Origin of the sequence: Synechococcus sp. O70.2 (assembly GCF_047462135.1) — a bacterium.
Classification (GTDB): Bacteria; Cyanobacteriota; Cyanobacteriia; order Thermostichales; family Thermostichaceae; genus Thermostichus.
In genome coordinates this window covers 1-55,898 of record NZ_JANSIS010000004.1, presented here as the reverse complement: position 1 = coordinate 55,898, position 55,898 = coordinate 1, and the positions used below count along the sequence as shown (strand labels likewise).

Annotated in this window: 51 protein-coding genes, 1 tRNA gene and 1 pseudogene (1 of these 53 running past the window's edge); 30 read left to right on the top strand and 23 right to left on the bottom strand. The window is 60.1% G+C overall.

Features of this window, described 5'->3' with window-relative positions; all coding sequences use genetic code 11:
* Positions 1 to 826, bottom strand: partial view of an FHA domain-containing protein gene (locus NW812_RS05740; RefSeq protein ID WP_414394900.1) — the 5' portion only. The gene continues 194 nt to the left of window position 1, outside the view; the window shows 826 of its 1,020 coding nt (coding positions 1-826); its start codon is at positions 824 to 826; the stop codon falls past the left edge of the window.
* A gap of 131 nt (positions 827 to 957) precedes the next feature.
* Here NW812_RS05740 and NW812_RS05735 point away from each other — a divergent pair, with 131 nt between their 5' ends.
* A complete protein-coding gene (locus NW812_RS05735; RefSeq protein ID WP_414394899.1) occupies positions 958 to 1,443 on the top strand; it encodes a CGLD27 family protein in 486 nt (161 codons plus the stop codon).
* Between the two features lie 24 nt (positions 1,444 to 1,467).
* Positions 1,468 to 2,481: a bifunctional riboflavin kinase/FAD synthetase gene (locus NW812_RS05730; protein ID WP_414394897.1), complete on the top strand. Its 1,014-nt coding sequence runs from the start codon at positions 1,468 to 1,470 to the stop codon at positions 2,479 to 2,481.
* On the opposite strand, the gene cobS is transcribed toward NW812_RS05730, so the two are convergent.
* The 8 genes from cobS to NW812_RS05690 all read right to left on the bottom strand — a co-directional run bounded on the left by cobS (position 2,412) and on the right by NW812_RS05690 (position 11,296).
* Positions 2,412 to 3,176: an adenosylcobinamide-GDP ribazoletransferase gene (gene cobS / locus NW812_RS05725; RefSeq protein WP_414394896.1), complete on the bottom strand. Its 765-nt coding sequence runs from the start codon at positions 3,174 to 3,176 to the stop codon at positions 2,412 to 2,414. The two genes, NW812_RS05730 and cobS, sit on opposite strands and share 70 nt — an antisense overlap.
* A gap of 86 nt (positions 3,177 to 3,262) precedes the next feature.
* The gene (gene rpoD / locus NW812_RS05720) at positions 3,263 to 4,468 is read right to left on the bottom strand and encodes an RNA polymerase sigma factor RpoD (protein ID WP_414394894.1); all 1,206 of its coding nucleotides are present in this window, start codon (positions 4,466 to 4,468) and stop codon (positions 3,263 to 3,265) included.
* Positions 4,469 to 5,155: 687 nt separating this feature from the next.
* Positions 5,156 to 5,620, bottom strand: a complete 465-nt coding sequence (locus NW812_RS05715; protein ID WP_414394892.1) for a fasciclin domain-containing protein — start codon at positions 5,618 to 5,620, stop codon at positions 5,156 to 5,158.
* A 125-nt stretch (positions 5,621 to 5,745) separates the two neighbouring features.
* Entirely contained in the window at positions 5,746 to 7,056 is a 1,311-nt protein-coding gene (locus NW812_RS05710; RefSeq protein ID WP_414394890.1) for a CO2 hydration protein, read from the bottom strand.
* 58 nt (positions 7,057 to 7,114) lie between these two features.
* Entirely contained in the window at positions 7,115 to 8,608 is a 1,494-nt protein-coding gene (locus NW812_RS05705) for an NADH-quinone oxidoreductase subunit M (protein WP_414394888.1), read from the bottom strand.
* A gap of 18 nt (positions 8,609 to 8,626) precedes the next feature.
* Positions 8,627 to 10,471, bottom strand: a complete 1,845-nt coding sequence (locus tag NW812_RS05700) for an NAD(P)H-quinone oxidoreductase subunit F (RefSeq protein WP_414394886.1) — start codon at positions 10,469 to 10,471, stop codon at positions 8,627 to 8,629.
* A 342-nt stretch (positions 10,472 to 10,813) separates the two neighbouring features.
* Positions 10,814 to 10,921 carry a photosystem II reaction center protein PsbM gene (gene psbM, locus NW812_RS05695; RefSeq protein WP_414394884.1) on the bottom strand — a complete coding sequence of 36 codons (108 nt, stop codon included), beginning with the start codon at positions 10,919 to 10,921 and terminating at the stop codon, positions 10,814 to 10,816.
* 78 nt (positions 10,922 to 10,999) lie between these two features.
* Positions 11,000 to 11,296 carry a 2Fe-2S iron-sulfur cluster-binding protein gene (locus tag NW812_RS05690; RefSeq protein WP_414394882.1) on the bottom strand — a complete coding sequence of 99 codons (297 nt, stop codon included), beginning with the start codon at positions 11,294 to 11,296 and terminating at the stop codon, positions 11,000 to 11,002.
* Positions 11,297 to 11,647: 351 nt separating this feature from the next.
* On the opposite strand from NW812_RS05690, the gene psbB reads away from it, so the two are divergent.
* The 3 genes from psbB to NW812_RS05675 all read left to right on the top strand — a co-directional run bounded on the left by psbB (position 11,648) and on the right by NW812_RS05675 (position 13,935).
* On the top strand, positions 11,648 to 13,180 hold the full coding sequence (psbB, locus tag NW812_RS05685; protein ID WP_414394881.1) for a photosystem II chlorophyll-binding protein CP47: 1,533 nt from the start codon (positions 11,648 to 11,650) through the stop codon (positions 13,178 to 13,180).
* A gap of 85 nt (positions 13,181 to 13,265) precedes the next feature.
* Positions 13,266 to 13,364, top strand: a complete 99-nt coding sequence (locus NW812_RS05680) for a photosystem II reaction center protein T (protein WP_414394880.1) — start codon at positions 13,266 to 13,268, stop codon at positions 13,362 to 13,364.
* 163 nt (positions 13,365 to 13,527) lie between these two features.
* On the top strand, positions 13,528 to 13,935 hold the full coding sequence (locus NW812_RS05675; protein WP_414394878.1) for a response regulator: 408 nt from the start codon (positions 13,528 to 13,530) through the stop codon (positions 13,933 to 13,935).
* Here NW812_RS05675 and purQ read toward each other — a convergent pair.
* Together purQ and purS are read right to left on the bottom strand one after the other, a co-directional pair.
* The gene (gene purQ / locus NW812_RS05670) at positions 13,932 to 14,609 is read right to left on the bottom strand and encodes a phosphoribosylformylglycinamidine synthase subunit PurQ (protein ID WP_414394876.1); all 678 of its coding nucleotides are present in this window, start codon (positions 14,607 to 14,609) and stop codon (positions 13,932 to 13,934) included. The genes NW812_RS05675 and purQ overlap by 4 nt on opposite strands.
* Positions 14,610 to 14,674: 65 nt before the next feature.
* Positions 14,675 to 14,932 (bottom strand): phosphoribosylformylglycinamidine synthase subunit PurS, encoded by a 258-nt coding sequence (purS, locus tag NW812_RS05665; RefSeq protein ID WP_414394874.1) that lies wholly within the window; start codon positions 14,930 to 14,932, stop codon positions 14,675 to 14,677.
* A gap of 59 nt (positions 14,933 to 14,991) precedes the next feature.
* Between purS and NW812_RS05660 the strand changes: the two genes are divergently transcribed.
* Complete coding sequence (locus tag NW812_RS05660; RefSeq protein WP_414394872.1) at positions 14,992 to 15,765, top strand: ABC transporter permease; 774 nt, start codon at positions 14,992 to 14,994, stop codon at positions 15,763 to 15,765.
* Between the two features lie 25 nt (positions 15,766 to 15,790).
* A complete protein-coding gene (locus tag NW812_RS05655) occupies positions 15,791 to 16,519 on the top strand; it encodes a 2-phosphosulfolactate phosphatase family protein (protein WP_414395146.1) in 729 nt (242 codons plus the stop codon).
* Here NW812_RS05655 and NW812_RS05650 read toward each other — a convergent pair.
* Positions 16,516 to 16,800 (bottom strand): hypothetical protein, encoded by a 285-nt coding sequence (locus NW812_RS05650; protein ID WP_414394870.1) that lies wholly within the window; start codon positions 16,798 to 16,800, stop codon positions 16,516 to 16,518. The genes NW812_RS05655 and NW812_RS05650 overlap by 4 nt on opposite strands.
* Before the next feature lie 214 nt (positions 16,801 to 17,014).
* On the opposite strand from NW812_RS05650, the gene argC reads away from it, so the two are divergent.
* The 7 genes from argC (at position 17,015) to NW812_RS05615 (ending at position 24,198) form a co-directional block, all read left to right on the top strand.
* A complete protein-coding gene (argC, locus tag NW812_RS05645; protein ID WP_414394868.1) occupies positions 17,015 to 18,121 on the top strand; it encodes an N-acetyl-gamma-glutamyl-phosphate reductase in 1,107 nt (368 codons plus the stop codon).
* A gap of 5 nt (positions 18,122 to 18,126) precedes the next feature.
* Complete coding sequence (locus tag NW812_RS05640; RefSeq protein WP_414394866.1) at positions 18,127 to 19,590, top strand: hypothetical protein; 1,464 nt, start codon at positions 18,127 to 18,129, stop codon at positions 19,588 to 19,590.
* 145 nt (positions 19,591 to 19,735) lie between these two features.
* Positions 19,736 to 19,809: transfer RNA gene (locus NW812_RS05635), tRNA-Arg, on the top strand.
* A gap of 119 nt (positions 19,810 to 19,928) precedes the next feature.
* Entirely contained in the window at positions 19,929 to 22,403 is a 2,475-nt protein-coding gene (locus NW812_RS05630; protein WP_414394865.1) for an ATP-dependent Clp protease ATP-binding subunit, read from the top strand.
* A gap of 110 nt (positions 22,404 to 22,513) precedes the next feature.
* Positions 22,514 to 23,149 carry an ATP-dependent Clp protease proteolytic subunit gene (locus NW812_RS05625; RefSeq protein WP_414394863.1) on the top strand — a complete coding sequence of 212 codons (636 nt, stop codon included), beginning with the start codon at positions 22,514 to 22,516 and terminating at the stop codon, positions 23,147 to 23,149.
* A 117-nt stretch (positions 23,150 to 23,266) separates the two neighbouring features.
* Positions 23,267 to 23,878, top strand: coding sequence for an ATP-dependent Clp protease proteolytic subunit (locus NW812_RS05620; protein ID WP_414394862.1), 612 nt, complete (start codon positions 23,267 to 23,269; stop codon positions 23,876 to 23,878).
* A gap of 20 nt (positions 23,879 to 23,898) precedes the next feature.
* Positions 23,899 to 24,198 (top strand): hypothetical protein, encoded by a 300-nt coding sequence (locus tag NW812_RS05615; protein WP_414394861.1) that lies wholly within the window; start codon positions 23,899 to 23,901, stop codon positions 24,196 to 24,198.
* 23 nt (positions 24,199 to 24,221) lie between these two features.
* Here the strand turns inward: NW812_RS05615 and NW812_RS05610 are convergent, their stop codons facing one another.
* Positions 24,222 to 24,794 carry a chromophore lyase CpcT/CpeT gene (locus tag NW812_RS05610; protein WP_414394860.1) on the bottom strand — a complete coding sequence of 191 codons (573 nt, stop codon included), beginning with the start codon at positions 24,792 to 24,794 and terminating at the stop codon, positions 24,222 to 24,224.
* A 96-nt stretch (positions 24,795 to 24,890) separates the two neighbouring features.
* Between NW812_RS05610 and NW812_RS05605 the strand changes: the two genes are divergently transcribed.
* The 3 genes from NW812_RS05605 (at position 24,891) to NW812_RS05595 (ending at position 28,168) form a co-directional block, all read left to right on the top strand.
* On the top strand, positions 24,891 to 26,285 hold the full coding sequence (locus tag NW812_RS05605; protein WP_414394858.1) for a malic enzyme-like NAD(P)-binding protein: 1,395 nt from the start codon (positions 24,891 to 24,893) through the stop codon (positions 26,283 to 26,285).
* Between the two features lie 202 nt (positions 26,286 to 26,487).
* On the top strand, positions 26,488 to 27,402 hold the full coding sequence (locus NW812_RS05600; RefSeq protein ID WP_414394857.1) for a hypothetical protein: 915 nt from the start codon (positions 26,488 to 26,490) through the stop codon (positions 27,400 to 27,402).
* Between the two features lie 94 nt (positions 27,403 to 27,496).
* Positions 27,497 to 28,168, top strand: coding sequence for a DUF1614 domain-containing protein (locus tag NW812_RS05595; protein ID WP_414394855.1), 672 nt, complete (start codon positions 27,497 to 27,499; stop codon positions 28,166 to 28,168).
* Here NW812_RS05595 and NW812_RS05590 read toward each other — a convergent pair.
* Complete coding sequence (locus NW812_RS05590; RefSeq protein ID WP_414394853.1) at positions 28,165 to 30,285, bottom strand: caspase family protein; 2,121 nt, start codon at positions 30,283 to 30,285, stop codon at positions 28,165 to 28,167. The two genes, NW812_RS05595 and NW812_RS05590, sit on opposite strands and share 4 nt — an antisense overlap.
* 174 nt (positions 30,286 to 30,459) lie before the next feature.
* Here NW812_RS05590 and NW812_RS05585 point away from each other — a divergent pair, with 174 nt between their 5' ends.
* Entirely contained in the window at positions 30,460 to 32,382 is a 1,923-nt protein-coding gene (locus NW812_RS05585; protein ID WP_414394852.1) for an ABC1 kinase family protein, read from the top strand.
* A 23-nt stretch (positions 32,383 to 32,405) separates the two neighbouring features.
* Here NW812_RS05585 and NW812_RS05580 read toward each other — a convergent pair whose 3' ends face one another.
* Positions 32,406 to 32,777 (bottom strand): hypothetical protein, encoded by a 372-nt coding sequence (locus NW812_RS05580; protein WP_414394851.1) that lies wholly within the window; start codon positions 32,775 to 32,777, stop codon positions 32,406 to 32,408.
* A gap of 449 nt (positions 32,778 to 33,226) precedes the next feature.
* On the bottom strand, positions 33,227 to 33,757 hold the full coding sequence (locus NW812_RS05575; RefSeq protein WP_414394850.1) for an ATP synthase F0 subunit B: 531 nt from the start codon (positions 33,755 to 33,757) through the stop codon (positions 33,227 to 33,229).
* A 175-nt stretch (positions 33,758 to 33,932) separates the two neighbouring features.
* On the opposite strand from NW812_RS05575, the gene NW812_RS05570 reads away from it, so the two are divergent.
* The 3 genes from NW812_RS05570 (at position 33,933) to NW812_RS05560 (ending at position 37,697) form a co-directional block, all read left to right on the top strand.
* Positions 33,933 to 34,187: a DUF751 family protein gene (locus tag NW812_RS05570; RefSeq protein ID WP_414394848.1), complete on the top strand. Its 255-nt coding sequence runs from the start codon at positions 33,933 to 33,935 to the stop codon at positions 34,185 to 34,187.
* Positions 34,188 to 34,311: 124 nt separating this feature from the next.
* Entirely contained in the window at positions 34,312 to 35,829 is a 1,518-nt protein-coding gene (locus NW812_RS05565; protein ID WP_414394846.1) for a site-2 protease family protein, read from the top strand.
* Positions 35,830 to 35,873: 44 nt separating this feature from the next.
* Positions 35,874 to 37,697, top strand: coding sequence for an aspartate kinase (locus NW812_RS05560; RefSeq protein ID WP_414394844.1), 1,824 nt, complete (start codon positions 35,874 to 35,876; stop codon positions 37,695 to 37,697).
* On the opposite strand, the gene psbA is transcribed toward NW812_RS05560, so the two are convergent.
* Positions 37,694 to 38,752, bottom strand: coding sequence for a photosystem II q(b) protein (gene psbA, locus NW812_RS05555; protein ID WP_414394843.1), 1,059 nt, complete (start codon positions 38,750 to 38,752; stop codon positions 37,694 to 37,696). The genes NW812_RS05560 and psbA overlap by 4 nt on opposite strands.
* A 323-nt stretch (positions 38,753 to 39,075) precedes the next feature.
* Positions 39,076 to 42,300: a carbamoyl-phosphate synthase large subunit gene (gene carB / locus NW812_RS05550; RefSeq protein ID WP_414394841.1), complete on the bottom strand. Its 3,225-nt coding sequence runs from the start codon at positions 42,298 to 42,300 to the stop codon at positions 39,076 to 39,078.
* Between the two features lie 119 nt (positions 42,301 to 42,419).
* Between carB and purN the strand changes: the two genes are divergently transcribed.
* The 3 genes from purN to trpD are packed head-to-tail and all read left to right on the top strand — an operon-like array spanning position 42,420 to position 44,911.
* Positions 42,420 to 43,070, top strand: coding sequence for a phosphoribosylglycinamide formyltransferase (gene purN / locus NW812_RS05545; protein ID WP_414394840.1), 651 nt, complete (start codon positions 42,420 to 42,422; stop codon positions 43,068 to 43,070).
* A 12-nt stretch (positions 43,071 to 43,082) separates the two neighbouring features.
* Positions 43,083 to 43,847 carry a PIN domain-containing protein gene (locus NW812_RS05540; RefSeq protein WP_414394838.1) on the top strand — a complete coding sequence of 255 codons (765 nt, stop codon included), beginning with the start codon at positions 43,083 to 43,085 and terminating at the stop codon, positions 43,845 to 43,847.
* 32 nt (positions 43,848 to 43,879) lie between these two features.
* Complete coding sequence (gene trpD / locus NW812_RS05535) at positions 43,880 to 44,911, top strand: anthranilate phosphoribosyltransferase (protein WP_414394836.1); 1,032 nt, start codon at positions 43,880 to 43,882, stop codon at positions 44,909 to 44,911.
* Here trpD and NW812_RS05530 read toward each other — a convergent pair.
* The gene (locus tag NW812_RS05530) at positions 44,908 to 45,534 is read right to left on the bottom strand and encodes a nitroreductase family protein (protein ID WP_414394834.1); all 627 of its coding nucleotides are present in this window, start codon (positions 45,532 to 45,534) and stop codon (positions 44,908 to 44,910) included. The two genes, trpD and NW812_RS05530, sit on opposite strands and share 4 nt — an antisense overlap.
* Before the next feature lie 207 nt (positions 45,535 to 45,741).
* Here NW812_RS05530 and dapA point away from each other — a divergent pair, with 207 nt between their 5' ends.
* Both dapA and NW812_RS05520 read left to right on the top strand, forming a co-directional pair.
* A complete protein-coding gene (gene dapA / locus NW812_RS05525) occupies positions 45,742 to 46,662 on the top strand; it encodes a 4-hydroxy-tetrahydrodipicolinate synthase (protein WP_414395145.1) in 921 nt (306 codons plus the stop codon).
* Positions 46,663 to 46,844: 182 nt separating this feature from the next.
* Positions 46,845 to 48,740, top strand: a complete 1,896-nt coding sequence (locus tag NW812_RS05520; protein WP_414394832.1) for a ribonuclease J — start codon at positions 46,845 to 46,847, stop codon at positions 48,738 to 48,740.
* A gap of 18 nt (positions 48,741 to 48,758) precedes the next feature.
* Here the strand turns inward: NW812_RS05520 and NW812_RS05515 are convergent, their stop codons facing one another.
* Entirely contained in the window at positions 48,759 to 49,697 is a 939-nt protein-coding gene (locus tag NW812_RS05515) for an SGNH/GDSL hydrolase family protein (RefSeq protein WP_414394831.1), read from the bottom strand.
* Between the two features lie 156 nt (positions 49,698 to 49,853).
* On the opposite strand from NW812_RS05515, the gene NW812_RS05510 reads away from it, so the two are divergent.
* Complete coding sequence (locus NW812_RS05510) at positions 49,854 to 51,143, top strand: HD domain-containing protein (RefSeq protein WP_414394829.1); 1,290 nt, start codon at positions 49,854 to 49,856, stop codon at positions 51,141 to 51,143.
* 160 nt (positions 51,144 to 51,303) lie between these two features.
* Positions 51,304 to 52,617, top strand: coding sequence for a phosphoribosylamine--glycine ligase (gene purD / locus NW812_RS05505; protein WP_414394827.1), 1,314 nt, complete (start codon positions 51,304 to 51,306; stop codon positions 52,615 to 52,617).
* 232 nt (positions 52,618 to 52,849) lie between these two features.
* Here the strand turns inward: purD and NW812_RS05500 are convergent, their stop codons facing one another.
* From NW812_RS05500 to NW812_RS05490, 3 genes are all read right to left on the bottom strand, one after another.
* Positions 52,850 to 53,995 (bottom strand): CAP domain-containing protein, encoded by a 1,146-nt coding sequence (locus tag NW812_RS05500; RefSeq protein WP_414394825.1) that lies wholly within the window; start codon positions 53,993 to 53,995, stop codon positions 52,850 to 52,852.
* A 6-nt stretch (positions 53,996 to 54,001) separates the two neighbouring features.
* Entirely contained in the window at positions 54,002 to 54,157 is a 156-nt protein-coding gene (locus NW812_RS05495) for a hypothetical protein (protein ID WP_414394824.1), read from the bottom strand.
* A 129-nt stretch (positions 54,158 to 54,286) separates the two neighbouring features.
* Entirely contained in the window at positions 54,287 to 54,652 is a 366-nt protein-coding gene (locus NW812_RS05490; RefSeq protein WP_414394822.1) for an ureidoglycolate lyase, read from the bottom strand.
* 101 nt (positions 54,653 to 54,753) lie between these two features.
* Here NW812_RS05490 and NW812_RS05485 point away from each other — a divergent pair.
* A pseudogene (locus NW812_RS05485) lies at positions 54,754 to 55,667 on the top strand (IS256 family transposase).
* Positions 55,567 to 55,898: transposase (locus NW812_RS05480; RefSeq protein WP_414394821.1), on the top strand; the 332-nt coding region annotated here is incomplete at its 3' end. The pseudogene NW812_RS05485 and the gene NW812_RS05480, both read left to right, overlap by 101 nt.

The following is a 55,898-nucleotide window of genomic DNA, read 5'->3' as shown; positions in this document are numbered from 1 at the left end:
TGGCGCTTTCGAGGCGAAAGGCCAGGTTGACGGTGTCGCCCAGAGCCGTGTACTCCTGGCGAGTGGTGTTGCCTACCTGGCGCACGATGGCTGGGCCAGTGTTGACGCCTGCTCCCAGGCGCAGGGGAGAGGGCAGGGGAAACTCGCTATTCAGTTGTTCGGTCATCTGGAACAGCTTCACCAGGGCCTGCAGAACTGACTTCACGTCAAGCTCGATCTCCGCCTGGTCGGCTGGCAAGGGATCCGCATGGGGTGTATGGAACCAGACGGCCATGATGGCGTCGCCAATGTACTTATCAACGCTGCCTCCCTGTTGCTGGATGATGTCGCCGCCGCGCCGGAACCAGTCGCCCATCACCTGGGAAAGCAGCCGCTCGTCCAGTTGTTGGGTCAGTTGTCCGTAACCGCGCACGTCAACCACGGCCACTGAGATGAGCCAGCGGGTCTGCAGCACCAGGGTGTCCGAAGGCCTGCCGGCAGAGCCGGGCTCTGGGCTAGTCAGAGATCCGCTGTGAAACTCAAGCTGGGATTGGCCAAGGGTAAGGCGATCCCCGTCTTGCAGCAGCGTAGGAATGCTGATGCGGCGATTGTTAACAAACGAGCCGTTGCGGCTGCCCAGATCGATGAGATAGATGCTGTTGTCATCCAAGTACTGCAGCAGGGCGTGCTGGCGGGAGACACTGGGATCGTTGAGGACAATGGCGTTGCCCTCATCCCGGCCCAGCGTCCAAGCTGTGGCTCCAGCAAGAACGTACTTCCTCTGGCTGCCGTCCGGCTCTCTAAGAATCAGGTAGGGAGCAGCGGCAGGTTCGCCTGGGACGCTCATGGTAGGAGAGGAGATAAGGCAACCCCACTCTAATACGATACCCCTCTCCCCTGCATTTGAACCGCAGCTAGGCTGGGCTTGGCGGGCATCAGGCCAACTAATATCATGTTGTGTAGATATGTTAAGGCCCTATGGCGAATCCTTCCCATCCCATTCCTGCTGAGCAGCAGCCTCTGCGGCAATATGCGGAGCTAAGGGAAGCTTTTCTTTTTCGCTGGCCAACACTGGCCTGGCTCCCCTACTTACGGCGGCTCCTGGGCGTGTGGGGAGCGGTTGCGGTGGGAATTTTGCCACTGGTGTGGGGCAGCTTTGTCGGGGATTGGGGCCACTTCACCTTGGCATGGATCCTGGGAGCCAATGCTTTGCTGGGCCTAGTGCTGCTCCACCTCTACTTGGGCTGGGCCCACGTGCGGCGGCGCTTGGTGCAGCCGCGGATCCCTTACGAAGAAAGCGGCTGGTACGACGGGGCAATGTACGTCAAATCGGAAGAGGAGCTGGCTCAGCATCGGCTCATTGTCCGTTATCAGGTTGAGCCGGTGTTGCAGCGCCTGCGACGCAGCTTGTGGGGGGTGGTTGGGCTGAGTGCCCTGACGGCCTTGCTTTGGCCACTCTGGTAGGGAGAACCAAGGGGATCCCAAGCGGTGCATGTAACTTCTGATCTGGCTCAAGCCTTGCGGCCCACTGCCGTTGCCATTGGTAACTTCGATGGCTTGCACCTGGGCCATCAGAAAGTGCTGCAGCCAATTCGAGACTCCCCAGAGGGGGTGCGCACGGTTCTCACGTTTCATCCCCACCCGCAGGAGGTGTTGACGGGGCAAAAGCAATGGCTGCTGACTCCACCGGCGGAGAAGCTGGCGCTGTTGGCTGAAATGGGCTTTGAGCAGGTGGTGCTGCTCCCCTTTACCCCTGCCCTGGCTTGCCAGCCTCCCCACGACTTCATCCAGACAGTTCTTGAACAAGGGTTGCGCGTTCGCCACCTCAGCGTTGGCTGGGACTTTTGCTTTGGCCATCGCCGCTCCGGCAACGCCCAAACTCTGAAGGCCTGGGGATCCCAGTGCCGTATTCCAGTAGAGGTCATCCCAGAGGTGCAACTAAACGGGAAGCGAGTCAGCAGCTCCCGCATTCGCGCCGCCCTAGCTACAGGGGAGGTAGCAGCAGCCGCAGAGCTCTTGGGTCGTCCCTATCGGCTCATTGGAGAGGTGGTGCCAGGGGATCGCCGGGGACGGGAGCTGGGCTTTCCCACTGCCAATCTGCGCCTGCCGCCCGAGAAGTTCTTGCCCCGCAACGGAGTGTACAGCGCCTGGGTGGAGGTGCCCGCTGCCGCGGGAGCTCTGCCAGGAGTGATGAACATCGGCTACCGTCCTACGTTTGCTGGGCTGCGGCACACGGTTGAGGTGCATCTGCTGGATTGGACGGGCGATCTCTACGGGCAGGAGGTGCGGGTGGCGTTGCAGGGGTTTATCCGCCCAGAGCGGCGCTTCCCCAAAGTGGCGGACTTGATCCACCAAATCCAGCAGGATTGCCAGAAGGCTCGGCAACAATTGGGCTTGGCGGAGCCGGTTCCTCTCCCAGCGCAAGAGAGACCTCAGGAGAGCTTAATCAGGGATCCCCACAGCAGGGCTATTGCCTCAGACCACTCCACCGTAGCCCCGTAGGTATCCCCCGTGTGTCCTCCCAGTTGGCGGTAGATCCAGTGGCCCACGGCCAAGGCTCCCAGAGCAGCGCCCAGCGTCCAAAGTAGCAGAGGCCCCCAGGCCAGGATCCCGCTTCCCCCCAGACCGGCTGTGGTAACCCCTAGGAGCAGGGTGCCCGGCCACAGGGATCCCGGCAGGGAGGTGGAGTCTTTGAGGAAGCGGGCGGATCCCTGCTCCCGCAAGTAGGGGTAGAGAGCAATGGCCAGCAGTTGGCCCCAGCGACCCCAGGCTGGCACCAAGAGCAGGAGGGGCCAGACTTGTAGGCTACTCAGGGCAGCAAACTTCAACAGCAGCACCAGCCCTAGGGCCAGTACCCCGTAGGCTCCCGTGTGGCTGTCGCTCATCACTTGGAGGCGGTGGGAATTGCTGGCTGACTGCTCTGAGCTGGTGTGGAGATTGGCCGCCAGGCCATCGGCGGTATCGGCCACCCCATCCAGGTGCAGCCCCCCGGTTAACACCACCCACAGGGCTACCAGTAAAGCTGCCCGTACTCCCGCTGGAAAAACCTGAAGCAAGAGGGAGGCCAAAAAGAGGATCCCGCCTAGGCATAGACCCACCGCCGGCAGCCAGGCGGCGATGCCCTCAAACTGCAGATCTGCTGCCCGTCCTAGGGGCAAGGCGGTGTAGAAAGTTAGAGCTGCCCAGAAACGCCGCACTGGTTTTTGATCCTCTTCCCTTCGAGGAGCTGGTATCCAGCCTCCCAGGATCTGGGAAGGTAGCAGCCAGGTCTAACTGGGCCCGGCTAGCGGATGTACTCTTTCAACACGCTGTTGCGATTGGGATGGCGCAGCTTGCGCAGCGCTTTGGCCTCGATCTGCCGGATGCGCTCTCGGGTAACGTTAAAGATTTGGCCAATCTCCTCCAGGGTTTTCATGCGGCCGTCATCCAGCCCATAGCGCAGCCTCAACACATCCCGCTCGCGAGGGGTGAGGGTTGCCAAAACGCTTTCCAGATCTTCCCGCAATAACATCTTGGCCACCCGCTCCTCGGGAGTTTCTCCCTCCGACTCAATAAAGTCTCCCAGCCGCGAGTCCTCTTCTTTGCCAATAGGGGTCTCCAAGGAAATAGGAAGCTGAGCCGACTTGGCAATGAAGCGCAGCTTCTCGATGGTGATTTCCATGCGAGTGGCGATCTCCTCTTCCGTGGGCTTGCGGCCCAACTCCTGGGAAAGCTGCTTGGTGACTTTCTTAATGCGCGAGATGGTTTCGTAGAGGTGAACCGGCAGGCGAATGGTGCGCGATTGATCGGCAATGGCGCGGGTGATGGCTTGGCGGATCCACCAGGTGGCATAGGTGGAAAACTTGTAGCCCTTTTCGTGATCAAACTTCTCGGCTGCCCGAATGAGGCCTAGGGAGCCCTCCTGGATCAGATCCTGAAAGGAGAGACCCCTGTTCATGTATTTCTTGGCAATAGAGACTACCAGCCGCAGGTTGGACTGCACCATCTTTTCTTTAGCCCGCCGCCCCTGGTGTAGGCGCCGCCGGAATTCCGGCAAGGGCATTTTGACTTCCTCTGCCCATAGCTCCTCCGGCACCTCCTCCGGGCTGGACCAGAGGCCCATTCGCTCGAAAACGGCCTCACGGGCGCGCTCTAGCTCCAGCAGATCGGCAATTTTTCGCGCTAGCTCAATTTCTTCGTCAGGCCGCAGGAGGCGAATGCGCCCAATTTCTTGCAAATAGACGCGAATAGAGTCGTCGGTGTAGACCTTTTTCTTGCTGGCCGATTTGCGTTTCGCATGCCCTTTGGCGGCAGTAGCCTCATCCTCCTCCTCGAGGAACTCTTCGTCGCCCTCCTCCTCGTCCAAAGCCTCAGGGTCACTGGCATCCAGTTCAAACTCGAGGGGATCCGCTCCATTGTCTGCATCCAGGAGGATGGAAGAGGAGCTTTCCAGATCCGAGTCGAGAAGAGCCGTCTGACCAGATGTCACCAACTCTTTTGCTTGCACCATGCTGATTTCCTCGTGACGCTAATCACAAAGCTGGAGGCAACTAAGAGCTTCTAGACGCCAAGGCAAAAGCAGCAAGTCCCAAGTCCACTGCAACCCAGAACGCTAGCTCTAGGGCGCCAAGAGCTGCAGAACTAGACCCCGCTCGCGCTAGGCAAGCTGGCCCGCTTCTAGACAGCCAAGGGCTGGGGTTACTCTCGAAGCAACGGTGGCTCATGGGGCTCAATGAAACTGGTGCAAAACTTGTTGGACAGGCAAGCCCCCTCGAAATTGAGGAAGCCCACCTTTTGCTCTTCCCTGGCGCAGGGCAAGGCGCCTCCTGGAAGGGCTGGCTACCTCGACCCCTCCCCACGCTTGGAGGAAGGAGCACACCACAGCCGCCGGCAAGGGATCCCTGCAGGCAGCTGTAGCCGTTCACACCAAACGCCTTCCCTAAATTAGCCCGCCCTTGGGGAAACAGCAACGGGGCAGGTGAAGAAAATCTAAACTTTGTCCCGCCGCCTCACAACGCTCCAATCCCGATGTCAGGGATCCCTACGACTTGACGGGGCGCCGGAGGGTCCTCCAGGAGCCGATTTTGGTGGGCCGGAGACGGTGGAGCAACTCCACCAAGGCTTTCTAGGTCATCAAGACCCATACCTTGCAGCAGGAACCTGCCCAGTGGGGGATCTGCCTGCCGGTGGTGTCGCTTCAGGGGGCGCTAGCTAAGCCCTCTTTTTCCGCAGAGCGCAGGATTGGCCAGAACCAGTGGGGCCGCATGAGGATCACCGTGTCGATGACATGAATGATGCCGTTGTCGGCTTCAATATCGGCCTGGATAACGGTAGCATTGTTTACCTCAAACACGTCCCCTTCGATAAACAAATCGATGGGGGATCCCTCCACCGAGCCTACACTTCGATACTTGGCCAAGTCCGCCTTTTTCAGGCGACCGGGCACCACATGGTAACACAAGATGCGAGTCAGTTGAGGGATGTTTTGCACCAGGGTGGTAATGGTGCCAGGGGGCAACTTGGCGAAAGCGGCATCGGTAGGCGCGAAAACAGTAAAGGGGCCAGGGCCTTTCAGAGTATCCACCAAGTTTGCCGCTTTCACGGCTGTAACTAGGGTGGAGAAACCTTCCGTAGAAACTGCAATATCGACAATATCAGGCATGGCCAAAATCCTTATTTTGCTAGAAGTTGGGATGACAGGAAAGTCAAAGTGGTGCGCAGTTTCAGAGCTACCTGGCCTGAATACGACTGAAAATGGGCAGAGTCAATGCCTAGACTTGAAGTCGGCTAGCGATAGTTCTGATCCTGAATGTAGGCCAGGCGAGCTGCTTCTCGAATCCCGTATTCCGGCCGAGTGAAGCGATTGAGTTGCCCCTCAAAGTAACGACGGTTCATCATCAAATGTCGCGGATTGGGATCGTCCAAAGGATAGAGAAAAGCTGCTCTCCCCGCCTGGATCACGGCTGAGGTGACGTTGTACATGGAGCGCTGAAAGCTAATCCCAAGCTGGATCAGCATGTCATCTTCGCCGCGGCAATGCTTGCGGTAATACTCCACTAAATACTGGGGCAAAAAGTGGTACATATCCTGGTGCAAAAGCGTCGGCGGGATCCCGGCACTGGCCACGGGAAACTTGTCGGCGTAGAGAACCCCGTAGTGAAAGTCCAACTGGTTAACGGGCACTTGGTTGGCCTGGGCGTTATAGGACTTGGTGCCGCGGAAGGGAGAAGAGCGATAAAACACCGCCTCTACGTAGGGGAAAGCCGCCTCGTATAGCCAGGTAAATCCCTTGGATTTGGGCACAATATCGTACCATTCTCCGCGGATGCGCACCCGGTGATAAATGGGCCGTCCGGCAATGGCGAAGATCCCCCTGACCAAGAAGTTCATCGCCTCCGGCACGCTGGTAATTTTGCCCTCGTCGTAGAGATCGCTCATCTCAAGAAAGACAGGGGCCATCACCTCCCAAAACAGGCCCAGCACCGAGTACATGGTGGCCTGGCGGCATAGCTCTAAAAACATGTCTGGGAAGAGCTTGTATAGCCCCATCAACAGGGGGTTGCCTTGGCAGTAGGCGCGGATGGCGCGGTCGGCATTTTGCTTGTATTCTTCCGAGTCCATATAGGGATCCAGCAGGCCCCCCATATCTCGGTGCCAGAGCATGGCCCGCATACACTCTTCCGCAAATTCCATGTTGATGCGATCATGCCAAAGGTGATGCAAGATCCGCGGCAGCTTGCGCTTGAGCTCCCCTTTTTCCATGAACTCCAGGAGCTCTGGGTGGGCCGTGGCAGGACCACGCCAAATGCGCAGATCCGCATCATCTCCAGCGTAGTGGTTGGCCAGCTTCAGATACTCTTCGGGAATGATGTACTTAAAAAAGGGCAAGGGATCCACAAACACCTGCTCGGCAATGTAGAGCAGATCGCGCCAATAAAAGTCCATCGGGATGGCATAGGCTTTGTAGATGCCGATAATTTGCATCAAGTTTTCCGGCGTATCCGGCAGCATCGATCCCCCTGCCTCGAGGCGATGGACTATCTCGGCAAAAGGATGAGTGGAAGGAGGTAGCTTAGGTGCAACTAGGGTTGTTGCCATGGAAAGTCTCCAACTCTTCAATTCCTGGGAGTTTCCCGACTACCTGGTGAGCTCGTTGCTAGGGAGAATGATCCGGGTTACCGGCTGAGGCCAAGATAACCGTTTGGGCCTGAGCCACCTGGGTGGAGAGGGTAAACGCCAAGGGTTGCGGCCATTTCACCAAGTTCATGGGCTGGATCCCAAACCAGACGATCAAGGCAGTTAAAACGAAGCCCGGGATCCGCTCCCAGCCCTGCACCCGTGGGTAGTAGGCAGTGCGGTTGTCCAGTTTGCCAAAGCAGGTGCGGTTGAGCAAAATCACAAAATACACCGCTGTCAAGCCGGTGCCGCAGATGCTGATCAAAGTAGGCAAGGGAAAATCTTGGTAGCTGCCCTGGAAGATCAAAAACTCAGCCACAAAGCCCACCAAGCCTGGGATCCCGGCACTGGCCATGCCGCCTAAAATCAGCAGGGCACTCACCGTGGGCAGGCCACGCAGGGGATTGAGCAGGCCGTTGAGCACGTTGAGATCCCGCGTTCCTACCTTGCGCTCCACCAGGCCCACCAGATCAAACAGCAGCGCCAAAATCAGGCCGTGGGAGACCATCTGCACCATTGCTCCCGTCAAGCTAATCGGCGTGGCCGCCGCCATGCCCAGCAGGATGTAGCCCATGTGGCCGATGGAACTGTAGGCCACCATGCGCTTGATGTCTTTTTGGGCAATAGCCGCCAAAGCTCCCGAGAGCACGGCAATGGCCCCCCACCAGGCCAGAAGCCCGGCTAGGTCAGCCCAAGCTTGGGGAAACAACTGCAGCCCAAAGCGAAATAGGCCATAGGTGCCCAACTTGGAGAGCACCCCTCCCAGCAGTATCGCCACCGGCGGAGAAGACTCTCCGTAGGCATCAGGCAGCCAGGTGTGGAGGGGCACCAGCGGCATCTTGATGCCAAAGGCCACCATCAACGCCAAGAGCGCCAGAGTTTGGGCAGCAGGGCTCAGAGAGCTGATGCGAATCTCAGCCAGCTCAAAGGTATGGGGATCCCCAAGCCAGTAGATAGCCAAAAAGGCCCCCAGCAGGAAGATGGCGGAGACAGCGGTGTAAATCAAAAACTTGATGGCGGCGTAATCCCGCTTGGGGCTGCCCCAGATGGAAATAAGTAGGTAGATCGGGATCAGCACCAGCTCGTAGAAGAGGAAAAACAAGAGCAGGTTCTGCGCAGCAAAAGCCCCGTTGACCGAGCCGCTCATCAGCAGAATGCAGCCGTAAAAGAGATTGGGACGCTGCACCTCTGGCTCAGCCGTCAGGATGGCGATGAGGGTAAGCAGCCCGTTCAGAGCTACCATCAGCAGGGACAAGCCGTCCAAGCCCAGGGAGTAGCTCAAGCCAATCTCTGGGATCCAATCCCACCGCTGCTCCCACTGAAAGCCAGTTGCCTGCACGTCAAAGCGGGTAAATAGAAACAGCGAGATGGCCAACGGGATCCCGGCCAGGACCACCGCCAGCTTTCGCCCTCCCAAGCCCAGGAACAGGAGCAGGGATCCCAAAATCGGCAACCCAATCAAGGCACTCAGCATGGTCTTTACCCCCTCGACCTACCCAAGCCTAGAGAACCACCAACCCAGCAGAGCCACCCCCGCCACAATCGTCAGCACATAGGCCTGCAACTGGCCGGAGGTGGTGTACTTCAGGACTTGGCCGCCTGCCAGCACCGCCAAACTGGTCAAATTCACTAGGCCGTCCACCACGTAGCGGTCAAAGAGCGCCGTGACCTCGGAGATGATGCGCACCACAAACACCACACTGGCTCGGTAGAGCTTGGGAGTGTAGAAGTCGTTGGCCAATAGGTCCTGCCAGTCAGCCAAGAAAGCCCAGTCCACCGGCCGCCGCTCCCGCGGCAGGTAGAGCACTGCCCCCAAACCCATGCCTACCAGGCTGGATGCGGCCATCAGGGCAACAGGGATCCCTTCCAGCGTGGGCGTCAAACCCAGCGCCGCCAGGATCATGGTTATGTGCAGAACCACCCCCATCATGACCGTGCTGGGCAGCATCATCGGCCAATGCACTTCTGGCGAGCGCTCGCTCATCTGCTGTGGCTTACCCCCCCAAACAAGGCCGAATACCCGGGTTAGGCCCAGTGCCGTCACCGCGTTGGTAACCAGCACAACTGTTGCCGCCAGCCCCTGCCCTGACTGCACCAACTGCTGCCACAGATCCGTCAGCACCCAAAAGGAACCGAAAGGCGGCAAAGCGATGATTCCGGCCATTCCGGTCAAGAAGCACAGCCCTGAGATAGGACGCCGCGACCACAAGCCCCCTAGATAACGCAGATCCTGGGTAATGCTGTTCCAGATCACCATGCCCAGCGCCATCACCAGCAAAGCCATCGCCGGCGCATAGGTAAGCAGCAACTGATACGCTTGCTGGACATGGCCGGTGCCCACTGCTACAAAGATCAAGCCCATGTAGGCGCTCACCAGGTAGGACAAGGCCCGCTTGGCGTCAATTTGAGCCAGGGCCACAAAGGCTCCCCCCACTGCCGTCAGCCCCCCAATTACCAGCATCACCCGCAACACCGTTGGGGAAAGAGCATAGAGCGGCTGCAGGCGGATCAACACCCAGGCCCCTGTGCCCACCACCGCGGCGTTGCGCAAGATTGTGGCAGGGATCGGCCCCTCCATCGCCTCATCCAGCCACAGGTGCAGGGGGAACTGAGCACACTTGCCCACAGGTCCAGCCAGCAAGCCCAGCCCTGCCAGCGCAAGCAAAGTTGGATCCACAGAGATGGCTCCTGCCTGCACCGCCTTTGCCCAGGCCGCCAAGTCCTCAAACTCCCAAGATCCCGTCAGGGGATAAATGGCAATAACCCCCATCAAGAGCAAGAGGTCGCCGATGCGCTTGGTTAGGAAGGCATCTCGCGCCCCGGTGACCACCAGCGGCTGGTTATACCAAAAGCCCACCAATAGGTAGGTGCCCAGGGTCAAAATCTCCAAGATGACGTAGCTAAAAAACAGAGAGCCACACATGGCCAGGGCGCACATTCCCCCCTCAAACAGGCCCAGCAGGGAGAAGAAGCGCGCCCAGCCCCAGTCCATTTCCATGTAGCCAAAGCCGTAGATCTGGGCCACCAGGTTCAGCCCCGTCACCACAGCGCAGGCCCCCAGCGTTACCGAAGAGACCTCTAGCGGCAGCTCCAACACCAGATCCCCCACCTGCAGCCAGGGCAGCCGAATCACCTGCGCCGGCTGATCCCAAATCGCCACCAGCGCCCCCACACTGTGCAGAAACGCTACCAAAGTCAGCAGCGCATTTAGGTAGCCCGCCGGTCGAGGGCCAGTGCGGCGGGTGATTCCTGGGGACCAGATCAGCGCTCCCCCCCACCCCACCAGCGCATAGAGGGGAATTAACCATGCGGTTGTAACCAGCCCGTTCAAGCTCATAGTCCTCCTTCCGACCCGGGATCTCGCCTGACCCCATCGCTGGCTGAGATTCTGTAAAAAATCTTAAGAGGCATCCTAGTGGCAAACTAGGATAGACAAAAGTCAAGTTTTCCGATGAAGACCGTAGACTTAAGTCTATCCGCCAAAAAAACACTGGGAAGTCAGGAAGACCCACCTAAGGGATCCCGCCTGCAGGCCACTTCAGCCGCACCTGCATTCTGTTGCAAAAAGCAAAGAGCCCCCTGTAGAAGTCCCTGCCGAGTTTTGGGGGCTACTGCCAGTTAGGTTTCCGCCAGCTCTACTAGGGCCTTTGCCTGCCCTGAGCAACCAGAGCTTGCTCGACTAGCTTTCCGACTTGCTAGAAGTCTGCACGTATAGGATTACTAGAAAGATGGAAGGTACCAAGATAAGCAAAAGAGTGGCCAAGATGCCCAGGTAGTTTGTCTCCATCGCTCCGCACGCGGCAAATCCAACTGGCAGCTAGCATACCATTCTCAGGTGCGCCTTGCCCAAACGACCCAGCCAGCCCTAGGGCTTGGTTCTCACCGCAACATCCCCCAGCACCTTAGTCTGGCAGGCGAGGCGATAGGTCTCAGGCTTGCGCCTGAGTTTGCGGTTTTCTGCCTCTGTGCGTGGCGAGAGGTTTTCAGCCCCCTCGACAATCTCCACCACACAGGTGCCACACTGGCCGTTGCCGCCGCAGTTTAGCAGCTTGGCCACCATCTTATAGAGGTCAACCTGGTTCTCCAGCGCCTTCAGGCGCAGGTTCGACCCCTCTGCGACGACGACCTCCCGGTTCTCGTTCACAAACCGAATCGTTGCCATAGCTCTGCCAAAAAACCTTGCTCGAACTGAGCCAAGAAAGAGCGATGTTGCTAAGTATTGTTACATTTTAAGTCATGTTTTTAATCTTTGGCCAGAGATCGGGGAAGATGGTGCCAAATATGAGGGGCATCCCGCCTGCAGCCACTCAGGTCGGTTGCGCTTCGTTATACTGTCTGATCTCTGGGAGGGAAATTCTGCCGGCAATACTTTCAGTGGGTGTGCCCTTAGGTTAGGTAGGCATGGCACCCCTTAAGCTAGAAGGGACTGCTCAGGTCAGAACCTAGGGGGGTGTTGACTTCGCTTTTTGACTGGATATTGCCCAAGTGTTGAAAACGTGGAGGATCGAGCTTTATGGGACTACCGTGGTATCGGGTCCACACTGTTGTACTCAACGATCCAGGCCGCCTCATTGCGGTACACCTGATGCACACTGCCCTGGTGGCGGGTTGGGCCGGATCGATGGCCCTGTACGAAGCAGCCATCTTCGACCCATCGGATCCGGTCTTGAATCCAATGTGGCGCCAGGGCATGTTTGTCATGCCGTTTATGGTGCGCCTGGGAGTGGTCAACTCATGGGGTGGATGGAACATCTATGGCGAGAGCGTTGCCAACCCAGGCTTCTGGACGTTTGAGGGGGTAGCCGCTGCCCACATCGTTCTATCAGGGTTGCTCTTTTTGGCTGCCTGCTGGCACTGGGTGTACTGGGATCTGGAGCTGTTCCGGGACCCCCGTACCGGTGAGCCAGCCTTGGACTTGCCGAAAATCTTTGGGATCCACCTGCTCCTGGCGGGGATTCTCTGCTTTGGCTTTGGCGCGTTTCACCTGACGGGCGTCTTTGGCCCAGGGATGTGGGTGAGCGATCCCTATGCCACAACAGGGCATGTGCAGCCGGTGGCGCCGGAGTGGGGGCCAGCCGGGTTTAACCCCTACAATGCTGGCGGGGTGGTGGCCCACCACATTGCCGCGGGCATCGTCGGCATCATTGCCGGCTTGTTCCACATTACGGTTCGTCCACCCCAACGCCTCTACAAGGCTCTGCGCATGGGGAACATAGAGAGCGTGCTCTCCAGCTCGCTGGCAGCAGTGTTCTTTGCTGGCTTTGTGGTAGCCGGGACAATGTGGTATGGCAGCGCCACCACACCTGTCGAGCTGTTTGGCCCCACCCGCTACCAATGGGATTCCGGTTACTTCAACCAGGAAATTAACCGGCGCGTCAATGCTGCCGTGGAAGCTGGGATGACCCTCAGCGAGGCTTACAACTCTCTGCCTAAGTCCTTGCTCTTCTACGATTACGTGGGCAACAACCCAGCCAAGGGTGGCCTGTTCCGGGCTGGCCCCATGAACAAAGGGGATGGCATTGCCATCGCGTGGCTGGGCCACCCAGTGTTCCGGGATCGTGAGGGGCGGGAGCTGACGGTGCAGCGCATGCCTACCTTCTTTGAGACGTTTCCCGTCATCCTGCGAGATGCCGATGGCGTAGTGCGAGCTGACATTCCCTTCCGCCAGGCCGAGTCGCGCTACAGCTTTGAGCAAGTGGGCGTGACGGTGGAGTTTTACGGCGGCAAGTTGGACGGGCAGGTGTTTACGGACCCGCCAACGGTTAAGAAGTATGCCCGCATGGCCCAGTTGGGTCGGCTCTTCGAGTTTGACCGTGAAACGCCCAAGGCCGATGGCACCTTCCACACCAGCCCCCGCGGGTGGTTTACCTTTGCCCACGCTGTCTTTGCCCTGCTATTTTTCTTCGGCCACATTTGGCACGGCGCCCGTACCCTCTTCCGCGACGTGTTCGCTGGCATTGACCCGAACATGAGTGAGGAGATGGTGGAATTCGGCGTCTTCCAAAAAGTGGGGGATCCCACCACCCGCAAGGTGCAAGAAGCCTAGAGCTTTCTTGGTTCCTAGCCGTCAGCACTCGGCTCTCTTTGGGAACAGGGTGCTGGCGGCTCTAGAGAGTCCATGGGAGGTTGCTATGGAAACCATCCTCTACACCTTTATCCTGTTTTTGACGTTAGGCCTCCTGTTTTTTGCTGTTGCTTTTCGCGAAACTCCCAAGATCCCTAAGAAGTAAGCCCCACCAATTGGGTCCGCCACGCTAGTAGGGTCTGAGGCTAGGAGGCCGCGCAAACAATTGCCTGGATCCCTGGGCAAGGGCAGTTGCCCCGAGACTAGCCTGGGGATCGCTACAATTGCCTTGGGTTGGTGCTAGCTGGGCTCTAGAGCCCAGGGGAACGATGGCAAAGGTGCTACTGGTAGAGGATGATCCGGCCAATGCCCGCGTCTTCGAGAAGGTGCTGCAGCGACGGGGTGGGTTTGAGGTTCTTCACAGCCAGGATGTGGAGCAGATTCTGCAGATGGCCCAAGCCCGTGAAGTAGACGTCATTTTGCTAGATGTCTCCCTCTCCCAGAGCACCTTTCGCGGCGAGGCAGTGGACGGGATCCGCATTGCCCAGCTGCTTAAGGGGGATCCCCGCACCAGCTCCATTCCTATCCTCTTGGTAACGGCCCACGCCATGCGGGGCGACCGGGAGACTTTTTTGGCCCAGAGTGGGGCCGATGGCTACATTGCCAAGCCAGTCGTGGATCACGAGGAGATGGTGAACCAAGTGCGCCAGGTGTTGGCTCAGGCTCAGCAGGGCTAACTGGACAGGCTTTGCACAATCGACTGCCAAAAAGGGATCCCATCCTGGCCTGGCAAATCGGGGTCGGCAGCGCGTTCTGGGTGAGGCATCAAGCCGAGGATGCGACCGCTGGGATCGCAAATGCCGGCGATGTTATCCACCGAGCCGTTAGGGGCAACGGGATCGTAGCGGAAGACAATCTGACCCCCATCTTGCAGCTGCTTCAGGGTGTCGGCCTCGCAGACGTAGCGCCCTTCTCCATGGGCAATCGGCAGGGTTACAAGGGCGGACGGGGGGTAGGTGCTTGTCCAGGGCAGATCTGGCCGCTCCACGCGGATCCTCACTCGGTCGCAGATAAAGTGCAGATTAGCGTTGCGCAGCAGCGCCCCTGGCAGCAAGCCCGCCTCTGTCAGGATCTGGAAGCCATTGCAAATGCCCAAGACATAGCCCCCCCGGGCTACGTGCTCGGCTAGAGACCCCATTACCGGCGCAAAACGAGCCAACGCGCCCGCCCGCAGGTAATCTCCGTAGCTGAATCCCCCCGGCAGCACCACCACATCCAGCCCTGACAAATCGGTTTCCCGGTGCCAGATGAGTCGCGTCGGACAGCCTAAGAGGCCGCGGGTTACCCAGGCTACGTCGCGGTCACAATTGGAGCCGGGAAAAACAACAATGCCAAACCTTACCTTGGCCATGGGGATCCCTTGGGGCGAAGGCAAAAGCGGTGAGGGCTGGAGCGAGAGAGCTTCTGGGTGAGAGATCAGCCCTCTAGAGGCTCCACTTGGATTTGATAGGTCTCGATTACTGGATTGGCCAGCAGTTGCTCGCACAGCTTGCTCACCTGCTCTCGGGCAGTTTCGGCGTCAGGGGCCTCTAGCCGCAGTTGGATGTGTCTGCCAATGCGCACTCCCTGCACCTGGGTATGCCCTAGCTGATGCAGGCTAGCCTGGAGAGCAGCCCCGGCAGGATCCAGTACCGAGGGGCGCAGGTGGATCTGAATCTGGGCCTGGAACTGCATAGAATGAAGCTGGGCTTCTACAAGTGTATAGCCGGTTGTCGCTCGCTTGAGGCCAGCCTATGGATGCAGGGCGCGTCGTGGCCATTGCCCAGAATGTTTTTCGGGAAACCATTCGGGATCGCGTTCTTTATCTGGTGATGGTGTTTGCGGTGGCCATGCTGGGGGCCATCGTTTTGATTCCCCAGGTAGCCAACCAGGCCCACAACAAGATCATTGCCGATTTGGGTCTGGCCGCCATCCACTTCCTGTTGCTGGTGGTGGCCATTTTCGTCGGCACGGGGCTGGTAAATAAAGAGATCGAGAGGCGCACGGTCTACGTGCTGATTGCCAAACCCATGAGCCGGGCGGAGTTTATTGTCGGCAAGCATCTGGGCCTGTCGGCTTTGCTGTCGGTGCTGCTAGCAATGATGACGGCTGTCTTTTTGCTCAGCCTGCGGGTGGTGCAGGCCCCCATTTCCCCCTGGGCCGTTCTCTGGGCAACAGTTTTTACCTTTTTGGAACTGGTGCTGATTGTGGCAGCAGCGCTGCTGTTTGGGGTTTTTACCTCCCCGATTTTGGCTACCCTCTACACCATTGCCCTGTTCATTATGGGCCACACGAGCCGTGCCCTGCTGCAGTTAAGCAAGCTAGTGGAAGACACAGGCTTCGGCAAGGTGTTCGAGGTAATCTACTTAGTCTTGCCAGATCTGGAGCGCTTTAACCTAAGAGATGCTGCCGTTTACGGACAAATTCCCCCGCCCACCCAGCTTCTTGGCGATGCGCTTTACGGCCTGATCTACACCGTTTTGCTGCTCATTTTGACGGCGCTGGTGTTTGCCCGGCGTGAGTTCTAATAAGCTCTCGGTGGATCCTTCTCTCATGCGATTTTTCCACTTCCACACCCCTGAGCAAGTCCCCTCGTCAGGGATCCCAGTCTGCGCGGTGGCCATTGATGTGCTGCGGGCCACCACCACCATTGCCACAGCCCTGGCCGCAGGGGCAGAGGCCGTGCAGGTGTTTGCCGATTTACAACCCTTGCAAGCGAACAGCCAAAGCTGGCCGGCCTCCAAACGGCTCTTAGCTGGGGAGCGAGGCGGCAAAACAGTGGCGGGCTTTGACCTAGGCAACTCCCCCCGCGAGTATACGCCGGAGCGTGTGCGGGACAAGCGCATCTTCATGAGCACCACCAACGGCACCCGCACCCTTCAGCGTTTAGAAGGGATCCCAGTGTTGATCACAGCAGCCCTGGTGAACTTGGGAGCAGTGGTGGAGTTTCTCAGGCAAGGAGCTTTTGCTGAGGTGTGGCTGGTGGGAGCTGGCTGGGAGGGGGCTTTTGCTTTGGAAGACACCGCCTGTGCCGGAGCCATTCTGCATCGCCTGGGCTGTTCGGAGGAGCAGTTGGGCAACGACGAGGCAGTGGCCGCCCTGGCCCTCTACCAAACTTGGCAAGACAATCTCCTGGGCCTGTTGCGGCGCTCCAGCCATGGGCAGCGGCTACTGGCCATTAGCCCTGAAAGCGACAGGGACCTGGCCTATTGTGCGGAGTTGGATCGGCTCTCAGTGGTGCCCCGGCAGATTCAGCCCGGCGTTTTGGCCCTCGCCGGCTAGCTGGCCTGGGGTGTCTCGGCGGCAACAGCCAAAGCCTTCTGGTGCAGCCACTCCTGCCATTCTCCCGGGATCAACTTGCTGTGAAACGCATCTCCGGAGACAAACACCTCCTGCTGGTTTTGGGCCAAAACAAAAATGGAGCGGCGGTCGAAATGGGAGGTGAGCTTGTAGAGGGTGTAGGGGCCTTCGGAGTAGAGGGTCAACGTTTCCTGATCCAGGCCGTGGCGGCTGCTTTGGCCGCAGGCCCGCAGGATCATGTTGATCAATTGTTCGTAGTACATATAACCCTTCCCGACGAGGTAGGGAACATCCCTGGGAACGACCTCAACAGCCAAGGCGGCTGCTGAGGCCCGAGCGGCTCGCGTGAGCCCAGTATAACTCCCGGCTCAGGCAACACTGAGCCCAACAGATCAGGTGAGTTCAACCAAGGCAGCGGCAAATGCGATAAATAGTAAGGCAAACCGTCAGTTTTGCAATTCTGCACAAGCATCCCCCATGGCCACTACGGCGCCTCACTCTCTTCCTCCCACCAATCCTGTCCGCGTCGCCATCGTCGGGGCCTCCGGCTATGGAGGGGTGCAGTTGGTGCGGCTGCTCAGCGAGCATCCCGGCGTGCAGATCACCTACCTGGCCGGTCAAGACAGCGCCGGCAAACGCTACGGGGATCTCTACCCTCACCTGGCCCAAGCGGTGGATTTGACCATCCAGCCGGTAGATGTGGAGGCCATTGCCGCCAGCAGCGACGTTGTCTTCCTCTCTCTGCCCAATGGCCTGGCAGCAGACTTGGCGCCGCCTTTGCTAGCCAAAGGGTGCAAAGTTCTAGATCTCTCGGCAGACTATCGCTTTCGCAACCTGGCCACCTACCAATCCTGGTATCGCCTGGGGCAGACGGATCCCAACTGGCCCAGCCCTGCCTATCGCCAGGCCAACGAGCAAGCGGTCTACGGGCTGCCGGAACTCTACCGGGAGGCCATTGCCCAAGCCCAACTGGTAGCCTGCCCCGGCTGCTACCCCACCGCCTCCCTGTTGGCGGTTGCCCCCCTGCTGCGGCAGGGGTTGGTGGAGCTGGACAGCCTTATTTTCGATGCCAAGTCCGGCGTCTCTGGCGCGGGCCGCACCCCCAAGCTGGGATCCCTATTTGCCGAGGTAGATGGCTCTCTGGGGGCCTATGGCGTGGCCCAACACCGGCACACACCCGAGATCGAGCAGGCCTGCAGTGACCTCACCCACACTCCCATCACTGTACAATTTACGCCCCACCTCGTGCCGATGGTGCGGGGTATCCACGTCACCTTGTACGCCAACCTGCGGGATCCCGGCCTCGTGGGCGAAGATCTCATCACCATTTACAACGCCTTCTATCGCCAATCCCCCTGGGTCAAGGTGCTGCCCCGCGGCGTTTACCCGCAAACCAAGTGGGTTGCCGGCACCAACACCTGCATGATCGGGGTGGAAGTGGATACCCGCACCAACCGAGTCATTGTCCTGTCGGTAATCGACAACCTCATGAAGGGACAGGCCGGGCAGGCGGTGCAATGCCTCAACCTAATGATGGGGTGGCCGGAAACCTTGGGCTTACCGCAGCTTGCCTTTTACCCCTAGCTATAATGCCGGTAATTCCCCTGCAGCCCAGTTTGCCCATGCCTAACCTCTTCTCCCCCAATCTTGATCCCAACAGGCCCGCCACGCCGGCGAACTCTCCACCTTCATCCGGTAGGGCTGGGGACCTGAACTGGGAGGGGCTGTGGCGGCAACTGGAAGCGGGCTGGCAGGAGCTGCCCCGGCGCTCTGAAGAAACCCTGCAGCAAACCCTAGCTCGTTTGCAACTGGAGTGGGGCGGCCTGTGCCGTGAGGCGAGGGATCGGCTGCAGGCAACTTTAGACAAAGCTAGAGCCACCAGCTCTCCAGAGCCGCTCCAGCAAGACCTGCAAGCGCTTTTGCCTCTGCTCAGCCCCCGCCAATGGGAGGTGGTCATTGGCTCTCTGGAACGGGCCGCCGACCGCGCCTGGGTGGCCAGCCTGCTGTATCACAGCCTGCAGGACCAGGCCTATTCTGGGGCAGAAACCAACGGCATCCCTTCTTGGGCAGGGGCCTTAACCGCTGAGCAACGCTCCACCTTGGAGGCGATGAGCCTGCGGGCCTATGGCAATAGCCGCCTACCTCTGGTGGTGGACAAAAGCGGCGAGATCCAGGTGAAAGCCTCAGCCGCCCTCTTGGCCGCCCTCATTGCCGTCGAGATCGGCAGCGTGGGATCGGCAGGGGCCCTCTCTCTGCTGGGCACACCGGAGCTGCGCAAGCTCTTGAATGCCGAGGGCAAGCTGCGGCGCAGCGTCTTAAAGCAGGGGCGAACTGCCCTCACCGAAGAGGAATGGCAAACCCTGCGCCAGTGGCTCGATCCCAAAGGATCCCCCCCCGACTGGTACCTCTCCCTCACCCAACTGGGGATCCAAACCACGCAGGTGGGGGACTATCTGGCGCGGCGGCTGCGGGAGTTTTTCCAAAGCGAATGGATCAAGCTGGTGATCCCTCCCCTGTATCACCTGGTTATCGACGCTGTGCGGCTGTTGACGGGGGAAGTGTTTCTCAGTGTGGGCACAACCCTAGAAGCGGCTTTAGAGTCGGCAGAAGCTGAACGACGCCTGGAGCTGCTGCTGCAAGCTTTGCCCCAGGCCCGGCACATTCCCAGTCCCGAGCGCATCCAAGCCGCCCTTCCCGCCGTTGTGGAGGCTGCTGAGACAATCCTTAGGCCGCTCCTGGGCCGTCAGTTGATGACGGTGGCCGACATCTTCGACCCGCCCCTTCGCAACGAAAGCCTCAACGAGTTGGGGCGGCAGCTCAACCTCTGGAATCCCCTGCAGTTTTTGCTCACCTGGGGTACGTCTGGCTGGCTAGAGGCTCTGCTGGATCAGATCAAGGAATTGCAGCAGACCTACCCGGAAATGCCCCTGTGGGAGAGCTATCGGCAAGGGGTTGAGGCGGCAGTGCAAGCGCCACGGGTGATGGAGCAGGCAGAGGCCCTGCGCCTTACCGCCAAGAGCTTGGATCCCGAGATAGAACCCTTGGACGACTGAGCCATTCAAGGGTACCCCCCCTTCTGGGCAGGGCCTTCTTGAATGGTGTCGGATATCAAGAGATGCTCTTGTGCTACAATGTGTAAGGCATGTCTAGGGATGTCCATCAGTAGATGACAGCCAGATAGTCTAGTCTACCCCTCTTGCGCCTGTAGCTCAGTGGACTAGAGCACGTGGCTACGGACCACGCGGTCGGGAGTTCAAATCTCTCCAGGCGCGTTCTAGTCCCAGATGATTTTTCGTCTGGGGTGTCTGCTGTCCCTTAGCTGGCCTGAATCCTGTGTTAGGATCAGGCCTATCAGGTCCGCCTTGATGCAGGCGTAGGGAGCTCGAGGATCATGTTTGAACGCTTTACAGAAAAGGCCATCAAGGTGATCATGCTGGCCCAGGAGGAGGCCAGGCGGTTAGGTCACAATTTCGTTGGCACTGAGCAAATTTTGCTGGGGCTCATTGGCGAGGGCACGGGGATCGCCGCCAAAGTCCTCAAGTCCATGGGAGTGAACTTGAAGGACGCCCGCATTGAAGTCGAGAAAATTATCGGTCGGGGATCCGGCTTTGTGGCCGTCGAGATCCCTTTCACTCCCCGCGCCAAGCGAGTGCTGGAGCTCTCCCTAGAAGAGGCCCGCCAGCTCGGCCACAACTACATTGGCACGGAGCACCTACTCCTGGGCCTGATCCGAGAAGGGGAGGGAGTAGCCGCCCGCGTTCTGGAAAACCTGGGGGTGGATCTCTCCAAGGTGCGTACCCAAGTCATCCGCATGCTGGGCGAAACCGCCGAAGTAACGGCAGGCGGTGGCTCCTCTAGCCGTACTAAGACACCTACCCTGGATGAATTTGGCACCAACCTGACCCAACTGGCTCAGGAAGGCAAGCTGGATCCGGTGGTAGGCCGGACGCGGGAGATCGAGCGGGTGATCCAAATCTTGGGCCGCCGCACCAAGAACAACCCCGTCCTCATCGGCGAGCCGGGGGTTGGCAAAACCGCCATCGCCGAGGGTTTGGCCCAGCGCATTGTGCAAGGCGATGTGCCCGACATCTTGGCCGACAAGCGAGTGATCAGCTTGGACATCGGCCTGTTGGTGGCTGGCACCAAGTACCGCGGCGAGTTTGAAGAGCGCCTCAAGAAGATCATGGATGAGATCCGCAACGCCGGCAACATCATCCTGGTCATCGACGAGGTGCATACCCTGATTGGGGCGGGGGCGGCGGAGGGCGCTATCGATGCTGCCAACATCCTCAAGCCGGCTTTGGCTCGCGGCGAGCTGCAGTGCATCGGCGCCACCACCCTGGATGAGTACCGCAAGCACATTGAGCGGGATCCGGCTCTGGAGCGCCGCTTCCAGCCCATCATGGTGGGCGAGCCGAGCGTGGCTGAGACCATTGAGATTCTCTATGGCCTGCGGGAGCGCTATGAGCAGCACCACAAGCTGAGGATCTCCGATGCGGCTCTGGAGGCGGCAGCCAAGCTGGCCGACCAGTACATCTCCGACCGCTTCTTGCCCGACAAGGCCATTGACCTCATCGACGAAGCGGCTTCGCGAGTACGCTTGATCAACTCCCAACTGCCGCCAGCGGCGCGGGAGCTGGATCAGGAGCTGCGGCGGGTTCTCAGGGAGAAGGATGCCGCAGTGCGAGCCCAGGACTTCGACAGGGCTGGTGAGCTGCGGGACCGGGAGATGGAGATTAGGCAGCAGATCCGCGCCATTGCAGCGGCCAAGAAAGCCGAGGACAGCAGCCGCACGGAGCTGCCAGAGGTAACGGAGGAAGATGTGGCCCAGGTGGTGAGCGCTTGGACAGGGGTGCCGGTAGCCAAGCTCACCGAAAGTGAGTCGGAGAAGCTGCTCCACATGGAGGAGACCCTGCACCAGCGCATTGTCGGTCAAGATGAGGCTGTGCGGGCTATCTCTCGCGCCATTCGTCGCGCGCGCGTGGGATTGAAAAATCCCAATCGCCCCATCGCCAGCTTCATCTTCTGCGGCCCAACTGGGGTGGGCAAAACGGAACTGACCAAGGCCTTAGCCGCCTACTTCTTCGGCTCCGAGTCAGCCATGATCCGCCTTGACATGTCGGAGTACATGGAGCGGCACACGGTCAGCAAGCTTATTGGATCCCCGCCCGGCTACGTCGGCTACAACGAGGGGGGTCAGCTGACCGAAGCGGTGCGGCGCCGCCCCTACACGGTGGTGCTTTTTGACGAGGTTGAGAAAGCCCACCCGGATGTGTTTAACCTGCTGCTGCAGATTCTCGAAGATGGCCGCCTGACCGATGCCAAAGGTCGCACGGTGGACTTCAAGAACACGTTGATCGTGATGACCTCTAACATTGGCTCCAAGGTCATCGAGAAGGGCGGCGGCAGCCTTGGCTTTGAGTTCAACACCAATGAGGAAGAGGCCAACTACAACCGCATCCGCAACCTGGTGCACGAAGAGCTGAAGCAGTATTTCCGGCCCGAGTTCCTCAACCGGGTGGACGAGATCATCGTCTTCCGGCAACTGACCAAGGACGAGGTGAAGCAGATCGCCGACATCCTGCTCAAGGAAGTCTTCGACCGCATGAAGGAGAAGAAAATTCACCTCACGGTCAGCGATCGCTTCAAAGACCTGCTGGTGGAGGAGGGCTACAACCCCAGCTACGGGGCACGTCCCCTGCGCCGGGCCATCCAGCGCCTGTTGGAAGACCTGCTGGCAGAGGAGATCTTGACTGGCCGCGTCAAAGAGGGATCTGAGGTGCTCATCGACGTGGACGAGGAGCGCAAGCCCAAAGTCCTAGTCACGCAGTCAGATCGGGTGCTCTTGCCGCAGGGAGCTGAGTAAGGTCGCCAGGACGCTCTTCTGTTGCTGGTTACTGGACAAGGGATCCGCTGCTATTTCCGGATCCCTTGTTCTTAGCTAAGTCAAGGGATTGGCTGTAGGAGAACTCTGGCATGGTGCAATCTACCTACTATTACTACGGTGGCGCTCCGGTTCGGACGCCTCCCCCGGATTTAGCTTCCCTGCTGCTCCAGGAGCGCATTGTTTACCTGGGTTTACCTCTGGCGGAAGAGTCAAATGCCAACGTCACCAAGCTGATCATCGAGCAACTGCTGTATTTGCAGTACGAGGATCGGGAAAAGCCGATCAAGATGTACATCAACTCAACGGGCACCTATAACTACGACACGGCAGCCTTTGCCATTCTGGACACCATGAACTACATCAAGCCGCCAGTGCACACTATCTGCATTGGTACTGCCGTTGGCATGGCAGCCATGCTGTTGGCAGCGGGTGCTAAGGGGTTTCGGGCTAGCTTGCCCAATGCCACGATTGTGCTGCATCAGCCCTATGGGGGTGCCCGAGGACAGGCCAGCGACATTGAAATTCGCACCCGCGAGATCCTGACCTTGCGCAACATGATGCTGGAGGAACTCTCCCGCAGCACGGGTCAGCCCGTGGAGCGCATTAAAAAGGACACGGAGCGGCTGTTTTTCATGACCCCGGAAGAGGCTAAGGCCTATGGCCTCATTGACCAGGTGCTGACCAGCTCCAAAGGCTTGCCAAAGTTGGCGGCAGCCAAAACCTGAGGGTCGACCTTGAAATACCCGCGCTGGGCTGTGGCGGGTTTTGCCTTGGCTGAGCCTGAGTGCGGGAGCAATTTGGCAAGCGCCCTATTCTGGTTCAAACTTTGCCAGGAGACATCTATGCCAATTGGAGTGCCTCGCGTTCCCTACCGTTTGCCCGGCGATCCTTACACCCAATGGATTAGCCTCGATGACCGCCTCTACCAAGAGCGGATTTTGTTTATTGGCGAGCCGATTGACGACAACTTGGCCAATACCATTGTGGGGGTAATGCTCTACCTCAATTCCCAGGACCCCCAAAAAGATATCGTGATGTACATCAATTCCCCCGGCGGCTCTGTGACGGCAGGGATGGCCATTTATGACACCATGAACCACGTCAAGCCGGACATCGTTACGGTTTGCGTGGGCCAAGCCGCCTCAATGGCAGCCTTTTTGCTGGCTGCCGGCACCAAGGGAAAACGCTTTGCCCTGCCCCACGCTCGCATCATGCTGCACCAACCTTCGCTGGGAATGATCCAAGGCCAAGCCAGCGACATTGAAATTCGAGCCCGCGAAACGCTGCGGGTTAAACGGCGCATGAACGAGCTGCTGTCGCAAATGACCGGCCAGCCGCTGGAGAAAATTGAGCGGGACGTGGAGCGAGACTTTTACCTCTCGGCTACAGAAGCCCAGGCCTATGGAATTGTCGACCGGGTAATCCAGGAGCGCTCGGAAGCTATGGCCAGCTAAACGCGAGGGGAAGCGGTCGGATGCTCTGGAGGCTGGGACTGGGCGGTTGCAGCGGCTTGTTGCTGCTTTGGGGTAGCCAAGCCTGGTCATTGCCGCCAGCTTCCGAGATTCCCGAGGAGGTGTTGCGGGCTCAACCTGAGCTGCGTGCCCGTTCGCCGGTTGATAACCAGCCCCTCACTGCTAGCGAAGCGCAGAAGCTGCAGGCAGAGCTAGCAGCCCGTCCTGCCACGGGATCAGTTTCGCCAAAGGTGGAACGGCTGATCTTTCTACTCAAGCTGCGCAAAGGAGTTCGCGACCTGTTTCCCTTCTTGCTCCCCTAATCCAGCCTACCCTCTATCTATTTCTAAGGGCGGGGAGGGATCCCTTTCTGGTAGCGGTAGGGGCCAGCACGGGATCCCCAAGTTTGCTGACCAGTGGTGGCGTCGAAGCCGCGATCCCAGGTGATGAATTCTTGGGCTGTGAGGTCGAACTCAATGTGGATATAGGTACTGTCGCCGGGGTTGAGGCGGCAAGCTCCCCCTGGCAGCATCTCGCCGTGAAAGCAGCCTGGGCGTTTTTCGACCAAAATACGGCAGCCCGGCAAATGCTCGAGATCTGAGAGTGACAGCTGCGCTAAACGCTGCGGATCCTGCGAGGCGCCTGCCCAAGCCGCTTGATCTCGCAACTTGTAGTTTTCTATCCGCAAGGGATCCGCCAGCAACTGTAGCACTCGGCTGCGGTAGAATCGGCCCGGTGTGTGTTCGTTAAACTGCTCGGTAAAAAAGCCAATTCCCTCGGGAAACAGGTGAGGCAGACGCACGTACCAAAGGCTTACTGGCACAAACCACACCGGCTCCACCATTGCCTGAGCGCGGTTGCTGTAGTAGCCTTCCAACCAATTGGCTAAGGTGTTGAGGTCGGGATCGAAAGTTGTCAAGGCTAACGCGAAAGAGTCTTTTGCGCTTCTCAATTCTACTCCCCCGCGGGTGCTGCGGCGGGGTAGCCTCTTGACTCTGCTAAGGGCAGTTTGACTATGACCCAGCTTACCCCCAGCGCCAGCTACAGTATTGCCCTACGCCTACGTCTACCCAACCGGCCCGGAGCCCTGGCTCGCGTCACTCAAGCCATTGCCGAGGTGGGCGGCAGCCTCAGCCGGATCGACCTCATCCACCAATCGGCTGCTGAAACCGTGCGGGAGATCTGTGTCGATGCCGTTAGCAGCGAGCACGCCCAGCAAATTCAGGCCGCCGTTGCCTCTTTGCCGAATGTGAAGGTGGAGCGGGTGGTGGATCGCACCTTTGAGCTGCATCGAGGGGGAAAGTTGCAGGTGGTGGCCAAAAGCCCCCTGGAGAGCACCGCTGACCTGGCCATGGCCTATACCCCGGGCGTGGGCCGGGTGGCGCTGGAGATTGCCGCCGATCCCAGCGCTGTCTATGAGTACACCATCAAGGGGAACTGTGTGGGCATCGTTACCGACGGCAGTGCCGTGCTGGGCCTGGGAAACATCGGCCCGGAGGCCGCTTTGCCCGTGATGGAGGGGAAAGCAGCCCTGTTTAAGCGCTTTGCCGATATCGATGCTTTCCCACTCTGCCTGGCCACGCAGGAGGTGGCAGAAATCGTGGAGACAGTGGTGCGCCTGGCGCCGGGGTTTGGCGGCTTCAACCTGGAAGACATCAGCGCCCCCCGCTGCTTTGCTATTGAATCCCAGCTCAAGGCCCGCCTCAACCTGCCGGTGTTTCACGACGATCAGCACGGCACCGCCATTGTGGTGCTGGCGGCGCTGCTGAATGCCTTGAAGGTGGTCAAAAAAAACCTGGGCCAGGTGCGTATTGTCATCAACGGTGCAGGGGCAGCTGGAATTGCCGTGACGCACCTGCTGCAGCAGGCGGGAGCTACCCATGTTGTTGTCTGCGACCGCCAAGGGATCCTCAGCCGCTCCCGCTCTGACCTCACCCCGGAAAAGGCAGCCATCGCCGTTGAGGAGAGCGGATCCCTGGCAGAGGCTTTGGTGGGAGCGGATGTGTTCATCGGGGTGAGCGTGGCCAATGCCCTGACGCCGGAGATGGTGGAGACAATGGCGCCAGATCCCATTGTCTTTGCCCTGGCCAACCCCGTGCCTGAGATCCAGCCCGAGCTAGTGGCGGATCGAGTCGCCGTGATGGCTACGGGTCGGAGCGACTACCCCAACCAGATCAACAACGTGCTGGCCTTTCCGGGGGTATTTCGCGGCGCTCTTGACTGCCGCGCCCAGCAGATCAACACCGAGATGTGCCTGGCTGCCGCTCAAGCCATCGCCAATTTGATTTCACCTGAAGACTTGGATCCCCAGTGGATCATCCCCTCAGTCTTCGATGGGCGGGTGGTTCCTCAGGTAGCTGCCGCCGTGATTCAAGCGGCCCGCCAAACGGGAGTGGCCGGGATCCCATAACTTGTTCAATAAACGTTCAATAGACAGGCTAATTCAGCACACGAGCATCACGGCTTGCAAGTCCTCGGGGAGAGGCAGCAGCGGGCCTCTTTTTCGTAATTTTTCGTAATTTAACAATTCTTCAGAGCGCCTCTTCTGGAAGTGGAGTTCTTTGTATTCTTTATATCTTGAGCTCTAGCTTCCTGCCTAGCTGGGGTTCTCAATGGACTTACGCAAGCCCTTCTATGTTCACCTCGTTACTGCCCTCGCCGCTGCTGGTATAGCTGCCGCGCCCCTGGATCGACTCAGTAAGGCCGGGGGAGTGGGTCTAGTCGCTGGAATTGGGAGTGCGGTAGCCGCGGAAGTTGCCCAACGTCACGGCAGTCGGGCTCGAGCTTTGAGAAGCCAGATTGAGGGGCTCTCCCGGCAAATAGAAGAAAAGGAACAGCAGCTACGTAGCTATGAAAATCAACTGGATGAGCTCCGAACCCAGCTCCAACAGCGGGAAGAGAAGCTCCAGAGACTTGATCTAGCAGAGTATCAGAAGCTCCTAGAACAGCTCGAAACTGAGCGGCAAGAATGGCGGCAGAATGCCATGAACTTGTCTGAGCAAGTTCAGAAACAAGAGCAGCAGCTACAAGGTCAGCAAGCGGAACTGGATCATCTGCGGGCACAGCTTCGGCGGAGAATTGAGGATCTCGCGCAAGCCGACACTAATACTATAGTCTTAGCAAGAAGCGAAAGAGATTTTTATCGAGAAGAAGCCAAGAGTTTTATCTTAGAGATCTTGAGTAGAGCAGCCGATCAGGTGCATAAGGGAAGTAGAGTCCAGCATATACTCCAAGACCTAATTCAGAATAACCATGCAAACGAAGGTAAGAGTTATCGTCAAAGGCTTAGGGAAGATATAAATCATTTGTTCAGAGACTACCGCAAATGGTGCGATAATAGTTATGAAGCAGAGTTGCATAAGCTTGGTTTTGAGGTTGTTTCAGAGAAAAATTATGTTGTGATTAGATTTCGCGGGGATAACCGCTATCAAATTTCCCTAGCTAAGACTCTCAGCGATCAGCGTGCTGGTTACGAGATTGCTCAAAATATTCGCAATAAAATCTTCGGTCTAACAGAGCCTACTTGAGGCTTACTTGTGAAAGGTGGGGATCTTTTTTTCTGGCCAAGGTTGGGGAAGTCAGCTTGGGCCCTGATAGGATAGGGGAAAGGGAATCTCCGCCATGTTCTACCTGCCAGTCTCACTGTTGTTGTTTTTAATGCTTCTACTGCTATTGCCCTTCCTCTGGCTGGGGCTAGCAGTGGATGTGGTAGCGCTGGCGGCAGGGAAGTTGGGCTTTTCCCGAGATGGGGCACTGTTGCTGCTGCTGGCTATCCTGGTGGGCAGCTCGGTCAATATTCCCCTCTACCGCGTCAGGTGCGAGGTAACTCTGGTGGAAGACCTGGCCAGCCTGTGGATGCGGCAATTTTGGGGGATCCCGTTGGCCAAGATCTCTCAGGAGACGGTGGTTGCCCTAAACGTGGGCGGGGGCCTGATCCCGCTGCTCTTGGCCCTGTATCAATTTGGCCGGGCCAGTGGGCTGTTGATCCTAGCCGTAACGGCGCTGGTAACTTTGGTCAGCTACTACGCTTCCCACGTAGTGCCCGGGATCGGCATTCAGATGAATCCCCTGGTGGCTCCGGCTACAGCGGCTTTGGCCGCTCTGTTCTGGGCTGGAGATCAGGCGCCGGCGGTGGCTTTTGCCGGAGGGGTTTTGGGCACGGTGATTGGAGCGGATCTGCTGCACCTACCAGAGGTGTTGCGGCGCAGTTGCTCAGGCATCCTCAGCATTGGCGGGGCTGGGGTTTTCGATGGTATTGCTCTCTGTGGCCTATTTGCTCTACTGCTGAGCTAAACCAAGAGATAAGTAAGGGAAAGCGTGACCGATTGAGCCGGATCCAGCCAACGCAAGTCAGGGGCCCCCTCCTCAGCGCGGTAAGTCAACTCCTCGAAAAGGATTTGCGTCCACTCCAGCGGCTTGCTCAGCAACATCGGCGAACGGGTTACCCCCTGCTGGCGGGCCATGGCCTTGAGGGCCTCCAGGCTAGCAGAGAGGGGACGGGTGCTGGCCACAAACAGTAACTCGGTCAGTCCCTGGGCGTGGCAGGTAAGCAAATCGGGGTTGAGGACGGAGCGCGGCTCACGGACGGCCATCTCAGGCGGGGGTGGTATGGTCAGGCTGCCCTTAGCCTCTAGGCGCAGCGGCAGGGCAAGGTTGTCCTGGGGCACCGGAGCCAGCAGGTGCAGTTGCCCGCTGGAATCGACCATCAACAGATAGCCGAACAGATCCTGCTCGCCCTCGTTGCGCAGCGTGAGATAGAGGGGATCCCCGCGCAGGAAGCGAGGCATGCCCAGCTCAGCAGGAGCAGAGGCCCCTTGAGGAGGCCGCACGGCCCACGAGGGGGTTTTACCTCGGGTGGACAGTTCCCCCACCACCCCCAGCGACGAGATGGCAGCGTTGAGGGTGGTCCGCAGGCGCTTGGCCGCCAGCAGATGGGCCAGACGGGAGGCCAGCCGCTGCACTGCCGTAGTTGCCGCTTCGCCCGCTGGGCCACAGGAATTGAGAAGCAGCTCTCGCCCCGGCCAAAAGAGGCTGTAGCTGCCGACCTCCAAGGGCTTGGGCAGAGCGTCCCCTTGAAAGGCAGCAGCCATCTCTGGGGTGATGCGGCCCAGCAGGCAATCCACCTGGCGCTCGCGTGGGTTGGCCGTCTCCATCCAGCTATAGCCGGCGATGGCGTTGGTTAGATCCACTCTTTCAACACGGCCCAGGCTGTCTTCTAACCCCACCAAGAGCTTGAGGCTGCTCGAGAGAGCGCGCAACTGCTCTCGCACCAGCGTGCCTACGGGGGGAAACTGATCTTCCCCGCTGACCGCTTGGACCTGCGCCAACAGCCCACTGCGGGAACGAATCAGGAGTGGCGTTGCTGGAGCAGCAGGATCAGCAACAAAGGGAGCCAGAAGGGTGCCCGGCTGGAGACTACCCAGGACTGCCGCTGGGATCCCCCCTAGCCACACCTGAGCACGGCTCCCCCTCACCTCCTGGATGACCCCGCTAGCCGCTGTCTGGGAGGGAATGAGGAAGTAGGGGGGGACTCGTCGAGCTATTTCTTTGCCCTCCAGGGTAGGGTGCTGACAAGAAAAGAGGCCCAGCTCCCGTCGACTGACCACCTGGTTGAAAGCAATCAGCAGGCGGGCAGGGGGCGTGGTCTCCCACAGGTACTGGGTCAGCAGGTAGGTGAGCACTCCTGCATGAAATCCCGGCCAAGCAGCTTCCGCTGCCAAGTCTTGGGGAGTGGTGGCAGCAATCAACAAGCCTTTGGGCCGAGGGTGCCAAACTTGCTGCCCTTCTGCAGAGGATGGCTGACCGGGATCCAGCACCTTGGAGGCTGCTGGCGGGACAGGTGGGCGGGAGCGCAGTTGGAGGTTGCCTCGTAGGGCAGGTGGGATGTGGGTAAAGCCGCAATCGAGTATGGTTGTGACCTGGGCCGTGCCCAAGTTTTGCACAAGCTGGAAAAAGCGCTCCAGCTCCATGGCCGCCAGGCTTTCGGAGCCCGACAACAGCAAAGCCGGCTGCCACTGATCCGGGGCCGATCCCGCCTGCCACTGGCCGTAGCCACTAAACTGCACGACCACGATTTCCGCCGGCTGACTTGGGCCTCCCAAGTGCTCGGCAAAGGCCTCTTGGACTGCGCTTGGCGTAGCCGCTCCATCGGTGAGGGCGAGAATGCCTGCCGGTTCAAAGCCAAAGCGGTACAGCAGCAGCTCCCGTTGCAGCTCTACGTCGGTTACACAGCCCTGCAGCGGGGATCCCTCGCCAGGGTAGCGGTTAATGCCAATGAGAAGAGCCAACTTGCGGGAGGTGGCTGCTAGAGCTTGTCCATAGCGCCTAGCCTGCCTGGTTAGCCAGCCGGGAGACAAACCAAGGCCAGCAGCAGCTAGGAGTAGTTTTTGGAGAAAAGACCGCCTTTCCATGCTGACCTGGTGGGCTGCCCCGCGGGCTTAGCGGCTAACCCATCGGCTTAAACTTTGTGCCCAGTCTGTGCCTATTTCAGGATATCTTTGTCCGCCCCAGATCAACCCCCCAGCCCACAAGCCGCTTGCCAACCCAGCAAGTTAAGATGTGTTACGAGATCCGTCGGGACTTCTATGGACGCAACACTGTCGACAGCGGCCGCAGCCCAGCCAGCGGTGGCAGAGCAGCCTTTGCCTGGATCGGGGCAGCAGCCCTTGCAGCCGGCTCTGCGTTATGACCCAGAGGAGTTGGCTAGGCAATATCGGGGGCGCTGGGATCTGGTGCTGGGGCGTCTTTTTCAGTTGATTGCCCCCTTTTTGGGGCTGTTGATCTGGGTCTTGTGGGATCGCTGGCGGGGGGTAGAGCTGAAGAACCGACGCAAGCATGCGGCGCGGCTGCGGGAGATCCTCACGGAATTGGGGCCGACAGCCATCAAAATTGGCCAGGCCCTCTCCACCCGTCCCGACCTGGTCTCGCCCCTTTTTCTGGAAGAGCTGGCCAAGCTGCAGGATGAGCTGCCCCCCTTCGACAATGCCACTGCCTTTGCCCTCATCGAGGCGCAAATCGGCCAGCCAATAGAGCAGATCTTTCGCGAGATCGGCCCGGAACCGGTTGCCGCGGCCAGCCTGGGGCAGGTTTACCAGGCGTGTCTGCACACGGGAGAGAAAGTTGCCGTCAAGGTGCAGCGGCCCGATTTGATCGGGCGCATTTCCCTGGACATGTACATCATCCGCAGCCTAGCCGCCTGGGCCAAGCGCACCTTCCGCCGCATCCGCAGCGACTTGGTGGGCATTGTCGATGAATTTGCGGGGCGGCTGTACGAAGAGATGGACTACACCCAGGAAGGCCGCAACGCCGAGCGCTTCCTAGAGCTGTACCGCCACCCCTCCATCTACGCTCCCAAAATCTATTGGGAGTACACCCGCACCAAGGTGCTGACAATGGAGTGGATCGATGGCATCAAGCTGACCCAGCTTGACAAAATCGCCGCCGCCGGGCTAAACGGGCAGCACCTCATCGAGATCGGGGTCAACTGCTCTCTGAAGCAGCTCTTGGAGCACGGCTTTTTCCATGCCGATCCCCATCCGGGCAACCTCTTGGCTATGTACGACGGGCGGCTGGCCTACATTGACTTTGGGATGATGAGCACCATCCAGCCGCACCAGCGCTACGGCCTCATCAAGGCAATCGTCCACTTGGTCAACCGGGATTTTGCCGCCTTGGCCCAGGACTACGTGGATCTGGAGTTCCTAGATCCCGACACCGATCTCACCCCCATCATCCCCGCCTTGGAGGATGTCTTCGCCGAGGCCCTAGGCAAGCCCGTGGCCGAGCTGAATTTCAAAAGCATTACCGATCGCCTCTCGGGGGTGATGTACAACTTTCCCTTTCGCGTACCTGCCTACTACGCCCTGATCATCCGCTCGCTGCTCACCCTCGAGGGGATTGCCATCGGTCTAGATCCCAACTTCAAGGTCTTGAGCGTAGCCTATCCCTATGTGGCCCAGCGGCTCCTAACTGATCCCGCTCCAGAGCTGCGCGAAGCTCTGCGAGAGCTGCTGTTTAGCCAGGGGCAATTTCGCTGGAACCGCTTGGAAAATCTGCTGCGCAATGCCGTCAACAGCGAAGACTTTGACTTGCAGGGATCCCTAGAAAAAGCCGTTGATTTCCTCTTTTCGGAGCGGGGAGCCTTCCTGCGAGAGCAGCTGGTGGATATCCTCTTTTCCAGCTCAGGCAACGGCTCTACAGATGGTCTAACCCATCTGCAACGTCTGTGGTCAATTCTCAGCAGCAACCCCGCCTTTCAGCCGCTGCAGCTTTTGCCTCTAGTAGCCAAGGTAGCCACCAAGCCAGAAGCCCAACAGCTGGGGCGGCAGTTGGCCTCCCGCTGGCTGCAACGCTTGGCAGCCCGTCTGATCCGGGAGCTGCTGCTTGCAGAGGAGGAGAAGGAGCCTAGGTCACCCGCTTCCCTCAATGGGCGCAACAGGAATAGCGGGCAAGCTGGAGAAATTCAAACCGTCTATGCTTCCCCAGCCCAACCCGCTAGTGCAGTCTAGGTTTGCTGCCTTGGCTTCTTCTACTAGCCGTTCTCGTTTTTGGAACTGGGACTGTTGAGAGCCAGCATCATCCACTCGGAGAATTCATCGCGGCGGAAGACCTGGGGGCAGGAACGCGGGCCAAAACGCAGTAAGCTAGGCATGCCGTGCTCTTTGAGGCGGGCTCGCAGCCAGGTGCCAACGCCTGTCTTGCCATCGTTGGGCATTTCGGTTTGAAAGTCACTGTACATCAGCAACAATTGACTGCGCGACTGGAGCACCGCATTCTCTTGGATCAACTTGGGCAGGGAGAGGTTAGCGTCCAAATTGCTTGCTTTGGTTGACTCTCGACGACGGCTGCGGGAACGGGATTTAGCGCTTTCGCGGTTCTTACGAGCTTTCGGTTCAATGGCCATAGAATCTCCTAGACGACTAAGGAACTCCCAAAAGGGACAAAAACCAGAACTCGCAGGCTGAGGAGAGAGCCCGCTGAGGAAGGTGGCTCGAGGGGTACAGTTCTGGAGCACTCACTGAGAAGGAGGGAAACACGCTCTCAGTCGGCCAAAGAAAAGCTGCGCCAGCCTGCCGCCAAAGCTCAAGATCCCTTGCCTGCCACGGCAATCTCCAGCGCCTTGAGTTCCGGGCCACACATCCAAGACTTGTCTTCGTCTTGCCGGAGGAAGCTTGGCTTGGCTACCCCGGTTTGTAGGGTAGGGAAGTCCGGATGCTACTCTTAATATGACTTAAAACCCGGGCAGGTGAACACTCCCCATTGACCCAGAGGCTGCATAGCGCCTGCGGCTTATAACTTCCCAGGAAGCTGAGCCCTCACGGCAGCGCCGCCTTTTGCTAGTCAGGAGCGGGCTCAGGTTTGCAGGCTTTGTCGGCCGTTGCGGATCACCCGCAGGGACTCCAGTAGCCGCATCTCCAGATCCTGCAAAACCTGATCCACGTAGCGGTGGGCCTCCCGCTGGAGACGCTCTGACTCCTGGAGGGTCTGTCGCCACACCTCCTCGCTCTGTTGGTAGGTTTGCCGCAACAACTGTTCCGCCTGAGCTTGGGCCTGGCGGAGGATGGTGGATTCGCTCACAAGCTGCTCGGCCCGGCGCTGGGCCATGGCCACGATCTCTTGGGCGTAGCGGTGGGCCTCAGCCAAGATTTGATCCCGCTGGCGCAGCACTTCCTCAGCTTCCTCTAGAGCAGTGGGCAGGTTAAGGCGGATGAAGTCCAACTGCTCTAGGATCTTCTCTTCGTCGATGAGAGTGCGCGACCAGAACAAACGAGGACTGCTGAGAATCGCTGCCTCCAGTTGATCCAGGGCCTCCTGAACGCGCATCAACGCCAGGGTCTGATCTCTGGGCAAATCACTGGAGCGATTGAGAGCATCAGAGGGCAATTCTTGCATCAGTCTGGAAAGGGGGTGGCTGTGCTGGGCAAAGCAGGCAGGATGACGCCTACCATATTAGGTTCTCGCAGTCTTGAACCTGGGTGTTCCCACCCTTCCAGAGGCGGGGGACAGAGACCGCTATCTGTGGCAGACTGAGGGAAAGTTGTTGGGTTGCCCTCTGCTTATGCCCCAGCCGCAGCCTCCTCGCCGACTCGAAGATCAATTTGTGGAGAACGTCGCCCGCTACCCCACCTACTTCATCACCGTCTTGCTGGGGGGAATTTGGGCTGGCCTACAGCCATTTGTAAACCTGTACCGCAAAAGCGCAACGGCAGCAGCTCTAGTAACTGTGGGATCCCTAGCTCTGCTGTTGTTTATCTATTTCACCCTGCGGGCGATGACAGGGCACACGCTTCTGCCAGCGTGGATGTGGCGTTGAGAGTAAGAGAGCAGCTTACGAGCAAGCCAAGAGAAGTTTAGCTCCTGACGGATCGCTGCTGCCGGCTCTAGCAAGCCGATCGGGTTTGCCGCTAGCTTGGTAAAGGTGTTTTCCTGTTGAGCTCATGGCAGATTGGATCCTGTTGGCACTGGTGGGCTCGACAACCTACCTGCTGCTACAAAAAAGCGTGGCCCGCCTCTCAAAGGTGCCCTGGCGGATCCTGTGGCTAGTGATGATGATCCCCCCCCTGCTTTGGGTGCTGGGGCGGCAGGTGTTTCAGTATGAAATGCCCCCTTTGCTGATGCTGGGGCTATTTTTGGCCTCCTGGCTATTTTTGGCCTCCTATTTTACCAGCATGACTTTGGCGCGTCGGGGGCGCCTCCAACCTCCACCAGCAGGCTCTCAGGCTGGAGTGGAAAACACCCCGGCAGAGCGAGATCCGGAGACAGAGGAAGGCGAGGAGGAAGGTGCTGCAGCTGCTCCCATCTCCATCTCGGAGGTATCGCGGGAAAAGCTCAACCGCTGCTTTCCTTGGAACGTTTTCTATCTGCAAAGCGTGGAGTACCGTCCTCAGGCCATCATCTGCCGTGGCAATTTGCGGGCGGATCCCACGGAAGCCTACGAGCAGGTACAGCGGAATGTGGAAACCACCTTTGGCAAACGCTTTCTGGTGGTGCTGCAGGAGGGGTTTGCCGGCAAGCCTTTTTTTGCCCTGGTGCCCAACCCGGCGGCGCGGCGCTCCCTAACCCGTCAGAAGGAGTGGCCTCTGCTGGCGTTGGGGCTGCTGCTGTTTACCTTTTGGACGACCCTAACTGCCGGCGCCCAAGCTTCTGGAGTCAGCCCTGACCGGTTGCTGCATCTACCCTCTCTGCTCAAAGGGTTACCTTATGCAGTGGGGATCTTGGCCATTCTGGGATCCCATGAAGGGATCCGCTACTGGGTGTCCCGCCGCCACGGCATCAAAACCTCGCTCCCCTATTTCATCCCGGTGCCTTTTGTGTTGGGAACCTTCGGGGCTTTCATCGAGCTGAAAGAGCCGGTGCCCAACCGCAAGGTACTGTTTGACATCGCCGTTGCCGGGCCGCTGGCGGGCAGCCTGGTGGCGTTGACAATGTTGCTGGTGGGGCTGGTCTTTTCGACGCCCGGGGATCCTCCGGCAGGGCCAGAGGGGCAGCCGACCCCGATTAGCTTCCATCGCATTGACCCGCGCCTCTCGGTGCTGCTGGCCATTCTGGCGCGCCTGGTGCTGGGGGATCAGTTGCAGCCGGGGCAGGTGATCGATCTGCACCCCCTGGCTTTTGCCGGCTGGCTGGGTCTAGTGGTGGTTGCCTTTAACCTGGTGCCGGTGGGCCAACTGGATGGGGGCCACATTGTCCACGCCATCTATGGCCAGCAGATGGGGGCCAATGTGGGGCGAGTGACTCGCTGGCTGGTGCTGCTGCTGGCTTTGACGGTGCAGCCCTGGCTGTTATTGTGGGCGCTGCTTTTGTTTGTGATCACCAGTGCCGACGAGCCAGCCCTCAACGATGTCGCCGAGCTGGATGAGGGCCGGGAGCTGCTGGGGCTGGCAATCTTGAGCTGGCTTGTGCTGATCCTGCTGCCGGTGCCACCCTTTTTGCAAAGCTGGCTTGGCCTGGCCTAGTTCGGGATAGGATCCAAACCACGTCAACCAGCTCAGCCCTGGCTATGCAAGCGGGTTTAATTGTCCAAAAGTACGGCGGCACCTCCGTCGGCTCCATCGAGCGCATCCAGGCCGTAGCCCAGCGGGTAGCCCACACGGTGGAGCAGGGGAAGCGGGTGGTGGTGGTGGTCTCGGCAATGGGAGAAGAAACGGATCGCCTGGTGGAACTGGGGGAACAGATCCTCCAGGGATCCCCGACCACGCCGGCCCAGTGGCGGGAGTGGGACATGCTCCTGTCTACGGGTGAGCAGGTCAGCATTGCCCTGCTGGCGTTGGCGCTGCAGCGCTTGGGCTACCCTGCCCTCTCCTTGACGGCGGCCCAGGTGGGCATCGTCACCACCCGGGATCACGGGCGGGCCCGCATTCTGCACATCCACACCGACCGCCTTTGGCAACACCTAGAGCGGGGAGAGGTGGTGGTGGTGGCCGGCTTTCAGGGCATCACCAGCCTAACTGAGCTGGAGATCACCACCCTGGGGCGGGGGGGATCGGACACCACGGCGGTGGCCTTGGCAGTGGCCCTGGGAGCCGAGCTGTGTGAGATCTACACCGATGTGCCCGGGATCTTTACTGCCGATCCGCGCAAGGTGCCCGAGGCCAGGTTGTTGCCAGAGATTACCGCCGACGAGATGCTGGAGCTAGCCAGCCTAGGAGCGCAGGTACTGCACCCCCGCTCGGTAGAAATTGCTCGCAACTACGGCGTCAAGCTGCGGGTGCGCTCTAGCCTGGAGCCGCTGCAAGCCGGATCAGAAGGCACCCTCATTGTCTCTCCCCCTGCTCGCGTCCGCTCCCCTGATAGCAGCATTGAGCTAGGGCGGGCGGTCGATACCGTGGAGCTGGATGGAGAGCAGGCCAAGTTGGTGTTGGTGGGAGTGCCGGATCGCCCGGGCATTGCCGCGCAACTGTTCCAGGAGATTGCTGCAGCGGGGATCAATGTCGACTTAATTCTGCAGTCGCTCCACCTCAGTGCGACGGAGGGATCCCCTACCAACGACATTGCCTTCACCGTCAGCCGTGCCCAGGCGGCTCAGGCAGCAGCCGTGGCCCGCAAGGTTGGCCAGGAGCTGGGGTGTAGGGAAGTCCTTGTCGATGAGGCGGTAGCCAAGGTCAGCATTGCCGGGGTGGGGATGATGGGTCGCCCGGGCATTGCCGCCGAGATGTTTCGCGTGCTGGCGGAAGCGGGGATCAACTTGCAGATGATCTCCATGTCGGAGATCAAGGTCAGCTGCGTGGTGGCAGCCGAGCGGGCTGGGGAGGCCGCCCTGGCGCTGGGGGAAGCGTTTCAGGTGATTCCCCAGTTGCATCGAGTCAAGGCAGCGCCTTGCGGGGATCCCCTTCTGCGCAACCACCCGGTGCGGGGCGTTGCCCTGGATCTGAAGCAATCGCGGCTAGGCCTGCGCAAGGTGCCGGATCGGCCGGGGACGGCTGCCCATCTGTTTGGGCGCTTGGCGGATGCTGGCGTTATCGTCGACACCATCATCCAGAGCCAGCGGAGCTACCACAACGGCCTTCCCAGTAACGACATTGCCTTTACCGTGCCTCAGGATCAGGCCAGGGCGGCTGAGGCCGTGTGCTGTCAGGTGGCCGAGGAGCTGCAGGCAGCTGGGGTTGAAACCGACCACGACATTGCCAAAGTCAGCATCGTCGGCGCCGGCATGGAAACGTATCCCGGCGTGGCGGCGCGCTTTTTTGCTGCCTTGGCCGACGCCGGGATCAACATTGAGATGATCGGCACCTCAGAGATTAAGGTAAGCTGCGTGGTGCGACGGGAGCAGGGGATCCGGGCTCTCCAAGCTGTCCACCGTGCCTTTGAACTCGACCGGCCCTAGTCTGTTTTGGCCGCCAGCAACAGGGGGAAGTGGTGGGCATTGGGGGCGTGCATGGCCTGGATCCCCAAGTTGGCGCGGTTGAGGAGATCGGCGTAGGTAGGGATGAACCGGCCTTGGCTGTCCAGGATGGACTGGTTGAAGTTAAAGCCATTGAGGTTAAAGGCCATGAGGCCGATGCCGATTGCCGCCGCCCAGATCCCTAAGGTAGGCAGGGCCGCCATCCAGAAGTGGACAGAGCGGCTGTTGCGCCAGCCAAGGCTGGGGATCCCCAACCGCCCCAAGAAGGCGTAGTGGCCGGCCAGGAAGTTGTAGGTGACCTCCTGCTGGCCAAAGCGGTAGCCGGCATTGGCTGACTCCTCTTCTGAAGTCTCCCGGATCAGGCTAGAGGTTACCAGGGAGCCGTGGAGAGAAGCCAGCAGGGCGCCGCCAAACACCCCCGCCACTGCCAGTTGGTGCAGCGGGTGCATGAGGATGTTGTGTTCCGCCTGGAAGGCAAGCATGAAGTGGAAGGTGCCGGCAATCCCTAGCGGCAGCCCCTCTGAGAAGCTGCCCTGGCCGATGGGATAGACCAGGAGCACCGCTGTAGCGGCAGCCGCCGGCGCAGAAAAAGCCACTGCAATCCAGGGGCGCATGCCCAGCCGGTAGCTCAGCTCCCACTGCCGGCCCAGGTAGCACCACACCCCGATGAGGAAGTGAAACACGATGAGCTGGTAGGGGCCGCCGTTGTAGAGCCACTCCTCCAAAGAGGCAGCTTCCCAGATGGGATAGAAGTGCAAGGCAATGGCGGCTGAGGTGGGCACCACCGCCGCAGAAATGAGGTTGTTGCCCCCCAGTAGGGAGCCAATCACCGGCTCGCGGATCCCGTCCACATCCACCGGTGGCGCAGCAATGAAGGCAATCACAAAACAAAAGGTTGCCGCCAACAAGGTCGGGATCATCAATACGCCAAACCAGCCGATGTAAAGCCGATTTTCGGTGCTAGTGATCCATTGACAAAAACTTTCCCAGCTCCATAGCCGCCGTGCGGCAGCGGAGCGCCGAACAACCACACTCATAGGCCAACTCCTAGAAAATTTGAAGAGAGCTTTCTTCCACTTGCGCTTGGCAGAGTGACCTCAGGAAATGACTCAGCCTTGTCCTGGGGATCCTTCTCCTTCCACGCTAGACAGTCTCAAGAAAACTGCCAAGGATACCTAACGTTTGCAGCCAAAATGTGAAATAAATTGATTTATCGATACAAAAAGGTAGCTTAGTATTGCAGTTTATATTCCACCCCTTTTCCCAGGCCTCAAGAGCCAGTTTTTGCAGTCGAGAACTTCAGGATTTCTTAAGGTGGGGGTCTTAAGGATTTCTTCAGAAAAGCAACCCCAGCAGGCTCCTATCGCCCAATTTCGGCGTGAAACTCCTGCAGGGACTTCACCCCCAGGGATCCTGACTGCAGAGCGCGGATGGCAGCAGCAGTAGCCTTGGCTCCAGCCAGAGTAGTGACCAAAGGGATCTTGTAGGCCAGGGCGGTGCGGCGGATCTTCCGTGCATCCTGTTGGGCTTCGCCGCCAGAAGGGGTGTTGACGATAAGCTGAATCTGGCCGTTCTTGATGGTGTCGATGACGTGGGGCCGGCCCTCGTGCAGCTTGAGCACCTTCTCGACGGGGATCCCGTGCTCGGCCAAAGCTTTTTGGGTTCCGGCAGTGGCCAGCAGGCGAAAGCCTAGCTTGACCAACTCCTGGGCCACTGGGATCACCGCCTGCTTGTCGCGGTCGCTAACGCTGATGAACACGGTGCCCCCTAGGGGCAGGTTTTGGCCGGCAGCCAGTTGCGCTTTGGCAAAGGCGCGGCCAAAGTCGGTGTCAATGCCCATCACCTCCCCGGTAGAGCGCATCTCCGGCCCCAGCAGCGTGTCGGTGCCGGGGAACTTGTGAAACGGCAGCACCACTTCTTTAACAGCCACGTAGGGCGGGATCACCTCCTGGGTAAAGCCCAGCTCTGCCAGGGTTTTGCCGCTCATCACCTGGGCAGCGTAGGCGGCCAGGGGGTGGCCAATGGCTTTGCTGACAAACGGCACGGTGCGGGAAGCGCGCGGGTTGGCTTCCAGAACGTAAACCTGCTCTTTCTGGACGGCGTATTGGACGTTAATGAGCCCCACCACCTTGAGAGCTTGGGCCAACTTCACCGTCCAGTCGCGGATCACCTGCAGCACAGCAGGGCTGAGAGTGCGGCTGGGCAAGACACAGGCGGAGTCGCCCGAGTGGATCCCGGCTTGCTCAATGTGCTCCAGGATGCCGCCGATGGTTACAGCCCCGGTGTGGTCGGCGATGGCGTCCACATCTACCTCCACGGCATCCTCCAAGAACTGATCCACCAGCACGGGACGCTCGGGATCCACCGCCACCGCTAGCTGCATGTAGCGCCGCAGATCTTGATCCGAATAGACAATCTCCATGGCCCGCCCCCCCAGCACATAGCTGGGCCGCACCACCACGGGGTAGCCAATGCGCCGGGCAATCTCCAGGCTCTCCTCCACGCTGCGGGCAAGGCCGTGGGCTGGCTGGCGGATCCCCAATTCCTCGAGCAGGCGCCCAAACCGGCCGCGATCTTCGGCTATGTCGATGGAGTCAGGAGAAGTACCCCAGATAGGCGCCTGGGCTGCGGCTAGCCCCTGGGCCAGCTTCAGGGGGGTCTGGCCGCCAAACTGCGGGATTAGACCTAGCGGCTGCTCGGCCTCGACGAGGTTCATCACCTCTTCGTAGGTCAGGGGCTCAAAGTAGAGGCGATCAGCGGTGTCGTAGTCGGTGGAAACGGTCTCGGGGTTGGAGTTGACCATGATGGTCTCATAGCCAAGGCGTCTGAGGGCAAAGACGGCATGACAGCAGCAGTAGTCGAACTCAATCCCCTGGCCGATGCGGTTGGGACCGCCCCCCAGGATCATCACCTTTGGCTTGGCGGTGGGGAAGGTCTCGGATTCGCTCTCGTAGGTGGAGTACTGGTAAGGGGTGGCCGCCTCGAACTCGGCAGCGCAGGTGTCCACGGTTTTGTAGGTGGGGATCACCCCCAGGGCCTTGCGGCGATCCCGCACCTGGGCTTCCGTGCAGCCGGTCAGGTGGGCAATTTGTCGGTCGCTAAAGCCCATCTGCTTGAGATGGCGCAGGTCTTCGGCCGTTAGGGATCCCAACTCCCGCCCTTTAAGGGCTTGCTCCACCTCCACCAACTCCTTCAGCTTGTCGATAAACCAGGGATCGATGTGGGTAAGCTGGGCAATTTCCTGGACCGAGAAACCCATGAGCAGGGCCGTGCGGATGGTCAACAGGCGGAAGGGGTTGGGGGTGCGCAGGTTGGCCCGCACTTCCTCTGGGGTTGGGAGGACTTCCGGCCTGTCGCTGCCAAAGCCAGGGCGGTCGATCTCCAAAGACCGCAATGCCTTCTGGATGGACTCCTGGAAGGTGCGGCCAATGGCCATCACCTCCCCCACCGACTTCATCTGGGTTGTCAAAACGGGCTCCGCCCCAGGAAACTTTTCAAAGGCAAAGCGGGGGATTTTGGTGACGACATAGTCAATGGTGGGCTCAAAGCTGGCAGGGGTTTTGCGGGTAATGTCATTGGGAAGCTCCGGCAGCGTGTAGCCCACAGCCAGCTTGGCGGCAATCTTGGCAATGGGGAAGCCAGTGGCCTTGCTGGCCAAAGCAGAAGAGCGAGAGACCCGCGGGTTCATCTCGATGACCCGCACTTCGCCATTGGCGGGGTTGACGGCAAACTGCACGTTGGATCCCCCCGTTTCCACCCCAATCTCGCGCATGATGGCGATGGCGTAGTCGCGCAGCCGCTGGTACTCCTTGTCGGTGAGGGTCTGCGCCGGGGCCACGGTGATGGAGTCGCCGGTGTGGACCCCCATGGGGTCGATGTTTTCAATCGAGCAGATGATGACCACGTTGTCCGCCAGATCCCGCATCACCTCCAGCTCGAACTCCTTCCAGCCGATGATCGACTCCTCCACCAGGATCTGGGAGATTGGGCTGGCCTCTAGGCCGGCGGTGCAGATTTCCTCCAACTCCTCTTGGTTGTAGGCCACGCCGCCACCTGTACCTCCCAAGGTGTAGGCGGGGCGGATGATGAGGGGGTAGCCAATTTCTTGAGCAATCTGTTTGGCTTCTTCTAGGCTGCGGGCCAACCCTGAGCGGGGGACGGCCAGGCCAATTCGCTGCATCGCCTGCTTGAACAGCTCCCGGTCTTCAGCTTTTTCAATGGCCTCACGCTTGGCCCCAATTAGCTCCACCCCGTACTGGTCCAGGATCCCGCGCCGGGCTAGCTCCATCGCTACATTGAGAGCTGTCTGTCCCCCCATGGTGGGAAGGAGGGCATCAGGGCGCTCCCGCTCGATGATCTGGGCCACAAAGTCTGCCGTCACCGGCTCGATGTAGACGCGATCTGCCATACTGGGATCTGTCATGATGGTGGCCGGGTTGGAGTTGACCAGGATGACCTCGTAGCCCTCCTCTCGCAGGGCTTTGCAGGCTTGGGTGCCCGAGTAGTCGAACTCGCAGGCTTGGCCAATAACAATAGGCCCCGCTCCAATGAGCAAGATCTTGTGAATGTCGGTACGACGCGGCATGGGATCCCTAGGGTGGCAAGGTCAGCCTTCTATTTTAAGAGGCGGGCCCAGCTTGGGCGGTAAGATGGTGTACCTTGGGCAAGGGGCCTCGGAAAGGGTTGCTGTTGGAAAGCCTTGAGATGAACTTGCCCAGCCTCCTCTGGCCCGATCCTGGCGAGATCCCAGCTCCTCCTCGGCCCGGGATCCTGGGTGTTTTGGCTTCCGGCAACGGCAGCAATTTTGAGGCCATTGCCCAGGCCATCGAGGCCGGCGAGCTGCCAGCCCACATCGCTGTTGTGATCACCAACAATCCTGAGGCCTATGTGCGGCAGCGGGCCGAGCGCCGAGGGATCCCCTGTGTCCTCCTTAACCACCGCGACTATCCCAGCCGGGAGGCGCTAGATGCCGCCATTGTGGAGGTGCTGCAGCAGTATCAGGTGGAGTGGGTGATCATGGCCGGCTGGATGCGCTTGGTGACTCAGGTGTTGCTGTCTGCCTATCCGGAGCGGGTTTTAAACCTTCACCCCAGTCTCTTGCCCAGCTTCAAGGGCCTACGGGCTGTGGAGCAGGCGCTGGCGTGCGGCGTAAAAATCGCCGGCTGCACCGTCCACCGGGTTACGTTGGAAATGGACAGCGGCCCCATCGTGGCCCAGGCGGCGGTGCCGGTCCTGCCGGAAGATACCGTGGAGTCGCTCTACCGGCGCATCCAGGCCCAGGAACATCGCCTCTATCCTCTGGCTATCCGCCTCTGCTTGGCCGAGGGATCCCTCTCCCCGAAGCCTCCCTCCTAGGAGGCGCACCCCATGGCCGAGATCTCACCCCTTCTTGTTTTCGATAGCTCCGCAATTCTGGCTGGGCGACTGGCTCGGTGGCAGGAATGGGCCCGCTTCGGGGTGTGTGTGCTGCCTCAGGCGGTGCTGGCTGAGCTGGAGCGCCTGGCTCGAGAAGCCATTGAGCCTCAGGAAGAGTCGACGGCGCGTGCCTTTTTGCGCCACCAGCCCAGCTTGGGGTTTGCCATCTCAGCAGCCCGCGCCTGGGTCGAGGAGGTCAACGCCAGCGGCCACTCCCTAGAAGCTCGCCTGGAGCAGGCCATTGCCGAGTGCGCCTACGCCCTGGCCCAGCAGCCGCCAGGATCCCTAGTGGTGGTGGTGAGCAACGATCGGCCCTTGGTAGGGCGGATCCAGGAACTGGGGGTCTCCAACCTCTGCGCCATCTCTCTAGCCGAGCTCAACCGCTGGGTACGCCAGCAGCAGCGACCCCAGGCGGTGGCCAGGGCTTTGGGACGGCTGCCGCGGCCTCCCCTTCCCGCCACGCCGCTCTCTTCTCGTCCTTCGGCCCGACCGCCTTCTCCAGTCAGCCAGGGATCCCGGGGATCTCCGCTTGGCTTGACCCCAGCAGGGGTACAAAAGGCCCTGGCGCTGGTGTGGGCCTTGGCCTTTTTCTCGGCGGCGGGCTTGTTGGCCTGGCGCTGGTTAGATCCCAAGGGGAGCGAAGGGATCTGGCGGCAGTTGCCCCTGTCCCGGATCCCTTGGCTGCGGGATCGCAGCAGCCCAAACCGGGCATACTAGGGTGAAGGCTTTCTCAAGACTTGTCCCTAGCCATGACGGCAACGGCTGACCTTTGGCCCCAGCTTTTAGGCCAACTGCTGGAGCGGCAATCCCTTAGTGAGGCCCAGGCGGAAGAGTTAATGAACGGCTGGCTCACCAACCAAGTGCCGGAGGTGGTGTCGGGGGCAATCCTAGCAGCTCTCCAAGCCAAGGGGGTGAGCGCCAGCGAGCTGGCCGGCATGGCGCGGGTGCTGCAACGGGCTTCTCTGGGATCGCCGCTGGACCTGCCCCTCTTGGTGGATACCTGCGGCACCGGCGGGGACGGGGCTGGCACTTTCAACATTTCCACCGCCGTGGCCTTTGTGGTCAGCGCTGCCGGGATCCCGGTGGCAAAACACGGCAACCGTTCGGCCTCTGGCAAGGTGGGCTCGGCAGACGTGCTGGAGGCCCTGGGGGTGAACCTCAACGCCAAGCCAGAGCAGGTGCGGGCCGCGGTTACCGAAGTGGGCATTACCTTTCTCTTTGCCCCCCACTGGCATCCAGCTATGCGGGCGGTAGCTCCCTACCGACGGGCTCTCAAGGTGCGCACCGTTTTCAACCTGCTGGGGCCCCTGGTCAATCCTTTCTACCCCAACCGGCAGGTTATCGGGGTTTACGCGCCGGAGCTGGTGCCGGTGGTGGCCGAGGCCCTGCGCCTGCTGGGGCGGGAAGAAGCCATCGTACTCCACAGCCGGGAAGGCCTTGACGAAGCTGGCCTCGCTCAGCCCACGGACCTGGGCGTTCTCTCCCAGGGATCCCTACACCTAGAGGTCTTGAACCCGCGGGATTACGATCTCACGGCCGCACCCGTCCAGGCTCTCCAGGGAGGGGACTTGACAGAAAATGCTGCCATCCTCACCCGCGTCCTCCAGGGAGGCGGCGATCTTGCCCAGCGGGATGTGGTGGCCCTCAATGCAGCGCTGGCGCTTCAGGTGGCGGGAGCTGTGGCTGACTTGAGAGCTGGAATTGACCGAGCGCGGGAGATCCTTGCCAGCGGCGCCGCCTGGGATCGCCTGCAAAAGTTGGTCAACTTTCTGGCTTCCTAAAACTCCCGCCCTCGCCCAAAAGCCAGCACCTCGTCTACCCCTAGGCGGGGCTTGCGCGGCAGGTTGCCCGGTGCAGGGTAGCCCACCGCCAGCAGCATCACCGGCACGTAGCGGTCGGCAATGCCGAACTCCCGCTTTACCCCTTCTGGGTCAAAGCCAATCATCGGCCCGCTTGCCAAGCCCTTTGCCTGCGCCGCCAGCATCAAAGCCATGGCTGCCAGGGCCCCGGAGCGAATCGCCTCATCCCGCGCCAAAGTGGGGTTGTTGGCGTAGGTGGCTTGGGCCATGTTCACCCAGCTTTCCGCCCCTTCCGGGGAGAGGAGGCCCGCAGCGACGGCTCTTTGGACAATTTCAGGCAGCTTCTCATACCCCCGCAGATCCCCCAGGACGATGAACACCACTGCCGCGTCCGCCACCTTCTGTTGGTTGTAGGCCAGGGCTTTGAGGCGCTCTTTGTCTGCAGGATCGGTGACGGCTACGAACCGCCAGTGCTGGATGTTAAAGGAGGATGGAGCTTCCGTAGCATAGGCAACCAGCTCCTGGATCTCCGCCTCCGACAGGCGGCGGCTGGGATCAAACTTGTCGGCGGAGATCCGCTCTTTGAGGGCAGCTAGGACGTCCATGGGGATCCTCGAGAAGAGCTGCTACCAGAAAACCGAGGACAAAATTGCCTTCTCTCATCCAGCTTATCCAGCCTAGGGCCCCAGCAAGATCCCTCTCCCGAAGGCAGGTATGATAAAGGGATGATTGGAGCTGGATGCCCCCAGCCCCTTTGGGGAACCTCGAAGTAGCCAATAGCAAGCGGTGTGGTTGAGGGGGAGAGGCAAGCGGTGGACTTCGGGCGCGTGCTGACGGCAATGGTGACTCCCTTTACGCCTGAGGGGGAGATCAACTACGAAGAAGCCGCTCGCTTGGCCGATTACTTGGTAACCCACGGCAGCGATGGCTTGGTGGTCTGCGGCACCACTGGCGAGTCTCCCACCCTGAGCTGGCAAGAAGAGTACGAGCTGTTTCGGGTGGTGCGAGATGCCGTGGCTGGCCGAGCCAAGGTCATCGCCGGCACGGGCTCCAACTCCACCCGCGAGGCCATCGAAGCCACCAAAAAAGCGGCTCAGTTGGGCCTGGATGGCTCTCTCCAAGTGGTGCCCTACTACAACAAGCCCACCCAGGCGGGGCTCTACGAGCACTTCAAGGCCATTGCCCAAGCCAGCGACTTGCCCATCATGCTCTACAACATCCCCAGCCGCACGGGGGTAAGCCTACAGCCGGAAACGGTGGCGCAATTGGCGGAGATGGAGACGATTGTCGCCATCAAGGAAGCTAGTGGTATCATGGACGTAGTTTCTGAAATTCGGCGGCTTACCCCCTCCCGCTTTAGCATCTACTCAGGAGATGACTCGCTGACCTTGCCGATTTTGTCTTTGGGGGGGAGAGGAGTAGTCAGCGTAGCTAGCCATTTGGTTGGGCTACAGCTTCAGGAGTTGATCCAGAGCTACCACAGAGGACAGCCCGAACAAGCCCTGGCTCACCATCTCCGCCTGCTTCCGCTGTTTAAGGTTTTGTTCATCGAGACCAACCCCGTTCCCATCAAGGCGGCGCTAGAGATGCAGGGTTGGCAAGTAGGTCGGGTGCGCCCTCCGCTAGCGCCTCTGCAGGCCAGCTCTCTACAGGTTTTGCGACAAGTGCTGCAAGGGATGGGACTACTGGATGGGGCCCAGGGATCCGAACAAAAAGCAGCAAAAGCTTCATGAGTCTGTCTAACTAGGGGGCTTTCGGAGGGGTCTTTCGTGGCATTTTCCCGACTGGAAAATGGACAGGTCCTAGTAGCCAAATTCAGCTAGCACCGCTGACTTGGCTGGCGGGGTTTGTCTGGAGGGGTTTTTGGTTGGCTGAATTGTTACAAACCGTTACATCTGGAGGATCCACAGCGTCTATGCGAACACCACGGACTTCAGTTGCCTCTCGGTCAGCAGCTGCTCCAGCCCGGCCCACTTCCTCTTTGCAGATGATCCCGCTAGGCGGGGAGCGGGAGATCGGCAAAAACACCTGGGTCTTCCGCTACGAAGACGACATCATCCTGGTGGATGCTGGCCTGGCTTTCCCCGATGAGACGATGCACGGGGTCAACATCGTGCTGCCAGACATGACCTATATCAAGCAAAACCGGGACAAGCTGCGGGCACTGGTAGTTACCCATGGCCACGAAGATCACATCGGCGGGATCCCTTACCACCTACGGGAATTTGACATCCCGGTCATCTATGGCCCGCGCTTAGCACTGGCCCTGCTGGAGGAAAAACTGCGCGATGTGGGCCTTTTGAATCGGACGGAATTGCGCCCAGTTGGGCCGCGGGATATTGTGCCCCTGTGCAAGAACTTCTTTGCCGAATTCATTCGCAATACCCACTCTTCCGCCGACAGCTTTACGATAGCCTTGCACACGCCGGTGGGCGTTGTCATCCAGACGGGCGACTTCAAGATCGACCACACGCCGGTGGATGGCGAACGCTTTGACCTCCATCGGCTGGCCGAGCATGGGGAAAAGGGCGTGCTTTGTCTAATTAGCGACTCCACCAACGCTGAGGTACCCGGCTTTACTCCCTCTGAAGCCGCAGTAGTGCCGGGCCTTACCAAAGCCATTGCGGAAGCCAAAGGACGGGTGATTATCACCACCTTTGCTTCTTCGGTGCATCGCCTCAATTTGGTGTTGCAGATTGCCGAGCAGCAAGGCCGGGTGGTGTCTCTGCTGGGTCGCTCGATGTTAAACGTAGTGGCCCATGCGCGGCGTCTAGGTTACATCCGCTGCAAAGACGAGACGCTGCAGCCCATGCATGTCATCAACAGCCTGCCAGACGACAAGGTCATCATCCTCACCACTGGCTCCCAAGGCGAGCCTCTAGCCGCTCTGACCCGCATTGCCAATGGCGAGCACCCGCAGTTGCAGATCAAGCCAGGAGATACCGTGATTTGGTCGGCCAACCCCATTCCCGGCAACACGCTGGCGGTAACGCGAGTCATCGACAAGCTGATGGAGCTGGGGGCCAATGTTATCTACGGCAAAGACAAGGGGCTGCATGTCTCCGGCCACGGCTGCCAGGAAGACCAGAAACTGATGATTGCCCTCACACGCCCCAAGTTCTTCGTCCCTACCCACGGGGAATACCGCATGCTGGTCAAGCACGCCGAAACAGCAATGAGCATGGGGATCCCGCGGGAAAACATCGTGATCATCAACAACGGCGATGTGGTGGAGGTGAACCAGGAGCGCATCGCTGTTGTCGGCAGGGTGCCCGCGGGGGTGCAGATGATCACCGCTTCCCACGATGGGGTGCTGATGGACGAGATCCTGCAAGAACGGCAGCAAATGGCCAGAGATGGGGTAGTGACAGTGGTCATCAGCTTGGATGGCAGGGGCAGGCTGCTCTGTACGCCTCAGGTGCAGCACTTGGGCTTGGCGGGAGAGGGCAACTTTAAGGGATCCGACCTAAAACCCCTGGTAGAGGACACCCTCCAGCAAGCTTGGCCGCGCTTTGCCCGATCGCTGGAGCGGGGGAGCCTTGAGGTTGACTGGGCCGGCCTCAAGGCGGAGGTGGAGCAAGTGGTGCGCCGCTTTGTGCGGGAACAACTGCCCGGCAAGCCGACAGTGTTGGTCTTTGTGCAGTCGCCCGAAGAGGAGTCTGTGCCAGTAGCTTCCCTGCCGGTTGGGGAAGCCCAGCTCGACCAGGAACGGCTGGCCCTAGGACGGCGGCGGCGCTCCATGGACTCCGTCCCGCTTACGCGAACAGCGGCGGTGGCGGCTATGGACTCCGTCCCGCTTACGCGATCGTAAGACTGGGTGGCTGGCTCTTCAGGGCTTCTTCCCTAGGCCGGGCCCCAGCAAGCCTCTAGGGGAGAGCTCTGCCTTTGCCTCTGGAGAAAGGGATCCCACCTCGCTAAAGGGCGGGCAGCGGTTTTGGGGCGGGACGGGCTGCTTTAGGATCCTCAAGAAGGCCTCCGCCAGATCGGCATATCCCCGGTCGTTGGGGTGAAAGCCATCCGCCAGCGGGCCGGGGAAGAAAGACTCGCGGCGGTAGGAGCGGGGATCGCAGAGCAAGTCCACTACGGGGATCCCCTGTTGGCTCAGGGGGTTGATGGCCCGTTGGCTAAGGCTGACGGAGACTAGAGCCAAAAGTTGCCGCAGGCCGCTGGGCTGCTGCTGGCCTAGGGGAATCAGGGCAAAGTTGGGCAGGTTGGCCACTGCCAGGCGAGCTTGGGGGGCGCGAGCCCGCACCGCCTGGAGCAGAGTTTGGTAGTCGGCAGCAAACTGTTGGATCTGGCGTTCAATAAAGGCTAAGGGATCCTCGCCCTGCAGGGCGCGTTGGGCTGCTGCCAAGACAATAGCGTTGGTGTCGTTGCCGCCTACCCAGATAGTAATCAAAGTGGCGTCGGGGGGGATGCGCGGCACTTGATCCTGGAGCACGTTGGCGGGGATCCCCGCCCTTAGAGCTTGCATGGCCGGGCTGAGCACCGCTCCCGAGCGGCCCAAGTTGATGAGCTCCACCCGCCCCGGCAGGAGGCGGGCTAGGCGCGGGACATACCCCGTCCCGTTGGGACAATCCAGGGGCTCCGAGCGCTGCGGGCGGGTGCCGGCGGCGTTGGCCGGGCCATCGCAGGAGATGGAGGCGTTAAAGCCAACGGCATCGCTGGCTCCCAAAGCCACATAGCGGGTGAGGGGGGTCGAGCTGGGCACGACAACAGCAGGGGGAGAACAAGCGGTCAGCCCCCAACCCAGCGTCCAGATGGCCATAGAAAGCAGCAACCCACCGGTTCTGGGGTCTGGGGGCGAGGGCGCTTGCATAGCCAGTTGCAAAGAGGAGCCCATAGGGTAGCTTTGCTGCAGAGGTGGGGAAGCCCCCCAGCCAAGCTAACCAAAGATCCGCCAGCCAGCGAGTATGGTGGGAGTATGGCGCTGCGTTTTTGCAAGTCCCGCACCTACCACGATCCCCTACACGGCGCCATTAGCCTGGATGGCGGGGATCCGGTCGAGGCCTTGCTGATTCGTCTTATCGACACGCCGGCCTTCCAGCGCCTACGTCGCATCCGCCAGTTGGACACGGCTTTTTTTACCTTCCACGGCGCCGAGGGATCTCGCTTTACCCACTCGGTGGGAGTGCTGCAGGTTACGCGGCGGCTGTTTGACAAGTTGGCCCGCCGCTACCCAGAGCTGCGCCCCTACCGCGCCGTCACCCTGGTTGCCGCTCTGCTGCACGACATTGGCCATGCCCCCTTTAGCCATGCGGGCGAGGAGATCTTCGGCTGCCGCCACGAGATCTGGACGGCGCGCATCGTGCGGGAGGATCCCCAGATAGCCACCCTGGTGGCGGAGTTTGACCCGCAGCTGCCGGCCCAACTGGAGCAGGTGTGGCAGAAACGATTCCCCCTGCCGCTGGTGGGGCAGCTTATTGCCAGCCAACTGGACTGTGACCGCTTCGACTACTTGATGCGGGACAGCCTGCTTACGGGCGCCCAATACGGCCACCTGGATCTGGATCGCATCCTCACCGTGTTGGACTACGACCCGGAGACGGGATCCCTTTGCATTCCTGCTCGCAAAGGCCTAGGAGCCATCGAGCACTATCTGGTGGTGCGCTATTTCATGTACACCCAAGTGTACCAGCACCCCAAGAGCCTGTGTGCCCGCTTTATTTTGGATCGCCTCTTCAAGCGGGCGCAGGTGCTCTTGCAAAAGGGGGAGATCGAGTTGGATCCCATCTTGAGGGCCTGGTGCTGGGCCGCGCTGGCGACGCAAAAGGGAGATCCCTTCGAGTTGCCTCTGCCCCTCTATTTGGCCGCTGACGATGTGATGTTCAGCTACCCTTTTCGCTTTTGGGCCATGTCGGGGAGGGATCCCATCTTGGCCGATTTGGCGCGGCGCTACCTGGAGCGGGATCTGTTCAAAGCCCGCAACATCACCCGCTTGCCAGAAGAGCGACGCCAAGAGCTGGTGGCAACTCTGAGCCAGAAGATGCAGCGAGATGGCTTGGATCCAGAAAGCTACTTGGGAATTCGCTCCGCCCACGTCCAGGGCTACAGCTTCTACGACCAAGGGATCCAACTCAAAACCGAGGACGGCTACGTAGAAATTGCCCAGCTCTCGCCGCTGGTGCGCGCCTTAGTGGAAACCCAAGGCCAGGTTTGGCTCATCTTCCCTCGCCCCTACAGCGATCTTGTAGAAGGGGCGCTGTCTGCTTAAAGGGTTATGTTAGCCCTGAGGGCCCTGGCCATTGTCCTGCTGGCGCTGCGGCTGTAAGGACTACGTCCCGCTGACGCGAACGGAAGAGCTACGGGAACATGGTCTAATGGGGAATGTAAGGACTACGTCCCGCTGACGCGATCGGGGAAACCCTAGCGCCATGCAAGTCTTGGTCATTGGCTCTGGGGGACGGGAGCACGCTTTGGTCTGGAAGCTATTGCAGTCCCCTCAGGTGACTCGAGTCTACTGGGCTCCTGGCAACGGCGGCGCCCAGCAGATGGCCCGCTGTCAACCGGTGGCTTTGGCCGCCACAGACATCGATGGACTGGTGCGGTTTGCTACCGTGCAAGGGATCCGCCTGACGGTGGTGGGGCCGGAGCTGCCCTTGGTGGAGGGAATTGTGGACGCCTTTCAGGCAGCAGGGCTCCCCATTTTTGGCCCCAGTCGCGCCGCCGCTCAACTGGAGGGAAGCAAGCTCTGGGCTAAGCAACTGATGCAGGAAGCAGGGATCCCTACGGCTCCGGCTGTGGGCTTTGCCGACTTGTCCGAGGCGCTGGCCTACCTGGATTCCAGGACTCCGTCAGGCGAACATAGCTATCCTGTCGTGATCAAAAAAGATGGGCTGGCCGCCGGCAAGGGAGTGACCGTTGCCCACAGTCGAGAAGAAGCCGTGCAGGCCCTAGAGGCGGCCCTGGCCAAGCCCGGCGAGCGGGTGCTCATCGAGGAGTTCCTCGTCGGCCAAGAGGTGTCGGTGCTGGCCCTGACGGATGGCCAGATCTGCCTGCCGCTGCTGCCTGCACAAGACTACAAGCGCCTTGGCGATGGCGATACTGGACCCAACACCGGCGGCATGGGGGCCCACGCCCCGGCAGATCACCTGGTCACCCCCAAGCTGCTGGCCCGCATCCAGGCGCAAGTGCTGGATCCTACCCTGCAGGCGCTGCAACAGCGGGGCATTCGCTACCAAGGGGTGATCTACGCTGGCCTGATGATCACGCCCAATGGGGATCCCTACGTCTTGGAGTACAACTGCCGCTTTGGGGATCCCGAAGCCCAGGTTATCCTGCCCCTCTTGGAAAACCCTCTGGACGAGGTGCTGCTGGCCTGCATCGAGGGGCGACTGGCCAATCTTCAGCTGCGGTGGAAGCCCGGCTATGCCGCCTGTGTGGTCATGGCCGCCCCCGGTTACCCCGACAGCTACGAGCGAGGGATCCCCCTTGCCGGCCTAGAGGCTGCCGCCGCCACCGGAGCCCTGGTGTTCCATGCCGGCACTCGCCAGGTGGGCAAGCAGCTTCTCAGCGAGGGTGGGCGTGTCCTCTGTCTTACCGGCCAAGGGGCAACGCTGGCAGAAGCGCTGCGCCAAGCCTATGCCGCTGTGGAGCAGGTGCAGTTCCCCAAAGCCCACTACCGCTCCGACATTGGCAGCCGCGCCCTCGGGCCGAAGGTCCGCCTAGGTGTGGTGCCCGATCCGTAGGCAGATCATGGCCCCAGAGAGGTCGCTTCTCCAGGGCCCCTAAAGCAGTTTTTAAAAAAGCTTTGATACCTAAACCTTAGCTTCTCTGATGACGAGGCAGCAACGATAGTATCGAAATCTCAACTTTCCGTTGATTTTCTCAACAGTAGACAAGAAAGGGGCTTGCCGGAGTTTCTCCCAGCGAAGGCGAGATCCCTGAGACCCCAACCCAGGGCCACAAGTTAAGGCTCAGCTACGGAGAGAACCAGCGGAAGTTCAAGGGATCCTCCCGCCAAAGCCAGCGAGGTGGGATCCCTAGCCCTTCCGTCAAGGCAGCGGGCCTTGGCGCGGCCTGAGGGTCGCAGTCGTAGAGGGTGGTGGTGTAGCGATAGGTGCGCGGCGGCCCACCCTTGAGCCGGATGCCGCTGATTTCAAAGAGGTAGGGTCGATTGGGCTGAATGGATCCCACCGAGTAGGTGAGGGTTTCTAGGCCAAAGGCGGGATCCCCAACCCGGATATCCCAAACCGGCACTGCCTCGCCGGTAAGGGTATCGGTGATGCGGATCTGGGCCTGGCTGAGGTCAGACAAGCCGCCGCGGCTAGGCACCGAGAAAGACCAGCGGTAGGCGGACAAAGGCTGGCCGGAAAACCCCTCAAGGCGGTACAGGTAGCCGTCTCTTTCTGGGAAAGCAATAAACTCAGGATCCGGTACCGACTCGTCAAAGCCGAAGATCCAATTGGCATTGGCCTGAGTTACCCGTCCGGCCCGCGGGTCGAAGACGATGCCGTAGGCTCCTTGGGCATACTGGGGATAGAGGTTCCAGCGGCGGTGACCCACATCTACAAAGTTCTCTCGGCCCGGCTCTGCAAAGTAGATATCTACCTGGCGGGCCAGCACCTGCCCTGGGTCAGGGCCGTTCAGCTCCAGAATTGGGCCAATGGCCAGGTTGCTGAAGCGGGCTCCTGCCTCTCCGGCGGGAGTCAAGCAGCGCCAAGAGGGAGGTGGCTGGTGGCTGAGGGCGCCATTGGCCACCTGCAGCAGGGCCGCCTGCTGAGCGGCCTCCAAGAATTCGGGATTGAGCTTCACCGGCGGCAACTTGTGCAACAGCCGCAGAAAGTTCAACCGATCCATCATCTTCTGGGCTGCTGCTGGGGTGAGGCGACCGGGATTGCAGATGGCAGCCTGAGGCTGCTCGGCGTAGATGGGACCAGCAAAGGTGCGGGTTTGGCGATCCAACTGGCAAAGAAAGCTAGCAATTGGCAGCTCCCCTGCCCGGGGAGGCTCTGGAGCCGTGGGGGATCCCTCCCCATTGCAGGCCGTCAAGAGACCAAGGCAGAGCAGAATGACCAGCCCTACCCCCCACCGCTGCTTTAAGCCAAGCAGCCGCTGCCAGCGCATGCAAAACTATCGGCCAGCGGGAGTGGGGGTGGGAGTGAGGCTAGGGGGGCTAACCGTGCTGCCGCTGCCCCCGTCGCAGGCAGACAACAGCCCTAGGCACAGGAACAGAGCCAGGGTGCTCAAGAGCTTGCCGGTTCCTGGGGTAGGTTGGAGTGTAGCCATAGTAACAAATCTCCAAGACGACGCTGGGTTTGACTCCGTTTTATCCCATAGGGGGGATTGCCAAGGCTCCTGTCGTAGTGCTGCCACGGATCCCCGCGCCTATTTGTCTTGGCTGCCGAATCTGGCTGCTCAAGGGATGATCTGAAACTCCAGGTTGTGGGTCTGGAGCAGGTCGATTGTCTCGTGGTTGGTGATGTTGGTGTCAGCCATCTCCAGGTTGTAGAAGTCGATAAACTCCTCGCCGTCGAAGTAGGGGCCAGCGTGCCAGGTGCCCAGCTCCAGTTTGATGAAGCAGTCGCCAGCCACTCGAAAAGCTTGAATCCCGTCCACCTGCAGCTCGTCGGCAGGCGGCGCGACGGCGATGAACCACTCCTTGCCGTGCAGGGATCCCAGGCACTGGGTGCAACGGGTGTGGCGGGTTATTTGGCTGAACTTGAGGCCAGGACGGAGCAAGCGCATGAGGTAAAAGCGGGGCTGGCCCTGATTCAAAACCAACTGGGCATCTTAGCTGTCGAAAGGCTTGTCGTCGGGAGCAGGGTAGATCGCCTGCCCGTAAGGGGCAAAGTTGGTAGTGTCGCGTATTTTGTGGGTTAAGCATGGAGGGCGGAATGGACCGAGAGGAGCTCAAGAGGTTGACCAAGGAGGAGATCAGCCGGCGCATCCGGGAAGGGGTCAAGGCCGTCATAGTGCTCCGCACCGCTTACGCGAACAAGCAGGTACTGGAAGAAGAGATGACCGAGCACCTGGCTGCGGGTTACCGTGAGCGCACCTCAAGCCGCCGCGGGGAGCGGAACGGCTACTACACCCGGGACCTCATCACGCCGGCGGGCAGGATCGCCCAGCTCCGGGTACCCCGGGACCGGGAGGGGACTTTCCTGACCGAGGTCTTTGAGCGGTACAAGCGGATGACCGGGGAGGCGGAGGAAGCGGTGCTGGAATGTACCTCCAAGGGGTCTCCACCCGCAAGGTAGCGGCCATCACGGAGGGCCTGTCCCGGGTGCGCATCGGTAAGGACGCGGTCTCCAGGGTAGCCCAGCGCCTGGAGGAGGAGCTCTCCGCCTGGCGCGGCCGGCCTTTGGAGCTGGCCTACCCCTACCTCTACCTGGACGCGGCCTACTTCAAGGTGAACTGGGGCGGGCGGGTGGTGGACCTGGCCCTTCTGGTGGCGGTGGGGGTGAACGAAGAAGGCTACCGGGAAGTGCTGACGGTGGAGCCGGCGGGCAGGGAGAGGAAGGAGGCCTGGAGGAACCTCCTGAAGGGCCTGGTGGAGCGGGGGCTTCATGGGGTGAGGCTGGTCATTTCCGACGACCACCCTTCCATCGGTCAAGCGGTGATGGCGGAGCTTCCTGGGGCCAGCTGGCAGCGGTGCGTGGTGCACTTTATACTTTATGCGGAACGTTTTAGCTCATGTGCCGCAGTCGGAGCGGGGTGTGGTGGCCGAAAGGCTCCAGGAGGTGTTTGTGGCGCGGCGGCGGGGCACGGCGGAATCTCTGGCCCAGGAGTTCGTTGAGCGTTACCAGGACCAGTTCAAGCGGGCGGTGGAGGTGTTTGCCCAGGGTCTGGGGGAGGCCCTGACCTACCTGGACTTTTCCGGGGTCCACCAGCGGCACATCAAGAGCACGAATGTGCTGGAGCGGCTTATCCGTGAGGTGAAGCGGCGGAGTTTCCCCGGCGAGGGGAGCCTGGTGAATCTGGCCACGGTGGTGATGCTGAGGGCCACGGAGGACTGGGCTTTCCGGCG

Bases quoted from the DNA above. Each gene is read 5' to 3' on its own strand.
- NW812_RS05735 (WP_414394899.1), top strand. From the start codon at position 958: ATGGCGAATCCTTCCCATCCCATTCCTGCTGAGCAGCAGCCTCTGCGG.
- rpoD (WP_414394894.1), bottom strand. From the start codon at position 4,468: ATGGTGCAAGCAAAAGAGTTGGTGACATCTGGTCAGACGGCTCTTCTC.
- NW812_RS05715 (WP_414394892.1), bottom strand. From the start codon at position 5,620: ATGCCTGATATTGTCGATATTGCAGTTTCTACGGAAGGTTTCTCCACC.
- NW812_RS05710 (WP_414394890.1), bottom strand. From the start codon at position 7,056: ATGGCAACAACCCTAGTTGCACCTAAGCTACCTCCTTCCACTCATCCT.
- NW812_RS05705 (WP_414394888.1), bottom strand. From the start codon at position 8,608: ATGCTGAGTGCCTTGATTGGGTTGCCGATTTTGGGATCCCTGCTCCTG.
- NW812_RS05700 (WP_414394886.1), bottom strand. From the start codon at position 10,471: ATGAGCTTGAACGGGCTGGTTACAACCGCATGGTTAATTCCCCTCTAT.
- psbM (WP_414394884.1), bottom strand. From the start codon at position 10,921: ATGGAGACAAACTACCTGGGCATCTTGGCCACTCTTTTGCTTATCTTG.
- NW812_RS05690 (WP_414394882.1), bottom strand. From the start codon at position 11,296: ATGGCAACGATTCGGTTTGTGAACGAGAACCGGGAGGTCGTCGTCGCA.
- psbB (WP_414394881.1), top strand. From the start codon at position 11,648: ATGGGACTACCGTGGTATCGGGTCCACACTGTTGTACTCAACGATCCA.
- NW812_RS05680 (WP_414394880.1), top strand. From the start codon at position 13,266: ATGGAAACCATCCTCTACACCTTTATCCTGTTTTTGACGTTAGGCCTC.
- NW812_RS05675 (WP_414394878.1), top strand. From the start codon at position 13,528: ATGGCAAAGGTGCTACTGGTAGAGGATGATCCGGCCAATGCCCGCGTC.
- purQ (WP_414394876.1), bottom strand. From the start codon at position 14,609: ATGGCCAAGGTAAGGTTTGGCATTGTTGTTTTTCCCGGCTCCAATTGT.
- purS (WP_414394874.1), bottom strand. From the start codon at position 14,932: ATGCAGTTCCAGGCCCAGATTCAGATCCACCTGCGCCCCTCGGTACTG.
- NW812_RS05660 (WP_414394872.1), top strand. From the start codon at position 14,992: ATGGATGCAGGGCGCGTCGTGGCCATTGCCCAGAATGTTTTTCGGGAA.
- NW812_RS05655 (WP_414395146.1), top strand. From the start codon at position 15,791: ATGCGATTTTTCCACTTCCACACCCCTGAGCAAGTCCCCTCGTCAGGG.
- NW812_RS05650 (WP_414394870.1), bottom strand. From the start codon at position 16,800: ATGTACTACGAACAATTGATCAACATGATCCTGCGGGCCTGCGGCCAA.
- argC (WP_414394868.1), top strand. From the start codon at position 17,015: ATGGCCACTACGGCGCCTCACTCTCTTCCTCCCACCAATCCTGTCCGC.
- NW812_RS05640 (WP_414394866.1), top strand. From the start codon at position 18,127: ATGCCGGTAATTCCCCTGCAGCCCAGTTTGCCCATGCCTAACCTCTTC.
- NW812_RS05630 (WP_414394865.1), top strand. From the start codon at position 19,929: ATGTTTGAACGCTTTACAGAAAAGGCCATCAAGGTGATCATGCTGGCC.
- NW812_RS05625 (WP_414394863.1), top strand. From the start codon at position 22,514: ATGGTGCAATCTACCTACTATTACTACGGTGGCGCTCCGGTTCGGACG.
- NW812_RS05620 (WP_414394862.1), top strand. From the start codon at position 23,267: ATGCCAATTGGAGTGCCTCGCGTTCCCTACCGTTTGCCCGGCGATCCT.
- NW812_RS05615 (WP_414394861.1), top strand. From the start codon at position 23,899: ATGCTCTGGAGGCTGGGACTGGGCGGTTGCAGCGGCTTGTTGCTGCTT.
- NW812_RS05605 (WP_414394858.1), top strand. From the start codon at position 24,891: ATGACCCAGCTTACCCCCAGCGCCAGCTACAGTATTGCCCTACGCCTA.
- NW812_RS05600 (WP_414394857.1), top strand. From the start codon at position 26,488: ATGGACTTACGCAAGCCCTTCTATGTTCACCTCGTTACTGCCCTCGCC.
- NW812_RS05595 (WP_414394855.1), top strand. From the start codon at position 27,497: ATGTTCTACCTGCCAGTCTCACTGTTGTTGTTTTTAATGCTTCTACTG.
- NW812_RS05590 (WP_414394853.1), bottom strand. From the start codon at position 30,285: ATGGAAAGGCGGTCTTTTCTCCAAAAACTACTCCTAGCTGCTGCTGGC.
- NW812_RS05585 (WP_414394852.1), top strand. From the start codon at position 30,460: ATGGACGCAACACTGTCGACAGCGGCCGCAGCCCAGCCAGCGGTGGCA.
- NW812_RS05580 (WP_414394851.1), bottom strand. From the start codon at position 32,777: ATGGCCATTGAACCGAAAGCTCGTAAGAACCGCGAAAGCGCTAAATCC.
- NW812_RS05570 (WP_414394848.1), top strand. From the start codon at position 33,933: ATGCCCCAGCCGCAGCCTCCTCGCCGACTCGAAGATCAATTTGTGGAG.
- NW812_RS05565 (WP_414394846.1), top strand. From the start codon at position 34,312: ATGGCAGATTGGATCCTGTTGGCACTGGTGGGCTCGACAACCTACCTG.
- NW812_RS05560 (WP_414394844.1), top strand. From the start codon at position 35,874: ATGCAAGCGGGTTTAATTGTCCAAAAGTACGGCGGCACCTCCGTCGGC.
- psbA (WP_414394843.1), bottom strand. From the start codon at position 38,752: ATGAGTGTGGTTGTTCGGCGCTCCGCTGCCGCACGGCGGCTATGGAGC.
- carB (WP_414394841.1), bottom strand. From the start codon at position 42,300: ATGCCGCGTCGTACCGACATTCACAAGATCTTGCTCATTGGAGCGGGG.
- purN (WP_414394840.1), top strand. From the start codon at position 42,420: ATGAACTTGCCCAGCCTCCTCTGGCCCGATCCTGGCGAGATCCCAGCT.
- NW812_RS05540 (WP_414394838.1), top strand. From the start codon at position 43,083: ATGGCCGAGATCTCACCCCTTCTTGTTTTCGATAGCTCCGCAATTCTG.
- trpD (WP_414394836.1), top strand. From the start codon at position 43,880: ATGACGGCAACGGCTGACCTTTGGCCCCAGCTTTTAGGCCAACTGCTG.
- NW812_RS05530 (WP_414394834.1), bottom strand. From the start codon at position 45,534: ATGGACGTCCTAGCTGCCCTCAAAGAGCGGATCTCCGCCGACAAGTTT.
- NW812_RS05520 (WP_414394832.1), top strand. From the start codon at position 46,845: ATGCGAACACCACGGACTTCAGTTGCCTCTCGGTCAGCAGCTGCTCCA.
- NW812_RS05515 (WP_414394831.1), bottom strand. From the start codon at position 49,697: ATGGCCATCTGGACGCTGGGTTGGGGGCTGACCGCTTGTTCTCCCCCT.
- NW812_RS05510 (WP_414394829.1), top strand. From the start codon at position 49,854: ATGGCGCTGCGTTTTTGCAAGTCCCGCACCTACCACGATCCCCTACAC.
- purD (WP_414394827.1), top strand. From the start codon at position 51,304: ATGCAAGTCTTGGTCATTGGCTCTGGGGGACGGGAGCACGCTTTGGTC.
- NW812_RS05500 (WP_414394825.1), bottom strand. From the start codon at position 53,995: ATGCGCTGGCAGCGGCTGCTTGGCTTAAAGCAGCGGTGGGGGGTAGGG.
- NW812_RS05495 (WP_414394824.1), bottom strand. From the start codon at position 54,157: ATGGCTACACTCCAACCTACCCCAGGAACCGGCAAGCTCTTGAGCACC.